The following is a 47632-nucleotide window of genomic DNA, read 5'->3' on the forward strand; positions in this document are numbered from 1 at the left end:
TAGGTCGAAAATTAGTTGTATTTTCTGCCAAGCCTAACGTAGTTAACAATTAACATCAGTCTTCAAATATTCATTTGACGTACTTTTGAGTCATAGGCAGCTTGCCTAATTGGCGACGGCTTGGGGTCCCATAGTTGATGCGCACTCATATAGCCATAATTCATCATCTGAAGGATGAACCTTTTTGAATTGATCAATGCTGCTCCCGTAGGTAAATCCAGCGTCATTGGCATTTTCTTGATGGTTATCTTCTTATACTCTTTCGGTGTTGTATTTAATTGATTATTAACAATCCATTCGTTCACTTTTGCTATCATTTTAAGCTCGTGTTCGACGAGAGAATTTTGCCAAAGTTCGTCCTTTCTGTCCGCTCGTTCCTCGGAAGTTGAGGGTATTTTCTCTCGCAGTTTGGGAAATACCTCTACTAGCCAAAGCTCGTCTATGCCTTTTTCTATCATGACGTTGAGAGGAGGGTTGGTTCCCCATGCTCCGTCACAATAGGTCCCCGCGTTATCGCCAGAGGTGATGGTTGTGAGACCATTGATATCATCTAACGATCCAGACGCTAATATGGCGTCTAACGAAAAGTCGTGTTCGGTAAATACTTTTATATCTCCCCGTAGAATATCCGCAGCTCCTAACGCTAAACCTGGAACGTTCGTAGCTTGGTCGCGCTTTAATTTCCAATCATCAAAAGGAATGTAGGTTTTGACCCACTCCTTGAAGAGGTATCGTATTATTGGGGTTTTAACATGATCTGATGTAAGACGATAAACGGGATTGTACAATGCGAGTGAGTTAGCAAGTTTTGATAGTTGAGCAATCGTAGCGTTGGGTATTGTTCCCCAAGCGTTGTGTAACCACTGCTTTTCGAGAATAGCAGGCGCATCCTGCATTTTATCGGTAAGTGTTAATCCCCAACATACGGAAGCGACCAGCGCTCCGGCAGATGTGCCTGAAAAGGCGACAAAATCATTTTTTTTAAAGGCGTCATTTTCGACTAGATATTTAACAACACCGGTGCCAATTGCACCTGCCGGAAATCCACCGCCTTGGAATGCCAACCCGACTTTTTTGGGGTGATGACTCATCGTCAGAGTCCTGTATAGTGGTAAGTAATAGTTATATTGTCTTGCTAAGATTAATTATCTTTATTAGCGAATGCTTCCCCCAAATGGGGTAATTTGACGAATAAATGCTTTCTTGATTAATAGATCATTTACTTCAAGATTATTGAATATTAAAAAGGCTGACTTAGGGCATGGGCCGCGTATTCATAATACATGCCTTTTCTAGAGACCTACTTCATTTGGGGGGGTATAAGCAGTCGGGAGCCGGGCGCGATAAATCTCTTCATGCATTGGAAAAATATACCGAGCTGAAAACCACTTGGATTCAGTTAAGGGGATTAACCTGTAACGGGTTAACGGCTGGAGTGAGCTAAACCCGTACCAGAACTAATAAACAGTGTGCCGCCAATGCGGTTGAGATAGCGTCCCCGTTGGTCTGATGTAAACCAGTATCGGGCACTCTTGGCAATCCAGGCATAACCAAAATGAATGGTAATGACCAAGACGCTATAGGTGGTGATCAACAACAGAAATTGCGCCGTGGCGTTCACGCTGTGATGAACAAACTGAGGCAGTACCGAGATAAAGAAAAACACTGCCTTTGGATTGGTGAGCTGTAGAAAAAATCCTTCTAAAAATCTCGTACGAAGTGATTTATTTTCAACGCGCTTTTGGTCAAGTCTTAAACTGGGAGAGCGCCAGAGTTTGATGCCTAGAAAGATCAGATAGGCAGCACCAACAAATTTTATAACAGTAAAAGCAACACTAGACGTTGCCAATAACACTGCCAATCCTGTTGCTGTCATTCCCGCCAAGATAAACGTCGAAAGGGCGATGCCGAAAATTCCAGGGAGCGCGCCTTTAACACCAAAGCGCAACGCGTTAGTGATGGTCAGGACAACACCCGGGCCTGGGCTCAGAACGGTTATAAAAGCAATCAAGCAAAAAAGTAGATATCCATTCATCGATAATGATTGTCCTATAAAACGTTGATACGTATTTTTGAATAGGCTATAGAGATGTAAACGTATCGCGGTATTTGCTGCAAAACCATTGGTATCATAACGGATTTTCAATTTGCTATTTACATGCTATTGAAATCCTGCCTGGGCTTGTAAAAACATTATTTCTTAACTAAGGCATCTCTCGATGCGCTGAGAGTTTTCTGCAAGTAGCCGCAACGGGTTTGCTATCGATAGAAAATAACGTTTTGCTGCGTGAATTATATTTCACTAGGCGAAAAGTATAATCAAAAGCATCGAAAAGCCAGAAGTACACTCTTGAGTTTAGCGAGTCAGCAGAGACAAGAACCCGGCAGTATTGCCGTCAAAAAAGGCTAGGCAAGACAGACGACGGTGAGATACAATTTTTAACGTATAAGACTATAAAAAACATATGCTTTCGTTGTTACTCAGATGCTTAGCCTTACCCGTGACTTTGATCATGGATAGTGATGGTCGATCTTGCTAGCCAAACTGTTTCGTAGGGTTTGTGGTTTTTTGGCCACTGAAAAATCGGCAAAGATTGCAGGTCTGCGTAGGAAGCGAACAGGAGGTAGCCGCTATGGCCCCACTGATTACACCACGCGAACTGCCCACTTGGGTGCCAGGAAAAATATTATCAAACAGCGACGGTCAAGGCTGGAAAGATGTTGCTCATCGCGCTTACCTTTACACCGGTCTTGATGTGCCAATCCCTGCCATGGACTGTTTTATGATTGTCCGTTACCGTGGCGGCAATACGCCAATGGATCGCTGTGTTGAGGATCGCTGGACCCGTAAAACCTGTGAACCTGGAGATTTTTCACTGCTGACTCGATCAGCCTATTCTCATTGGCACTGGACCCAGTGCATCGATGTCGCCCATACCTATCTTTCTGAATCCCTTATGTCTCGGGTCGCCACTGACATTGTCGAGCGTGATGTTGCGGAAGTGCGATTACATGACGTTCTTCAGGCTCAGGACCCGATCGTCACGCAGATAACAGATTCAATTACGGCCGAAGCTCAGCAACAGGGCGTGGGTGGGGCGCTTTACGCTGAAGCTCTGTCAATTCAGTTGGCGGTTCATCTCATTCGGCAGTATGCTGAGGTTAGCTTTCGGGGAGAAGTTGCGTCGGGAACCTTATCGCCAATGCTGATTCGCCGTCTTGACGAATTTATCGATACCCATCTACACGAAGGTGTGACCATTGAGCGTATGGCTGCAATCGCAGGATTGGGGGTGTGGACCTTTACCAAGCATTTTCGTGAGAGTACGGGCATCTCTCCCTATGAATATGTCATTCGTCATCGTGTTGAACGGGCTGTTAGATTACTGACGTCAAGTCGAAGAGCCATTAAAGAAATAGCGGCCGATTGTGGATTTTCTGATCAAGCCCACTTGACCCGCGCCTTACGCGCCCGTCAGGGGATGACTCCGGCCCAACTGCGGCGAACCAGGAGCCAGTAAAAAAGCGTGGTAAAAGTAAGGCTAATCGCGAAAGTAATAGCGTTAAGGCACTTGGTCTAATTGTGAATATACGCTGGTGATTCTTGGTGTAAAAATCACCAGCGTGTCATTAACGTTCAGGTCGTGACAATAGGTTTAACAGGTTACGATCCAATTCTGCAATCATATTGTCATCGGTTCCAAATAAGGCGAGATGGCCGTCTATGCTGCTCAAAGGATGAAATTCACTACCGGCGATCAGTTGCTGTTCCGCGAGGCAGTCATTGGGTGGGAAAAACATATCGTGACTGATTGGCATCACGAAAGTTTCAGCGGTGATACGGCTCAGGGCTTCAGTAAGACTGCCACCTGTATGCAGACTGACATCGCCTCTTTGCCATTTCCACGCCATGCAGAGTAGATTGTTTGGGTCCATGGGGCCGAAATATCCGCTCATAAATTCGTCGACAAAGGCGTGCATGTTGGCAAATCCCATGACTCGATGACGTCCGACGCGAAAGAACTCGGTACTCCAGCCCATCACAGCCCAGAGCTTGGCGTGACGTCTTAAACCCTCTGCGGCGTCGGTTGAGGAGTGATAATGGCCATTGCTAAATCTCGGATCTGTGGTGATCGCTTCAATGAGCGTCTCCGCATAGAGAAAATCGTGTTCGGTATTCTTTGCCGTACCAGCAATAGGTGCTGCTCTCAGGACCATGTTTGGATAGCTCACCGCCCATTCATAGGTTTGTTGTGCTCCCATAGAGCCGCCAACTACCAGTTGTAATTTTTCAATACCAAAATGCTCAGTAAGCAAACGATGCTGAGCTCGAACATCATCGGCGATGCGTACCTTTGGAAAATCCGGACCGGAGATAGGCGCTGGGGCATTGCTGGGAGAAGTGGATAATCCATTACCAATTTGATTGACCACGATAATACAGTAACGGGAGGGGTCCAGCGCGTGACCTTCCCCAATGTAGACATCGCCCATGATTTTGCTGGTGCCGGAGTACCAGGTGGGAATCAAAATGGCATTATCTCGAGCCTCGTTGAGCCTGCCATGTATGGCGACAGCAAGCTGACAGTTGTCGATAGCACCGCCTTCTTCCAGCTCGAGTCGCCCAATATTGATTAACTCAAAGGGTCCGTGGTTATCCTGCGTATAATAATTATTCACTGCAAGGTCTCCTAGTTGAAATATACCGGCCGTAGCCGGGAAAATGGTCTGGTTAGCGGGCGGTATAGCCTCCGTCGATCACCAGTTCTGAGCCAGTGACCCAGCGGGCCTCGTCGGAAGCCAGATAGACCGCTCCCCAGGCAATATCGTCGGGATCACCTGTACCATGCAGGGGATGCAGCGCATCCAAGGAGGCTTTGGCTTTATCCAGGTCCATCCCGGCGTTAATGGCATAACGTTTAACCAGAGAAGTGAATACGAAGCCGGGATGTATGGAATTGAAGCGAATCTTATCTTCAGCATAGATAAGTGCATCGTTCTTAGTCATCAGCCGAACCGCACCTTTGGCGGCGTGGTAAGGTGGAATATCTCCTCCACCCACCAGACCATAGATCGATGAAATATTAACGACGGAGCCGCCAACAGCGCGACGCATGGCTGGTATAACGTGCTTGGTGCAAAGGAATACGGCAGTGGCGTCAATATTCATGACGCGGTTCCACTCTTCCAGACTAAGCTGGTCAGTGGGAATGTTATCGCCTTCGATACCGGCATTGTTCACCAGGATATCAAGCTGGCCAAACTGCCATTCAACCGTATTCATCGCTTCCTGAACTTCATTTTCGTCAGTGACATCGACGCGAACGTATAATGCTTTACCGCCATTGGCTTCAATTCGGTGGGCTAGTTCGGCGCCTTTGGTATCCATATCCAGAATACCAATGGCGGCGCCATTTTCTGCCATACGCAGGCAGGTGGCCTCGCCGAAGCCATTGCTGCCGCCGGTAACCACAGCTACTTTGTTTGCGAGTCTACTCATGTTGTATGCCTCTCGAGACTGGGATCAATGCATCTGAAAACCGGGATAGCCATCGCGGGCCAATTGATCGCAGCGTTTGTGGTAATCGCCTACGCCACCGATATAAGACAGCAGGCGTCTGGGCTTGCCTTCCACGTTGGATCCCATGTACCAGGAGTCAGTTTTCACCACGAGAGTTTTAGCGGCGGTGGCGTCGTGATGGCGCACCCATTCGTCCTCAAATTCCGCGCTGGCCTCAACCACTTGATTACCGTTTTGTAATGCGAAATCGATACACTCGGTGATCCAATCCACTTGTTGTTGCAAGCATGTTGTCATGTTGCAAAGCGCTGCGGAGGGAGCCAGTGGTGCTCCTGTGGTAAACAGGTTAGGGTAGCCATGTACCTGAAGACCCATGGATGTGCGGATTTCCTGTTGCCACTGAGATTTGAGCGAGCGGCCTTCGCGTCCACGGATATCAATGCGCGACAGTGCGCCTGAACCCGCGTCGAAGCCGACCGCCATGATGATCACGTCTACCTCGTGGATCTTACCGTCAGCGGTTTCGATGCCATTAGCGACGATGCGGGTGATGGGAGATTGTTTGCAATCTACCGTCTCGACGTTATCTTGTAGGTAGACTTCAAGATATTTATTTTCCAGAGGTACGCGGTGAGTTCCGAAGCCATAGTCTGTAGGGATCAACAACTCGCAAAGTTTTGGATCGTTGCCGAGACGCTCGCGCATTTTTTCCCGGACAAATTCTGAAACTTCTTCACCGATGTTTTCATCAAAGAACATTTCAGGAAACGAAGCCAGCCATAGCGATAGAGAACCATCCTCCCAAAGATTTTCCAGTACTTCTATGCGTTCTGCGGGCGTCTTTTCTTCCCAGGGACCTGCGTCAAAGTCGTAGTCAAAACCGGCGAAGGTTTCTTTGACTCTTTTTTTAAGCTCATGGAAGCGTGAACCCCATTGATCCCAATCGGCTTTCGTGTACTTGGGGTTGCGCATGGGAATGACATATTGTGGTGTACGTACAAAGATTTTTATGGAGCCCACCTCCGGCGCAATGGTCTGGATCACCTGAATGCCGGTAGCTCCAGTACCAATAACAGCGACTTGCTTGCCTTTGAGATCCACCGCTTGTTTGGGCCAGAGAGCCGTGTGATAAATCTCACCTTTAAAATTGGCTTGTCCCTCGAAACGATCGGATAGCGGCGCTGACAGCATGCCGCAGCAGGCGATAAGAAATTGGGTAACGAGCTTTTCGCCGTCGGTGGTTTCGATTCGCCAAACTTCGTCAGACTCATCAAAGTGGGCCGCTGCGATGCGACAATTGAACTGAATATCCTTTTTAAGATCGAGCTTGTCAGCGACGTAATTCAGCCAGCGTTCGGTCTCTGGTTGGGCGGGAAAGCGTTCTGACGGTTGCCAGGATTTATAGAGTTCTTCGGAAAACCAGTATTGATAAATCTCAGCCTGGGAGTCAAAGCGGGCACCGGGATATCGATTCCAATACCAGGTACCGCCAACACCGCTGCCGGCCTCAAAGGCACGAACTGACATACCCATCTCCCGCAGCCGGTGCAGTTGATATAAACCGGCGACGCCGGCCCCGATGACGATGGCATCCAGATAGGTTCCGCCCTGTAGATCGACGTCTGTACTACCTTTGACTAAGGGGTGTTGCCTACTCATTGTTAGCTTCCTTATTTAGTTGAGTGTCTGGAACACAGAGTGGGTGACTGAGTGTCCGCGGCCGTCGTGTGATATACCTCGACTAGAAACTCAATATAGGGATGAGGGCCAGCGGCATCTTGTCGATTTATGGGGAAATTTTGAAAGATCCTGTGTGTAGTATGAGGTTTTCTGTAGAGAGGTCGGCGATTCACTATTAAGAAAATTGCCGACGTTCGGAGGCGTAACAAAAATGCTTAAAAGAGCTTGAGAATTCTTAAATTGAGACGATTGTCCTCGCGGAAACCGTTCTCCACATCGATATCTCTTCCATAGTTAACAATCAGTTGCGCTGTCGAGGTCAAAAACCACGCCGCGCCGATGTTCGCTTTGGTGGTTCTTAAGCGATCGTCCTGATCGATGTTATTGATTTCGGTTTCGCCGCCGAAGGCGTAGGAAAGGCCTGCTCTGAGGTCCAACTGATCGTTGACGTGGTAGCGTAGAAAAGATTGGAACTGGTACAGGGGTTTTTGTGCCAAGGTCACATCGGCAAGGCCAAAGTCCTCATTGTCACCAAAGAGCGTGGCGTCGGCTACCAGGTCCAAGGTGAGGGAATCGGTAACCGGGGTGATATAACCCGCTTGCAGAACAAATTTCCAGCGATTTTCACCTAGATTCAACGCATCATCGCTATCGTAATTTCCGGTGGGTAAAAACAGGTAGGGGGTTATTGCAAAATATTGTCCGGTCGTTGGTGAATTCTGCAGCCAGACCGAGCTGGCTAAAATTAAGTCTCCAAATCCATTTGCAGTACCCATGTCACGAATATCTTCTTTTGCTTCAAGCCTCCCAAAAGGCAATAAAAATTGGAAATTAACTCGATGGTTAGCGATATCTGTGTAGTGTACTGCTCTGACGATACTGACACTGGAATCGAGTCCGGCCTCCAGTGGTGCAGGAGTGCCACCACTGTATATGGCATCTCTCTGGGCGTGTTGAAAGTATACCAGTGCTAAGTTTGTGCCCTTGGGTAATGCTCCATAGTCTCCAGCATCGACGTCTAGAGATCGTGCAGGGCCGGCAGTAATGATAAGAATAAGACCAAGAACTCTGCAGATCAGGCTAAGCCTCTTGGGATTGGCGGATCCATTGGGTGAGCGAGAGGGGGGGTAATTCATGTTCGTTGACAGTCGATATCTGAGCGACCAACGCCTTGGATTTACGGTATTAGCCTGACTTGTTTGGTACATGGGTTGATCTCCTTTTCTTATTGAATTATGCGCCCGCGGCTTATCCTTTTCGTTGAAGACAGACAGTATTAAATACAGTGGCTAAGCCGGCGTGAGGGCGTGTTTAAATCTAGAAAAGTCGTCTGACTCGTATCTTGTTAATACTTGGAAAAACTTTGAATAAATCGGTGAAAAACCGAGGTGCTGGTTGGAAGTTGAAAACGTATATCAAACAAAATTTATTAAAAGGTCAGTATTCGTTACTTTTGGAATTTACGGTCGTCTTTTAGGTAAGGATAAACGACGGCGTTTTGTGTGAAAGTCCGAGGCTGAGTTAAAGCATAATATTGATTCGTTCGATAGCTTTCTTGGTTAGCCGTTGGCTCTTTCTATCGCCGCTGCAATCGCCGCCTTTGCCTGAGGACTGTTTTTCCAACAAGTTGTTTTTAATTGGGCGGCGACCATCCCGGTAATATCGGTAACCGTATATCGGCGAAGTTCAGCAAAGGAATTAATACCGATTTCTTCCAGGCGACGAATGAAGGTCGGGCCGACCCCTCGTAACGATAGTAGAGCTCGTCTATTTGCTTCTGAGAATCCCATTCGCGAATTACCCTAAATTTCGAGCAATTGTTGGACGCTAACTATGGCTATAGGGCAAGTTTCTTTGAGGGTTATTTTAGCCAGCTAATAACATTTCTAAAAAATGATTAATGTGCCAGAAAGGCCTTTGGTCATAAATCGTACGCATCCCGCTTAGATCATCCTGCCCTGTACTAAATTACTCCAGTCCTAGAATTTGTGTTTCTGTTATGGTATCCAAACAGTTGATGTTTTAAGCGGCATCACCGGTGCGGGATATTTATAGCGTGGCCGCAGCATCAATAATTTCGATGACTGTAAAAATGATGATGGTTTGGGTTCCCTGTAGTTTAGGGAACCCCTGATTAATGTTGGCGAGGTAGCCAGGGCAAGGCAAAAATGACCGAAAAGCAATGGGACCGATTTTTCGGGTTTACATATCATCAACAAGCATTTTGAGATCATTTTTAACGCAGCAACGGCTACGCAGGTAATTAATCATAGGTTTCTAAGGAATAATAGGTAATAGTTATGGATAATGGACAGGATTACGACAAGAGTCGGCCGCTTCGAGTTTGGCAGGAGCAGCGCAGTAGAGACACTCGCAAAGCCATCATGGAAGCCGCAACCCTTTGTCTTGTCGAACATGGTTACACGAAAACATCCGTCCCACTGATCGCGGAACTGGCTGGGATGTCTCGTGGTGCTATCCTGCATCATTTTCCTACGCGACTCGACGTGATTTCAGCTCTGATTGAACATCTCCATCGTGTGCGTCAAAGTGAGTGTGTGCGAGTCTTTGAAGCTTTGCGAACTCCTCACTCTCGCGTGGTGTCAGAAGCTGAACATCGCCATCGAGTTGAGGCCGCGTGGGCTCACGTTAACATGCCATGGTTTCTCGCTCATCAGGAGTTGTTAGCCGCCGCTCGCACGGATAGTGAGCTGTGGGGGATGATTGGGCCAATAGAGTCGAAGTTTGGTCGTGAATTCAGCGAGCTCTTGAAAGAGTTGTTTCCCGATTGGAAAAATGATGACGATTTTCGTTTGGCGATGGATTTGGGAATGCTTGTCTTGCATGGTATGAAAGCCTCTCCCATCGACGAGTTTGTTGAAGATCGCCAGCAGAAGGTAATCAGTAAATTAACCGAAGTGATTCATGAGATGTATATCTCTCACCGATAAATGTGCCGCTTTCAACATTTAAAAAGCTAACAGGACACTGGCTAACACCTCTGTTTGAGTTGTCAGGTTGGGTCTGTTGCCATTCAATAAGCAAGGAGCGATGATTGCAAGGTTTTCACATCCCCGAACTCACGGGTAAGCATGTGCGATTGCGCGGTCATGTTGCCGCCGATTTTGAGCCCTCAGTTGACATGTGGGAATCTCCCTCGGTCTACAAATATATCGGTGGTAAGCCGTTGTCTGCGCACGAAACCTGGTTGAAGATGTTGCGATTTCCTGGGCTTTGGGCGCTCTGCGGATATGGGTACTGGGCGATCGAAGAGCTGCAAACTGGGCGCTCCATCCAGATTTCTTCGGTCGTGGATACGCCACAGAAGCGATGGCACTGGCGTGTGATTGGCTGGATAACACTGCGGGATTGACACAGAGTTTTTGTGTCATCGAGGCAGACAATAGAGCCTCGATTCGACTTGCGGAAAAGCTGGGCTATGGCGACATTCGTCCTCAGCGTATCGATGGTGAAGCCGCCGTGGCACTGTTCCGTTCGGTTTAACGGTGACGGGATCAAGGCGGTGCCCACTCAGCCGTCTTGCCAGAACCTCAATATTGCTTTTATTGAGCTGCCCGATATTGCGACGGTATTTTTTAACCACTGGGTAACATCGGGCGATCGCTCGATTATTGGGTTGATCTCTCTCCGGCAGTGTTGCTTTGCGATGATCGCGTTGCGGGTGTCAAGGCGCCTGCAAATAGGGTCATGATCAAGGCAACACCTGCAACCAATAAAAAGGCGGCCGCTAAAGACGTCTCGTGGGCGATGAAGCCGATTGCCGGTGGACCAAGCAGAATTGCACCGTATCCCAAGGTGGCGATAGAGGCGATAGCTTGTCCTGGAGGGACATTGGGATCATTGGCGGCGCGGGTAACCGCCATTGGAAAAATGGCAGCGTAACCCATTCCGATAAATACAAAGCCAACCAATGCTAAATAAAAGGATGAGGTGGTGGCATAAAGACTGTAGCCGCCTGCGGCGAGTAAGCCGCTGAGTCGTGCGATAGGGGTAGGGCCAAAGCGGGTGATGGCGCGGTCGATCGTCAAACGCATGGCCACCATTGTTAATGAGAAGGCGGCGTAACCCAGAGTTGCCTTGGCTTCACTTGTCATCAGCACTTCTTTTAGATAAACGGCGCTCCAGTCGACTGCGGCGCCTTCGCCAATACCCGCTGCCAATGCGATAAATCCTACCAAAATAAGAGGGCCGCGAGGCACCGCAAACAGGGGTTGAGCATCGCTAGTGTCACTGACATCTGACGTCCACGAACCCATCAAAAAGGGCCCGAAGAGGGCGGCGACGATACAGGCTGCGAGAAAGAAGTGAAGTGCGGTCGAGATTCCGGCCGCAGAGGCGAAGTAGCCGCCTGCGGCAGCGAGTCCGGCACCAAAGCTCCACATCGCGTGGACCGAAGACATGACGGAGCGTCCCATAAACCTTTCGACTTCGCTTGCCCAGCTGTTCATCGCAACGTCCATTCCTCCGTGGCAAAACCCAAAAAGGAAAAGGGTAACGATCAAAAACATCATTGAATTGGCTAAGCCCAACAGTACGACAGCAACCAAGTAGATGACGGCTATCCAGCGGGTGACCCGCACGGCACCCCAGCGGTCCGAAAGACGGCCAGCCAGGGGAAAGGAGACCAGGGCACCAACGCCCAATGCGAGCAGCAGAAAGCCAAGGGTCTGTTCATTCAGATCTAAGCGATCGACAAATGCGGGAATTCGTGACGCCCAGCAGCCCAGCAGTGCACCACTGAATGCGAAAGCCGCGGCGACACTGCGCCAGGGCGTGATAAGGTTTAGCATCTTTTGTCCAAAAAAGGTTGTGGGGCCGCTAATAGCAGGCCTGAGTGATGACCGGGAGATGTTTCTAAGTCGGTAGATGCGGAAGACTCATCCACCCCAGCTCGTAAGCGGCGTGGGGATTGGGGAGTTATATGACCGGTGACAGACAATAAAAAGGCGCCATTGTCGGTAATCTTAGCGGCTGACGCAAGAGCTCGATTGGAAGCGTGATTGAAATAAAGAGAGGCTCAAGCCCGAGAGCAGGTTGCCCGATGAGGATTGATTGGTGTCAGCGGGCGGACTCTGCTGACAGGGTCGCAGAGTCCGTGTTTCGCCGGGATGATTAGACGATGCCCGATCCTGAATGACCGCTACTTGGCCGAGTTTCAGCCACCTGAGCGCGGTAACCGCTATCTCGGTAGCAGGCGATGGGATCGATCGCGCCGCCACTGCGTTGGCGAGCCATGGCCAGGATCGGCGACACGTCGAGATTAAACGCTTTCTTGAGGGTATTGCTGGCCATTAGAGCGTCATTTTGATCCTGGTATCCATATAACGCTTCGCGATCTACTATCACCGCTTTCACAAACGATCGCTGAACTTCGGCGGCGGAGTTGATTAAGCTTTCAATCGGGTCTGTGACGTTGTGGGATTGATCCAGCATGTAAGCAGGGTCGAATCCTTCTTGCTGGCGATAGCTCGCATCAACCAATTCGTTAAAAATCAGGAACTGCTGATAGGGGTGCAAAGAGCCACTGTCGAGATCGTCATCGCCATATTTGCTGTCATTAAAGTGAAAGCCCGCTAACTTCTTAAATTGAATCAGGCGCGAAACGATCATTTCAATATTGACATTGGGTGCGTGGTGACCAAGATCGACCAGCGATTTCGCCTTGGGTCCTAATTCCATTGCGCAAAGTACGCTGGTGCCCCAATCTTGAATGACCGTGGAATAGAAGGCGGGTTCGAACATCTTGTGTTCCAGAAACAGCGACCAGTCGTTTGGTACAGCGTCATAGATGGTTCGAGTGCTCTCAAGATAGCGCTCTAATTGCCGCTGAAAATGGGACTGGCCGGCGAAGTTCGAGCCATCGCCGATCCAGACCGTCAGGCTATTGGAGCCGAGCGCTTTGCCCCATTCAATACACTCCAGATTGTGTGCTACGGCCTGTTCGCGTACGGCGGGATCGGTGTGGGTTAGGCTGCCAAACTTATAGGAGAGTGCTTGGCCGGGTTGATCCTGAAAGGTGTTGGAATTGATGGAATCAAACGTGAGACCCAGGCTGTCAGCATGCTGTCTAAGTTCGGAAAAGTCGTTGACTTTATCCCACGGGAAATGCGGTGACACTTTCGATGTACAGCGAACCATTTGCTGAATGACGGCGCAGTCTTCCAGTTTCTCAAAAATATTTCGCGGCTCGCCTTCACCCGGAAAGCGGGCAAAGCGAGTACCACCCGTGCCGGTTCCCCAGGAGGGTACAGCGACGATAAAGGCGGCTGCCTGCTCGGTAATGGCATCGATATCGATACCATCCCGTTGTAGTTTTTCTGCCAAGGCACCGTAGTCTTTCTCAAGATCGGCTGACAGTGGTTGATTGTGTTCGGCGACAAAGTTGGTATCGATAAGAGTTTTCATTGTTATATATCCTGTCGTTATGCGCCTTAGCGCAGGAAGGCTTCGTGCAGACCGCCATCGACGCTGATGATCTGTCCCGTCGTTTTACTGAGTTGTCCGGAAATCAACAAATACGCCACTTCCGCTTGATCCTCTGGCGTAATGGGTTTTTTGGTCAGCGTACGCTGAGCGTAAAAGTTCGCCAATTTTTCGCGAAGTGTGTCGTCGGAGTCTTCCTCAGTAAACGCGACTGAGTATTTGCTTAGAGATGCGATGACCCGATCCCGTGGAAACATGGTACTGCCTTTGACGACTGTTGCTGGAGCAAGGCCGTTTACATTTATCAGTGGCGACAGCTCAATCGCAAGTTCGCGGATAAGGTGGTTGGCTGCCGCTTTACTGGTATCGTACGCCAGCGATCCTTTTTTAGCGACGGCGCCATTGACGCTGGTGGTTAGCACCAAGGCTCCGTCCATATTTTGAGATCGCCAAACTGTGTCGGCTTCGGTTGCCACAATGTATCCACCTTTGACATTTACCGCGTAGCTCACATCAAACATGGCATCGTTGCTCATACCATTTTGTCCTGGAGCAAGGAAAACACCGGCGGTCACGATAATTTTATCGACGCCCCCATAGGCCAGGGTAACCTGCTGTAGCATCGCCTGCACACTGGCCCTGTCTGTGATATCTACGGCCAGCGCGATCGCTGGGCCACAGCTTGAAATACCGGTTCCGGCAACGCCAATTCCCACTCCGTAGGTTTCCGTCAATTCTGCTGCGGTCGTTTCTGCCGCTTCTTGGCGAAGGTCTGCGCAAACGACATGGGCGCCTTCTTTCGCGACACGGTGTGCGGTAGCTTTACCGATGCCGTCACCGGCCCCAATAACGACCACAACGTCGCGAGCCAATGGTGCCTCTTTCGGCATGCGCTTGAGTTTGGCTTCTTCTAACAGCCAATACTCAATATTAAATGCCTCTTGCTGTGGCAGTGCAGCATATTTATCAATGGCTTCCGCTCCACGCATGACTTCAAGTGCACAATTGTAAAATTCTGCGGTGACACGGGACTCACTTTTGTTTTTGCCCCAGGCAATCATGCCGACACCTGGAATCAAACAGATAGACGGGTTGGAAGGGCGAATGGCGGGAGAGCTGTCATGCTTACAGGTTTCGTAGTAAGCCATGTAGTCTTCTTTATAGCGGGCAATGCCTTCTTTTAGAAGCTCTTTAAGCGTTGCGATACTGTCGGATGCCGGATCCCATGCAACGTACAGTGGCTTGATTTTGGTGCGAAGGAAGTGATCTGGGCAGGAGGTGCCAAGATCGGCCAGACGCGGAGCATCGTTGGAATTGACAAAGCGCAGGATGCTGTCGTCTGCTTGTACGGTGCCAATCATTTTAGCTTCGGTAGACACAAGGCCGCGCAGAAAAGGCAGAATTTCAGACAGCAGGCTGTCACGCTCAGTTGCAGGCAGGCTGGTATATTTCGCTCCACCGAAGGTTTGCTCGCCTCTGTCCCTATCATCGATATAACGTGCAGCACGTTCGATAATTGATAAGGTCAGATCGTAGCAGGCCTTGTTGTCATTAGACCAGTTGATGACTCCATGACCTGCCAATAGGACCCCTTTGGCATCGGGATTTTCCTGGCAGATACGCTGTAGCTGCAGACCAAGATCAAAGCCAGGTCGCTGCCACTCACTCCATACCAGATCGCCGCCCCAGATTTCTTCGGTGAGCGCTTTTGAATTTTTACTGGCAGCCACTGCGATCACGGCATTCGGGTGCATATGGTCAACATGTTTAAACGGTATAAACGAATGCAAAGGTGTATCGATCGACGGTGCCCGAGGGTTTAGATTAAATGTGGTGTGATTAAACATACCCACCATGTGATCTTCTATCGGTGTTTTCGCGCCGTAGTTTTCCTCTTTGTAGTAGATATCCTGCAGGGCAAGCAGCTTGTCCTGATAGAGAGAGGAGAAATTCACTTTTTTAGACGTTCGTAAATCCCCCCCAGATCCTTTTACCCACAGCACTTCTACCTGTTCGCCCGTTAGTGGATCGGTTTCCATGAGTTTGGCGGAGGTATTGCCACCGCCTGTGTTGGTGATGCGCTGATCATTACCGAGAATGTTGGAGCGATAGACCAGTTTTTCGACGGGATCGAGTGTCTCTGCGATCGAGTCATCCCATGCGTAATTGACGTGCTGAAAAGGTGGGGTGTGATCTGACATTAGGCAATCCTGAGAGGTTTGGTTGATTTATTTTGTAAAACTATAAAACATCAAGATGATCAAATACAATCATAATATTGCACTAATGATCATTAAGGCGTTATCCTAATTTCATGTCGGGATGATTTGTCGAATCTGTCGGCATATACAGCATCAATAATCAAAATAGATAAAAAGAGATAATAAATGAGCAGTCAAGAGTTTGAGCGACAGCCGGTGGTGCCCGAGCGCCTGGAACCGGCGCGGCACTTTGCCGCCAGCTACGCCGGTGAGCATGTGGCTGGTACTGAATTTGTCATCGGCGCAATGTTCGTTGCTTGGGGTGTGGGCACCGCAGACATTTTGTTGGGTCTGTTATTGGGGAATCTGCTGGCCGTTTTAACCTGGGCATTGGTGTGCGCTCCTATCGCCGTGGACACGCGGCTGACCCTCTACGCCTATCTGGAGAAAATTGCCGGTGCTGGCACCGTAAAGTTGTATTCCCTCGTGAACGGTGTGTTGTTTTGCATTCTCGCCGGCGCCATGATCACGGTTTCAGCCTCTGCGGTGCGTATTCTTTTTGATCTACCCGCTCAGGTGCATTGGTACCCGACCAGTGCGGGATTTGTCGCAGTTGCCCTGGCTGTCGGTGCCGTCGTCGTCGCGATTGCAATTAAGGGCTTTCGCCAAGTGGCCCAGTTTGCCGAAGTGTGCGCGCCCTGGATGATTCTGATGTTTTTTGCCGGTGCGCTGGTCTTGCTGCCGTCACTCGTTGCTGCGACACCTGGTGTCGACTCTCTGTCGAGTTTTTCCGATTTCAAAACGGTGGCCGATACCTATATATGGATCGCGTCGGACAGCGAATTGGGCCTTTGGCATGTCGCCGCGTTTGCCTGGATCTGTAACTTGGCAATGCATGGCGGCCTCTCTGATATGACGATTCTACGCTTCGCCCGTCGTTACGAATACGGGTATTTTTCTGCGTTGGGAATGTTTATCGGGCATTTTCTGGCCTGGATCTGTGCTGGCATTATGGGGGCGGGCGCTGCATTGCTGTTAAAAACAACGGTGACGCAGCTGGATGCGGGTGCGGTGGCGTTTGAAGCTCTCGGTGCTGCAGGAATTATTGCTGTCATTATCGCTGGCTGGACGACGTCCAATCCCACCATTTACCGGGCAGGATTGGCATTCCAGTCCATTAATCCGCGCTGGCACCGCGTGGCGGTTACGGCGTTGGCGGGAACCGTCACGACAATTATCGCCTGCTTTCCGTTTGTCTTCAGCGGTTTGATGGACTTTGTCGGGTTGATGGGGCTGATATTGTCACCGGTGGGCGCCATCATCGTTGCGGAACACTGGTTGTTTCCGCGTATCGGTCTAACCCGTTACTGGGCTCATTATCAAGGCGTATCCACCAACAAAGCGGCGGTGATTGCCTGGGTGGCGAGTTTGATTGCGGCGCTGATTTTGCACCGGATTGGCGTGCATTTGTACTTCCTTCTGGTGCCGACCTGGCTGTTGGCCACGGCGTTTTACGTGGCGCTGGCAATCGCCATGGGCGCACGTGACACGTTTGAGGCGCAGGCGAGTGTTGATTTTGCCCAGGAGTTGGCAAGGCAGAAATTGGAGCGGGAATACCTCGGTCGAGCAACACAAGAATCTGCCTCGGCTGACCTGAACCCTAAAGTTCGCCTCTGGCGAGCGGCGGCTATCGTCAGTCTGGGGTTCTGTTTGCTGCTGTCAGTTGCTGTGTTTATAGGGATGATGTCGTTTGACGCCTTCAAATCCCTGCTGATTTGGCCGACGATTGTTTACTTTGTCAGTGCTATTGGTTGGGTAAGGTCGCGGGAGCGATCTGAAGTCATCACGGAAGTTTCCACTCATGCAGGATGAGGCAGGGATGTATACCTTTATTTTTGATATCGGTAAAACCAACGTCAAAGGTCATGTTCTAGATGCTGACGGTCGCCCAGTTTGGAGCCGTTCGACACCCAATCAACCACTGTCTGGCAAAGAGTATGTCTATTTTGATGTTGATGGCATTTGGGATTGGTTGCAATCAACCCTGAGAGAAGCCGCTCAGGAATTTTCTTTGGGTTGCATTAATGTCAGTACCCACGGTGCCTGTGCAGTTTTATTGGATCGCCTGGGTGAGGTGGTACTGCCCGTTCTTGATTACGAATTTGATGAGCTTGATGTCGCCAACGGAAATTACGATGAATTGAGGCCTGACTTTGCAAAGACTTTTTCCCCCCAGCTGGGGGCAGGGCTGAATCTTGGTCGTCAGCTTTGGTATTTAAAATCCCGTTTCCCTGACGCCTTTTGCAAGGTCGACGCAGTTTTAATGTACCCCCAGTATTGGGTGTATAAGCTCAGTGGCGTGCAAGTTTCTGAAGTCACTTCACTGGGGTGTCATACGGACTTGTGGGACACGTCAGCAGGCTGTTATTCGTCGCTGGTAGATGTCTTGGATATCAGGCACTGCCTACCGCCGTTATGTTCAGCGACCACCAGTGTTGGAGCGATTTTGCCATCACTGGCTGTGTCCTTGGGATTGCCAGAGTCCTGTCAGGTATACGTGGGTGTTCACGATTCCAATGCCGGATTCGCCCGATATCTGGCAGCAGACATTCCGAGGGACTTTACCGTCATGTCCACAGGGACTTGGGTCGTGGCTATGACAAACAACGGCCAGACGGACCAGCTGGTGGAAACTGAGGATATGCTCGCCAACGTCAATGTCATGGGTGAGCCTATTGCCTGTGCCAGATTCATGGGGGGGCGGGAATTTGAAGAGCTGTGTCGACTCGGCGGAGCGACACCTGAAACGCCGTTTTCTGCGCTCGATTTGCAGCAGGTGATTGACACAAACGTCTTCGCTCTGCCTCCGGTCATTACCGGAAGTGGGCCCTTGTGCGGCGTTGCTGAGCCAGGTGGCATTATCGGCACGGCTCAGTCTGGCAGCGCACTGGCGACCTTATACCTGGCGCTGATGATGGATTATCAATTGGATGCTTTGCGGTCTAGCGGTGCGATATTATTCGGCAGTGCAGCGCTGAAAAATCCGTTGTTGTGTCGGATGTTGGCGCAACTGCGTCCTCACCAGGTCGTGATGATGGCGAAAGATTCTGCGAGTACTTTGCGAGGCGCCTGGTGTTTAACACGATGGGGGGTGGAATTACCGGATGATTTCGCTCGCTTTGATCGGGCGCCTTCGCTGGAATTAAGTAATGTGACGCACCATCGAGATCAATGGCGGCTTCGTTCCGGTTTGAAAGCGTGGTCGTCGAGTTCGATAAACTGACTCCAGTCGTCAGTTTATCGCTCGCGCTCGGCAGCGGCGGCCTTTCAGTGACCCTTTTTCCAGACACTGGAGGGCCTGTTTCCAGACCGATCGTTTCACCGCGACATAGGCGCAGAACAGCTGTACGCTGATTTTACCAACGTCCTGTCCCGCGACACGATCGTTGTTGGTTAAGGCGCCGAGCAAATCTCCCGGCCGAATCTTTTGTTTTTTACCGGCGTCCACCTGTAGGGTCACCATCGGCGGCTGTCTTGGCGTGGCGGAAAGCAACGGCTGTGGCGCGCTCTGTTCACAGTCACTGAGCTCTCTCTCACCCAACGCCTTTAGCATGCGCGTTGTTTCCCGCTCACTAAACAGGGTACATGCCACGCCCTGGTGTTTGCCTCGGCCCGTGCGACCGATACGGTGGGTGTGTACCTCGGGATCCCTGGCCAACTGAAAGTTGATAACCAGGTCCAGTTCATCGATGTCGAGGCCTCGGGCGGCGACATCGGTCGCAATCAAAACGCCCAAACTTCGATTGGCAAAGCGGACCAGAATTTCGGTGCGCTCGCGCTGATCCATATCCCCTTGCAAGCAGGCGGCGCTGAAATCATGTTGCCTAAGGGCGTGAGCGAGATCTTCACAATCGGATTTTGTATTGCAAAATACCAGAGCGGATTCGGGCTGCTGTTCCAGCAACAGGTCGCGCACGACGTCGATTCTGTGTGATGAGTCAGTGACGCGATAACACCGCTGTTCAATTGCTGCCTGATCATCGGAGGTTGAAACCTCGACTACTACCGGATCGTTAAGACGGCTCTGGGCTAAATCCCGGATATCGTCGGCAAAGGTTGCGCTGAATAACAGAGTTTGCCGGTTGGCTGGCACCGCAGACAGAATATTGTCGATACTGTCTGCAAAGCCCATATCCAGCATGCGGTCAGCTTCGTCGAGCACCAGTGTGTCCACATGATCGAGATTGAGGCGACCTTTGCGCAGGTGGTCTTCAAGTCGGCCGGGCGTTCCGACGACGATATGAGCGCCGTGCTCCAGCGAGCCAATTTGTGGTCCGATCGGTACGCCACCGCAAAGGACCAATATTTTGATGTTGTGGATTCGACGCCCCAGACGGCGCAATTCTGCTGCAACCTGCTCCGCGAGTTCACGAGTGGGACAGAGCACTAGCTGCTGAATGCGAAAGCGTTTCACATCTAATTTGTGCAGCATCCCCAGGCCAAACGCAGCTGTCTTACCGGATCCTGTGCGGCTCTGAGCGAGGATGTCTCGTCCGTTTAAAATGGCTGGCAGGCTCTCTGCCTGTACCTGGGTCATTTGTTGAAATCCCAGGGACTGTAAATTGTCGAGCAGGGGAGCCTTCAACGGTAGGCGGTCGAAAGAGTCGGTTGTCATGGTGCAAGATCAGGAGAGGAGGGGGAGGAGCGCGATTGGGCTACGTTGACTGCGACAGCATCGCTCGATGCTGTCGCAAGCCGATTTTTGAAAGTGGCTGCGGGCTTAGTGTTCGTGGCCGCCGGGACCGTGAACATGGCCGTGGGCAAGCTCTTCTTCGCTGGCGTCGCGGATGCTGGCGACTTTAACGTCGAAGGTGAGGTCTTTGCCAGCCAGAGGGTGATTGCCGTCGACCGTGGCAAATTCATCATTTACGGCGGTGATTACGACGGAGACAGGCCCAGATTGGGTCTGTGCTTGAAAACGCATGCCTTCTTTGACATCGACGCCTTCGCCGAAAGTGGTCAAAGGAACGTTTTCGACCAGTTCGTCGCGGTGTTCGCCATAGGCTTCTTCAGCAGGAACGGTGACCTTGAAGCTGTCATCGACCACACGACCTTCCATGGCTTTTTCCAAGCCAGGAATGATGTTGTGGGCGCCGTGCAGATAGGTCAGAGGCTCCCGACCTTCGGAGGAGTCCAGGGTGACGCCGTCTTCATCGCTGACGGTGTAGTGGAATTCAACAACGGAATTCGCAGATATACTCATGGTTGTGACCTCGGGCGGGAAAAGGGGCCCATGATGTCAAAATCGTACTCCGATAGCAAAATTTGAGGGGAATTTAGAGAAAATAGACGTTTAATACATTCGCCAAAGTGCGTGTTGAGTCACGGTAGCGATGAGGCTAACGCCATAGTCTGAGCAGATCAATCTATGACGGCCGAGGATACAGCGTGACTACAGATGAAGAACTGATCGCCTATTTGTGCGAATCCTTTCGAAACACGCCCTGGCGAGAGCGTGCTATTTCTCTTGGTTTTCCAGAGCCCAAATGCCTGTCATTGGCGGAGTTTGAAGTCGCCATAAGTACAAGTACACCGCCAACAATGCCAGACGATATCGCTTCCGCGTTATCCGGTCTGGGCATCGAATGATCCTCGAGCGTCTTGGTCTCAGCGAATTTGGCGCTTGAGACGGTATCTTTGCTGCACCAGGTCATACCACTTGGCACTGTAATAGCAAAGGGATCCAAGACCGCCGGCCATGGCGAGGAAGAAGAGTTCTGCGATGATGGGCGAGGACTCTTTAAAGTGCAGCAAGCAGATTAGCAGTCCAAACACAATAACGACAAGCGCAGAGGTGGTCGATCTGGCATCTCCCAGCTGTTCTTTATGAGATGTTTGAGTCAGTGTAATTTCAAAATCCTTCAATTCCTGGATCTCGCTACTGAGCGCGTCCAGTTTCTTTAACTGATCGGCGATGCCTGTCAGTTGAGCGTCCAAATCTTTTTCGGTTGCGGTCGACATGTGTTTCCTCTCGGTAGTACTGTCATTCAGCGAAAGGGGAAAGGTTTGATCCATTAAAGATGGCTCAAAACGCCGATACGTCAAGGAATTGACCGAGGGGCTGTCGAGACTCTTTTCTGATTGAACAGAGGTTATCCATACGTGTTTACCGTTCCCTGGTGACCTACAACGGAATGGTGTTACAAACATGTCCTATATAAGCTGTCCTCCAAGCTCGAGGCTAATTGTTGAGCATGCAGCGGTACCGTTGAGTGCAGAATGAGGCAAAGAGATATTATGTGCCATTGTTACCGAGCAGTTGTCGCATTCGGGTAATAAAGTATCTTTATTCCATTCATGGAATGTTTCCGTGTCACTTTTATACCGGTCCATTTTTTTAATTATCGGTTTTTGTTACCTAACGAAATAAAATAATGAGAATTAAGATTAAAGCGTAAAGAGGAGTGGAATTTTTTTTTTAGAGCTTGTATCTTCTGAAAGCGTACACAGGTGAAGTCTAGTTGCACTATTCAAATAAATATAAAGTGGTGTCTATGAAACGCGCAGTACCACAGGCAGTACATGCTAAAACGATAAAAACCAATCCTAAAAGACCATGCCTTGAGCTAATGGCGGGGATGCGTTTGACTCCATTTGTGCCATACCATAATCGTTCATACCAAACTATTCTCAATGTCTTTTCCCGGACGTGTCAGTCCTTTTTCTCCTCGACCCAATTACGTTTTTTATCAAGGGCATGCGCTACCAAATACCCATGCTTTCGCGGCAGGAATGTTTTTTCCTGATTGTTATAAATGATTGAATCCATTTTGTACTGTAAGGAGGTGTCATAAAAAGCAACATAACCAACATCTGAATCCGACATCGAAAATCCCTCCGGGGTTTTTGACAGGTCATTGCTCTGGCAATGACGAGTTTCTTCTTTCCTGTTACGGAGAGAGGGCGCTTGCACGAGGTGTTCGTGTGGATATTGATGTACTGATCTGTAGGTGGAGTTGAGTGAAGAGCAGTGGATGATTGATTTATTTGTTTTATTCATGGAGCAAATCGTTGTTGATGTGCAACAGTGATTTGGTTTTAAAAGAGCAGTTTTTAAGACAACTAGATCTATCGTTCTCCTCAAACCACTCCAAAATAAAAATAAGTCGCCTCGACGCATTCAAATAAAAAAATCCGTGCGTCGACGTCAGTAAAAATTTGGGAGATGTGGCAATGGGAAAAAATTACCGCACAGTTGTTGCGGCAGCCAGTGTTGTGCTTGCCGGGTGGATGACCACGGCATCAGCAAATCCTGAGCTGCAAAAGATGCAGGAAGATCCTAAGCAGTGGATCATGTGGGGAGGAAACTACGCAGGAACTCGCTATAGCGAACTGAATGAAATTAACAAGAAAAACGTCAAGAATTTACAGGTTGCTTGGAGTTTTTCTACTGGGGTGTTGCGGGGACATGAAGGTGGACCTCTTATCCTGGGCGATACAATGTATGTCCATACACCTTTCCCGAATAAGGTGTTTGCGATCGATCTCAAAGACCAGTCACTCAAATGGTCTTATGAACCCAACCAATCCAGCTCAGTAATTCCGGTGATGTGTTGCGATACCGTCAACCGTGGTCTGGCTTATGGTGACGGAAAAATATTCTTGCAGCAGGCGGATACCACTCTGGTTGCTCTCGACAAAGAATCCGGCCAAGTTGTCTGGTCAATCAAAAATGGAGATCCCAAGAAGGGTGAGACCAACACCAATGCGCCATTGGTTGTAAAAGACAAAGTCATTACCGGTATCAGCGGCGGTGAGTACGGCGTGCGTGGCTATGTAACGGCTTATGACATCAAAACCGGCAAACAGGTCTGGCGTGGTTACAGCACCGGTCCCGATGATGAAATGTTGGTCGATCCGCAAAAAACCACTCACATGTTAAAGCCGGTTGGCAAGAATTCCAGCCTCGACACCTGGGAAGGCGATCAATGGAAAATTGGGGGTGGGACTACCTGGGGTTGGTTTTCTTACGATCCCGAATTGAACCTCATCTATTACGGATCCGGTAATCCCGGAACCTGGAACCCTAGCCAGCGTCCTGGCGATAATCGATGGTCACTGGCGATTTGGGCTCGTGACGCTGATACCGGCATGACCAAATGGGTCTATCAGATGACGCCCCACGATGAGTGGGATTACGACGGTGTCAACGAGATGATCCTGGTAGATACCAAAATCAACGGCAAGATGCGGAAAGCGCTGGTTCATTTTGATCGCAACGGCTTCACCTACGTCATGGACAGAGTCACTGGTGAATTGCTCAGCGCAGAGAAGTTTGATCCTGCAGTTAACTGGGCAACCCATGTTGACATGAAAACCGGTCGACCAGCGGTGGTTGAAAAGTACAGCACACACGCCAACGGTGAAGATGAAAATACGGAAGGCGTTTGTCCTGCCGCTCTGGGAAGCAAAGACCAACAGCCGGCAACTTACTCACCAAAGACCGGGCTCTTCTACGTGCCAACGAACCATGTCTGTATGGATTACGAGCCGTTTGAAGTTTCCTATGTGGCCGGTCAGCCCTATGTCGGTGCGACGTTGAGCATGTTCCCGGCGCCTGACAGTCATGGTGGTTTGGGTAACTTTATCGCGTGGGATGCCGACAAGGCAGAAATTGTCTGGTCGATACCCGAGCCGTTCTCCGTTTGGAGTGGTGCGCTGGCGACAGCTGGAGATGTCGTTTTTTACGGAACCTTGGAGGGCTACTTAAAAGCCGTCGATGCCAAATCCGGTAAAGAACTTTATCGCTTTAAAACACCGTCCGGAATTATCGGCAATGTTAATACTTACGAGTACGACGGCAAGCAGTACGTAGCGGTGCTCTCTGGTATTGGTGGTTGGGCTGGTATCGGTATGGCCGCAGGCCTTCAAGGCGATACGGAAGGTCTCGGTGCTGTCGGTGCTTACAAGAGTTTGAGCTCCTACACCCAGCTGGGTGGAACGCTCACGGTATTTGCCTTACCCGACTGATAAAGGGATACGCCGCGTTTTTCCGCGGCGTATCGTTTTCGTTTTACAGGTGCAGTATGAAACGTAATACAACGATAAAAATAGTACTGGCGGGATGTGTTATCGGTGGCGGTGTGTCCTTTGGCGCACTGGCCAATGATTTTCCGACTGTCGCAAGGGCTCAATTTGTACAGGAGTGCATGCTTCTTAAAGGGGGAGAAAATTACACGAACCTCTATGGGTGTTCATGTACGTTGGACAAGATTGCGGAAAAGATGTCCTACGATGAATTCGTTAGGGCAGACAGCTATGCGCGGTTAGAAAATATGCGTGGAGAGCGAGGCGGAATGTTCAGAAATTCCTCTGACCAGGCTCGCAATGTTCGAAGTGCATTTCGAGAAGTCAGGGAAGAGGCGGAACGTTCCTGTTTCGTTCGTCAGGTGCATGCGAAATCTTCGTAGGACGCACTTATTCACGTTCTAACAATAAGTAGGTGGTAAGTTGTCATGAAAAAGACATTGAAATTTTTGGGGCTTGAACATAAAACCAACACAGCTGAAATGTCGCAAAGCAGCCGCTTGATCGGTATTCGACAGTTAGCTGCTATTGGCTTGATGGTCTGTGCTGGACCACTGTTTGCGCAAGAAGGCGATGCCCCTTATACCGTTGATTGTGATACAGGAACCTGTCTCGTCGATAAAGGCACCTATACCGGATGGCGTCAATATCACGCGTCTTGTACCCAGTGTCATGCACAAGATGCTGTTGGCAGCACCTTTGCGCCATCGTTGGTGAATAAATTGAAAGGTATGGAGAAAGATCATTTTGTTGAGGTGGTTACCAATGGATTCGCCGGCCAAATTGGTCAAATGCCTTCCTGGAAGGACAATCCAAATGTGATGCCCTATCTGGATGATCTTTGGAGTTATCTCCGAGCCAGGTCTGATGGCGCTCTCGATCCTGGTCGTCCGAAGAAAATGAAAAAAGGTCAGGCAGAGCAGGTCTCACAAGTAACAAAATAAGCGTCTTCTTGATTTGATTGAGCAACGCAGGAAAATAATAAGATGAACATCAAGTCACGGTTGCGAGCCGTACTTCTGGCCTCTTCAGTAGCGGCCGGAAGTTGTGTGGCCGAAGAAATAACCACAAAAGACAAGCTGCGCGTCTGCGCAGATCCCAATAATTTGCCATTCTCTCACCGAGAGGGCACAGGGTTTGAGAACAAAATTGCTGAGGTTCTTGCCGAAGACATGGGACTCGAATTGGAGTACACATGGCATCCTCAGCGCATGGGTTTTATCCGCAATACCCTGAATTCTTGGTCGGAAGAAGACGGGCGTTATCTGTGTGATCTCGTGATGGGGGTGCCAGCCGAGTTCGACATGTCTGATACGACAGATCCTTATTACCAATCGAGCTATGTGCTAGTGTATAAAAAAGGCAGCAAACTTGCCGAGCTGGATACGAGCGCAGATATCGATGCCGTACCGCTTGAGAAAAAGCGCGAGATTACCTTGGGAGCGTTTGCGCCGTCGCCAGCGGTGACGTGGCTTCAGCATCACAACCTGTTTGATCACGCGAAGATCCACAGTGCATTGAGTGGTGATCCTGATTACTACCCAGGATTGATGATCAAAGATGACCTCGCCAAAGGACAGCTTGATGGTGCCGTCATCTGGGGCCCAATCGGTGGCTATTTTGCACAGCAAGTCAATCAGGCTGACAGTAACCAGCCGTTGGGGGTGTTGCCACTGCACAGTGAAGACAGTGTCCGATTCAACTATGCCATCGCTATGGGAGTCAGGCGTGGTGAGCAGCCCTGGAAAGCTCAGGTCCAGAATGCTATTCGTGATAATCAGTCGGCCATCATGGCGATTCTCGAAGAATATCAAGTCCCTGTTGTTCCCATGACAAAGCTCGCCAAGAGCCATTAGGCTCAGCCAACTCATCTCCAAGGCGGCTTAAGGCCGCCTTTTTTATGCTCCCTTCACGTGTCTGGTGGATAAGCCTCATACCCTAGACAAACTTCTGGCGTCAAAAGACAAAGTAAACCCCCTTAAAGTTTGTATTATCTTCGCTAAATGTTAATCGTCAGGTTGATGGTTACAAATGGTTTAGCACGGATTGGCGGGGGTAACAGCAAGTGGCGAGTGAGAGATATACGGCAGGTGTCGTGTTGCGGGAAGAGTTTTCGATGACTCGTATGCTTCTTTTGCATAGAACCGACGGTGATTATTGGTGTCACGTCGCGGGCAAACGTGAAGGGAACGAAACCGCTTTGCAGGGGTTTGTAAGAGAGCTGCACGAAGAAACAGGTCTCAGTCCTGAAACCTGTTATAACACTCATTATATTGACCGATTCTACCAGGCCATCGACGATGAAATTGTCATGGTCCCAGTATTTATCGCTGTCGTCGCGCCCGGTAGTCAGGTGATTTTAAACGGAGAGCACTCTGACTATCGATGGTGTGATCTCAGCGCAGCAAGCCGGATGGTTGTTCATCCCAATATGCTGGAACTTTACCGCCACGTTTGGCGCTACTTTGTTGATCAGACTCCCGATGAACGTTTGACCCTCGCTCTGGAAGAGGCGGGATCCACGTGACTGACGCGGTAGATAACATTCATGTAAGGCCCGCCGAAGACAGAGATATTCTGGATCTGACCGCCATCTATAACCATTATATTGACCATTCGGTTGCCACCTTCGAAGAAACACCAATTACCGAAGAGGCGATGGCGCAGCGAGTGCTGAAGGTGACGCAACTCGGGCTTCCTTATCTCGTTGCTGAATCTGCGAATGGTGTTGAAGGTTTTGCCTACGCTGGAACCTGGAAGGAGCGTGTCGCCTATCGGCACACTGTCGAAGTGACCGTTTATCTGCACCCTCGAGGCTGTGGTCGTGGGGTTGGCAGTCAACTCTATGAGGCGCTATTTGCAGCCTTGGCAACTCTGCCCATTCATGTGGCCGTCAGTTGTATTACTCTGCCAAATCCCGCCAGTGCGGCACTGCATGAAAAGTTTGGCATGCGGCAGGTTGGCACTTTTCCCGCGGTCGGTTACAAGCATGGGCGCTGGCTGGATGTGGGCTACTGGCATCGGGAATTGGAATCCTCTACCGAATCTACGGTCTAGATATCTCTGTATCTACAGCCAGGAGTCGCTTGCGAATGCGACCGGTGAGCTGCTAAGTTGCGTCCCCCCCTAGGATGTTCTTTTACCACCGTGGCCCCGTCGACAACGAATATTTTGAGACTCAGTATGCGTATTATGATTTATCGTCTGTTTAGTTTTCTTGCTATTAGTAGCTCGCTGTTGATGTTTGAGAGTGTGCTGGCGGAGCCCGTTGAGGGCAGGGATCGGGTATTTTTAGACGTCGACAAAGTTTTGCGACAAGCCAATGAACTGAACGCGAATACGATGGCTCCCAGAGCGTATAACACGGCTATTAAAGCCTATCGTTCAAATGAAACCCAGTTTGAACGTAAGGGTGATAGCCCTCAATTACAGACTGCTCTTCAAGAAACACAACAGCTGCTCCAGGCTGCTGTTGTTGCCGCAAATCGCACTCTGGCGGAACTGGAACCCGCGATTAAGGCTCAGGGATTGGCGCAAGAAGCCAATGCAGAAACGCTGACGCCCAAGCTCTGGAAAGAAGCTTCGAACTCTTTAGAAAATGCAATAGCGGCATTAGAACGCAATCGGACAGCAAAAGCCGAAGACGCAGCAGCGGATGCAGCAAAGGTGTTCGATCAAGCGGAACTGGATGCGATAAAAGAACAGGTTTTGGCCGACGCTCGGCGCCAGGTGACTGAGGCGGAAAATGAGAAAGTGGGAAAATTTGCCCCTTTAACGTTGGAGCAGGCTAAGGGGCTGTTAGAGCAAGCAGAAGCGGCCCTCAATGAGAATCGGTATGATCGTGAGCGAGCTGTAACTTTGGCGGATCGTGCGACCTACAACGTGCAGAGGGCGTTTAACCTCAATCGTGCTTTGAAAGAAGTTGATGATGGTGACATGACCTTGGAAGAATATGCGCTCAAATTAGAAAAACCGTTGGAGCAAGCTGCGCAGTTAATGGATGGCGCCGGAGCTGCGCCTCGTCGCTTGGATCAGGCCGGGGATGCAATTGCGGAATACGTCATGCAGTTACATCAGGATTCCCTCGGTTTGAGTGAAGCCAACTATGAATTACTGGCGCTGCAAAATGAATTGGAAAAGCTGCGCAAGTTGCAGGGAATTCAGGAGGACCAGGCGCGCCGGCAGGCGGAGGCTCGTGAACGTATCAATAGCATTGGTAAGATGTTTACGCCAAGCGAGGCGGAGGTTTTCCGCCAGGGGGATACGGTGTTGATACGTCTGGTCGGTCTTAACTTTGAGTCGGGTAAGTCTCTGTTGCAGCCGAGCTATTTTCCTTTGTTGAAAAAGGTGGTCGCGGCAGCGCGTCGGTTCGATGATGCTCTGGTAACGGTGGAAGGCCATACCGATTCATTTGGCAGTGATGCCAGCAATATGGCTCTTTCCCAGGGCCGTGCCAATTCCGTACTGGCATTTCTGCGTTCCAGTATGACCGATCGGCCTGCTGATCGCCTGCGTGCGATTGGATTCGGTGAAACCCGTCCGGTGGCGAACAACGAGACGGAAGACGGACGCGAAAAAAATCGTCGTATCGATTTGATTATTAAGCCGCTGAATTAAGCGACTACTGCAACATTATGGCGAGTATAAGACGACGACCTCCTGCGTCTGGTATTCGTACTGCGACGCGCTTGGTCGGCGTTGCCAGGGTGCTGATATTTTTGTTGGCGATAAGCGCAAGCGCTGCTGTTAGGAGCGAGTGCGTTATTTTGCTGCACGGATTGTTGCGCACCAGTAGCTCAATGGACGTTATGGCTCAGCGGCTGGAGGAGCAGGGGTATCAGGTGGTCAATCTGGGTTATCCATCCCGTGATTACGCCATCGCGGAATTGGTCGAAAAAGCCATCCCTCCGGCGTTGGCTGCCTGTTCCAGTGACGGGGCCGTACATTTCGTCACGCACTCATTGGGCGGCATTTTGGTCCGCTATTACTTAAGCGAACATTCTCTGTCACGGATGGGACGAGTCGTTATGCTCGGACCGCCGAATCAGGGCAGTGAGGTCGTCGATAAACTGGGAAATATGCCGGGTTTTTTCTGGATGAACGGGCCAGCAGGAATGGAGCTAAGTACCGCACAAGACTCTGTACCGAATCAGTTGGGGCCGGTAAATTTTGAGTTGGGGGTGATCGCCGGTCGACGATCTATAAATTGGATACTGTCGATGTTTATTCCCGAAGCTGATGACGGCAAGGTTGCCGTTTCCCGTACCCGCATTGCCGGTATGCGTGACTGGCTGGTTTTGCCTGTCACGCATCCATTTATGATGAAGAACGACACTGTCATCGCAGAAACCTTACAGTTTCTGCGAGAGGGACACTTCAATCATACGGAAGACAACTGACTAACCGCTATTCATTGGGCTTCCGCGTGAACAGCAGTCCCATGGAATCACGCAGGACGATCGGGCCGCCTAAGTAATCACTTCCTATGCCCGGTGTGCGTGCCACCAAATACCAGCCATCACCTTCTAGCCCTGGAATGTCCAGTTTTAACGGGTCGAAATCCGGGGTTTCTCCGCCTTCCATGTGAGAGATGGAGTAGACTTGGGTGCCGTCGGGGCCATAGCGTAACGACGTGAACACCACTCGCCCATCCGTGGGACGCATATAGTCGAAATAATCCCGTTCGGAATAGTTGTCACGTAGCCATGGGTGTTGGCGCCGGAAGTTGCGCACATCCAGCATAAACTGGGTTTGCATAGGGTCCAGAGCCGACAGAGAATTAGCGACATTGCAGTATTCGTGCATGTCGTCCATCCAGGCACGGGCGATTTCTTTCAGATTGGCAACCGTGAAGATATCCGGTCCTGCCAATTTGGGCTCTGCTTGGGTCAAGAGCCGCGCAATTTCCTTGAGATCGTACTCTGTCACCTCAACCAGCGCCGGCAGAAATTCGAAAAAGCGCCGCAGATCGACGCGGGTTTCGAATCCCAGTTCCTTCAGCCGTCGAAAATTCACCGGCATGGAGTAGCTGTAATCGTCCACCTGCCACTTCAGGCTGATCGCCTCTTCGGAGACCACTTTTACCCCGTAACGATCGTCCTGGTTGCGGATAAAACCCCACGACGCGCGCGCCCGGGCATTGAGGAAGTCCATGGGAACACCGGGCATGGCAGCATAGGTCAAAATGGCCACCGCCGGGTTATCGTAGGCTTTATCAAGAATATCCATGCGGGTATCACCGAGACGGGTATTGATGTTGAGTCTCGGATTGACCTGGGTCCCACGGCGCAGGGTGTCGTGGTTGGCGGTACCAGAAATCCAGTTGGAACCGTGCTCGAGAATATCTCGAATACGCCAGTACTTGGAGAGCCAAAAGGTGTAGATAAAAGGCGTGTTGTGAGCGAAAGTAAGTGGTCCCCATTGAAAGACATCGTCGTCGCGCTGGGATTCAATCACCGCCCGGTAAGAGGACGAGAGTTCCCAGTCCTCTTCCGGCCAGGGACGGCCATCCTCAAAGATAAACCAGGGACGGTATTCCACACCGGCGACTTTCTGCACAATATCTGCCATGGATTGCAGATAGTCATCGTCGTGCTTCATCTGCTGGTCCTGAGCATCCCAGAATTTGAAGTCCTGGGCACCATCAACGCGCACGCCGTCAGCGCCAAAATTCACTTTACGGCGTTGCATTTCCAGCAAAATCGCGCGCACGGTCGGATTGCGATAATCCATATTCTGGCCGTACATATTCGGTCCGGCGAAGTAGTGAGCGTTGAGTGCCTTTAGGCCTTGGTTATCCGAGTGGCCGAAAACCACGTCCAGGATCAGCATCTTCGGTTTGCCCGGGAAGTTGTGCAGTACGGCGGCGAGGTCTACCAGCTCGTCCGGTCGACCCGACTCTAGCAGAACCGGGTTGACGGTCGCCATACCGCTGATAACAATGTCATACCCCCAGTTAGTGGTGTCCGGTCTGGTCAGTTGAACACTGATGTTGTCGTCCTCGACCTCGCCATCCACCCAGAATTCCGGTCCAGTTTCATAGACAGTGGTCGGCTCGACTGGCAGTAGTTGCACGGCGTCGTACCCCAGAAAGAGTTGATCCGACGTCTCCCACGGCAGGTTATTTTCATAGCGTTCAGCCAGCCGTTCAAATTGTCGGGTGAGGCTGGCGAGCGTGCCACCGGCGGTGGCGGTCGGAACATGAATTTGCAGGATATTGGTTGGCGGGCCGAATTTGTGAGGTTTATCTCCGGTCAGACAGTGAAAGAATGACGCATCGCCCCGGTCTTTTTGCATACTGGCAACGTCGTAGAGCTCCGCCGGCGCGAAGGCTCCGAAAGGCAGGGACATTGCCAGCGGATCGAGAATACGTTGCCAGACGCCTTCGGCATCGCGCCACACCAGCGCGTAAAAATCACCGATCTGCTCCCGGGTGCCGGCGATCAGGCCGCTGGCAGCGGCAAACGTATAGGCGTCGTAGCGCACGGTTGGCAGGTAGTAGCGCTCAAAAACCACATCCTGCTGAGCCCGGGTCAGATCCAGAGGACCCACCGGTGCCAAAATTTCCAGGAAAACGTCGCCCTCGGGTACCCGCTGATCCAGCAGCTCCGGTGTCCAAAAACCGAAGGTCACCAGGTCGTCAATGATGTCAGACCCGAGACTGCGTGCAATCTGCATGGCGCCATCCAGCGCCGAATGTGCCGCATTAAGTTCGTGATGACAGCGATCCGCCAGGGCTCTGGCTGAATCCATCTGCGGTTGCACGCGTTCTTTTAAAGTCATGAACTCTCCTTTAATTGTTGGGTGTTGGGTCAATCTTACTCGATTCTGTGGTTGAGCCGAGCGCGATAAATACAAAAAGGCTCTGTCTCTGTGCCGCTATTTGGGGTCGGCGCCGTTTGCGCGAGGCGTAAAACAACGGACAGCTAGATTAGAAAACAATTTTTGGTGCCAACCTTGGCTATACTGACAAGAGTGACTTTTCTGACAGCAATGTCAATTTCGGTAGGGAAACTCCGTATATCATGAATTCTTTGTTTTCTCGCACCTCATTGGTGCAGCAAATGTCGTTGGCTGTTTTACTGGTGTCGGCGCTCGTCCTGGCTGGTTTGACGTTTATTGGATCGACCTTCAGTGCCAAATCTCTGATTACTCAGGAAGAGAAGGTACTGCAGCAGGATGTCCGCTTGATGGCGGACCAGCTGTCGTTTCTATATACCATCAGCAGTCGCCAGGCAGATCAACTGGGGGACATTTTTTTCAACCTCTTCCCCGGTGGTTTGCAGTTGGATGAGAGCCAGACTCGTCGTGTCGGGGCTTATGAAGCGCCGGTTTTGGTGAATGAAGGCAAGGTGATCAACACTGATTTTGCCAAACCCGATGAATTCACTGCCATGACCGGTGGAACCGCAACCGTCTTCATGCGTTACGGTGAGGATTTTTTACGGGTGAGCACGTCACTGCGTAAGAGCGATGGCACTCGTGCATTTGGGACGCTTTTGGGCCAGGGACACCCAGGCTACAAGACGCTGATGGCGGGTAATACTTACGCGGGGCCGGCCCATCTGTTTGGGCGTGACTATATGACCAAGTACATCCCGGTGGTGCGCAGTGGTCGAACTATCGCCATTCTCTATGTCGGGTTTGACGTTACCGATCAGCTCAGCTTATTGAAAGAGCGACTCGGCAATATGACCATTGGTAAAACTGGGCAGGTGATGCTGTTTAATGCCAATGAGGCCAAGCGGGGTGATCTAATCCTGCACCGTACCCACTCTGGTGAAAACCTGATGAAAGTCGGTGGTCAGAGTGCGGAGACGGTCTACGGCAATATGCTCTCCGAGAATAAGGGGCTACATCACTACTCGATTGAACCCGGTGGCGAGAGTTTGTTGGCCGGCTTCCAGAAAGTGGACGGCTGGAACTGGATGTTGGTCGCAGAAGCTCCTGTTGCTGAATTTACCGGCGCTGCGCGTGCGCTGCAGTGGCGTCTGTTGGGGTTCTCGGTTGCTTCATTGGCGGTTATCGGTGTTCTGGTATACCTGATTTTGCGCATACAGCTCAAGCCACTGGCGGTATTGCGCCGTGCCATGCAGTCTTTGGGCGAAGGTGATCTGAAAGCCAAGCCGGAGTTGGCCGCCTTGGCTCAAGCGGATTCTCCCAATGAAATTTTGCAACTGGCGGCGGTAGTCAACAGTACGACTCAGGATTTGGGCGATCTGATTGCTCAGGTGACCTCAACAGTGAGTACGTTGAATGACACCACGTCAACTCTGAGTCGCATCTCGCGGGATGCGGGTGAAGTGGCGACGTCACAGAAAGAGGCGACAGAATTTACGGCGACTGCCATCCGCGAGATGACCTCAGCGACAGAAGAGGTCGCTCGCAGTATTTCGAAGACCGCGGAGCACACCGATTCAGCGGAGGAGCGTGCGAAAGAGGGGTCTAACATTGTCGGCCAGGTAACGGATTCGATCCAACAGTTGGTTGATGAAGTCAAAGAATCTGCCCGGACAGTTGCCCAAGTTAGTCAAGAGAGTGACTCGATTACCTCGGTGCTGGAAGTCATTACCAGTATTGCCGAGCAGACCAATCTGCTGGCCTTGAACGCAGCCATTGAAGCGGCAAGGGCGGGTGAACAAGGGCGAGGCTTTGCGGTTGTGGCTGATGAAGTTAGAACCTTGGCTCAGCGCACACGTCAATCGACCACGGAAATTAATACCATGATTGACCGCCTGCAGAGCAGTATTCAATCTGCGGTGAAGATGATGCAATCCAGTGAGTCTCAAACCGAAGCGACAGTTTCCTATGCGGTAAAAGCCGGAGATTCACTGCGGGATATCTCTGATTCTGTTTCCGAAATTAACAAAATGACCACCCAAATTGCCGCAGCGGCAGAAGAGCAGACGGCTGTATCGTCACAAATTGACGAGCGGGTGACCAGTATTTCTGACAGCGCTGGTGCGAACGCAGCGACCATGCAGCAGATTATTGATGCCCTGCAAACCTTGGGCGAAGTTGATCAACGACTTTGCCAGTCAGTATCTCGGTTTCAGGTTTAGAGAGTTGTTGATGGTCCATCTGCGTGGACACGTTGGTGTACTAAATAGGTTCGTTGCGGTCGTTTACCAAACATAAACGCCCTCAGTGAGCCTGGCAGAACTTACCTCGACAACGAATATCAACATTCGGCAAGTAAACGATTTACCCAATTAGCAAAACAAAAAAGGGCGTCGGAGTTTTAAACACCGGCGCCCTTTTTTGTGATGCAGGCAATTTGCCAGCAAGCAGTGCTTAAAGTTGCGCCAGGCGCTCGCGCTGCTCGCGTAATTGACCAATGGTTTCAGAATAGCCGGTGAGTTTCTCCCGCTCTTTTTCCACCACGGCAGCGGGTGCATTATCGACAAACTTGCTGTTCGCCAATTTGCCTTCCACTTTGCCAATCTCTTTTTGCAGCTTGTCGATCTCTTTGTCGAGACGGGCGGTTTCCGCGGTGACATCGATCAGCCCGGCCATCGGCACCAGAATTTTCATCTTGCCGACCAAGGCCGTCGCTGCCAGCGGCGCGTCCTTTTCATCGTCCAACCAGGTAATGGTTTCCAGGTTGGCAAGGCGCAGCAAATATTGCTGATTGCTCTGCAAACGCTCGTTATCCGTGGCATCACCATTGGCAAAAAATACCGGTATTTTCTTACCGGGGGAGATATTCATCTCGCCGCGAATATTGCGCACGCCTTCGACAACGCCCTGTAACCAGTGCACGTCGGCAACCGCCGTTTCATCAATCTTGTCGGTATCGCAGATTGGCATAGCGGCCATCATGATGGTTTCACCGGTGGCGCCAGCCAAATCGCGAACCCGCTGCCAGATTTCTTCGGTAATAAACGGCATCAGAGGGTGGGCTAAGCGCAAAGTGGCTTCCAGCACACGAATCAGCGTGCGACGAGTGCCTTTCTGCAGTGCGGCGGACGTCTCTGGATCGGTAAGAATCGGTTTTGATAATTCCAAATACCAGGCGCAGTACTCATTCCAGATAAAGTCGTAAAGCGCTTGTGACGCTAGGTCGAAACGATAGCTTTCAATGCCCTCGGCAACGGCCTTTTCTGTGACTTGCAAACGGGAAATGATCCAGCGATCGACGACCGACAGCTCATAGTCGGTGGAGCCATCCTGACCACAGTCCAAAGCGCGAATGGTGTTGCCTTCCGCATCCTGTTCTTCGCAGTTCATCAATACATAACGGGAGGCGTTCCAGATTTTGTTGCAGAAATTGCGGAAGCCCTCGATACGCCCCACATCAAACTTGATGTCGCGACCGGTGGAGGCCAACGAATAGTAGGTGTAGCGCAAGGCGTCGGTACCATAGGCGGCAATTCCATCCGGGAATTCCTTGCGGGTCTGCTTCTCGATTTTCTCTTTTAGACGCGGCACCATCATGCCCGCGGTACGCTTGGTGACCAGGGATTCCAGATCAATACCGTCGATCAAATCGATAGGATCGAGCACATTTCCCTTGGACTTGGACATCTTCTCGCCGTGGCTGTCCCGCACCAGACCGTGCACATACACCGTATGGAAGGGGACTTCCTTGCGAAAATGCAGGGTCAGCATGATCATACGAGCGACCCAGAAAAAGATGATGTCGAAACCGGTTACCAGCACATCGGTGCTATGGAAGGTCTTCAGAAAGTCGGTTTCTTCCGGCCAGCCGAGGGTACCGAAGGTCCAGAGCCCGGAGGAAAACCAAGTATCGAGAACGTCATCATCCTGGCGTAACGTCAGATCGTCAGCCAGCTGGTGTTTGGCGCGCACATCGGCTTCGCTGCGGCCAACATAGCAATTGCCCTGTTCGTCGTACCAGGCGGGAATACGGTGACCCCACCAGAGTTGACGGGAAATACACCAATCCTGAATATCCCGCATCCAGGAAAAGTACATGTTTTCGTACTGGCGGGGGACAAACTGGATATCGCCACCTTCAACCGCCTTGATGGCTTCTTCCGCTAATGGCGCGGTTTTTACGTACCACTGATCGGTAAGATAAGGCTCGATAACGACGCCGGTACGATCGCCGCGTGGCACCTTCAATTTGTGATCGTCGATTTTCTCGAGCAGACCCAAGGCGTCGAGATCGGCAACGACTTGCTTGCGGGCTTCAAAACGATCCAGGCCCTGATATTTCTCTGGGGAGTTGGTGTTGATCTCGGCATCGTCGTTGAAGATGTTGATCATCTCCAAACTGTGGCGCTGACCCATTTCATAGTCGTTAAAATCGTGGGCGGGGGTAATCTTGACACAGCCGGTACCGAATTCACGGTCTACATAGTCGTCGGCAATGATGGGGATTTCACGATCGGTCAGCGGCAGCTTGATGGTTTTGCCGATCATCCCCTGATAGCGTTCGTCTTCCGGGTGGACGGCGACGGCTGTGTCGCCGAGCATAGTTTCCGGACGGGTGGTAGCGACGACCAGATGACCGCTGCCGTCTGATAGCGGGTAGCGGAAGTGCCACAGATGGCCGTTTTCTTCTTCCTGCACCACTTCCAGATCAGAAACTGCGGTGTGGAGTTTGGGGTCCCAATTGACCAGGCGTTTACCACGATAGATCAGATCGTCTTCATACAGCTGGATAAAGACTTCTTGCACGGCCTTGTAGAAGCCTTCGTCCATGGTGAAGCGCTCGCGGCTCCAGTCGGGACTGGCCCCTAGACGGCGCAACTGGCGGGTAATGGTACCGCCGGATTCTTCCTTCCACTCCCAGATCTTCTCAATGAATTTCTCGCGCCCCAGTTCGTGGCGGGATTGACCTGCCGCGTCCAATTGTCGTTCAACCACCATTTGCGTGGCAATGCCGGCGTGGTCGGTGCCCACTTGCCAGAGGGTGTTGCGGCCGCGCATACGCTGGTAGCGGATGAGGGCATCCATGATGGATTCCTGAAAACCGTGGCCCATGTGCAGGCTGCCGGTCACATTTGGCGGCGGAATCATGATGCAATAGGGCTCACCTTCGCCGGAAGGTTTGAAATACCCGTTGTTCTCCCAGGTTTCGTACCACTGTTGTTCGATGGCGTTGGGCTGGTAGGTTTTATCCATAGCGCGTCTTTGCTTGTTTCCGAGTCTGCGGGAAAAGGCGTGAAGTATACATGTCGGGAGGGGTTTCTGGGAGGGTAAGAAGGGGGTTGGGTGACTGCAGGTCGGCGATTCTAAGCGAATATTTTCTATTTTTAGTTATGCCCTCTATCGCCGGGCGGGCGAGTTCCTTTTCTTTACGCCAAGAAAAGGAACCAAAAGAGGCGCCCTCAAAGCCTGCGGCTTTGGAAGGGGGATTTGGGGCGTGCCAGTGTTTAGCAGGGGGCTGCTGCGGTTAGGCTTGGGGTAATGTTGTTAGGATGGATGTGCCCTCAGGTCGACATCGTTTGAAACAGATAGATTGCTTTTTGAACGATTGCCCTCTATCGTCGGGCAGGCGAGTTCCTTTTCTTTGCGCCAAGAAAAGGAACCAAAAGAGGCGCCCTCAAAGCCTGCGGCTTTGGAAGGGGGATTTGGGGCGTGCCAGTGTTTAGCAGGGTTCTGCTGCGATCAGTCTTGGTGTTGTAGTCAGTCTGGATGGATCAGTTGGCAAATCGATCGTCAAAACTGGCAGATTGTTGTTCTTGAACGATTGCCCTTTATCGCCGGGCAGGCGAGTTCCTTTTCTTTACGCCAAGAAAAGGAACCAAAAGAGGCGCCCTCAAAGCCTGCGGCTTTGGAAGGGGAATGTGGGCGAGCCAATTTTTGGCTGGGTGGTGCTGCGGTTAGGCATTGTGGTCAATGTGGATGGATCAGTTGGCTGATCGTTCAACATAACTGGCAGATTAATTTTCTTGAGTGATTGCCCTCTATCGCCGGGCAGGCGAGTTCCTTTTCTTTGCGCCAAGAAAAGGAACCAAAAGAGGCGCCCTCAAAGCCTGGGGCTTTGGAAGGGGGATTTGTGCGTGCCAATTTTTGGCTGGGTGGTGCTGCGGTTAGGCTTGGTGGGCATTGTGGTCAATATGAATGTTTCTATTTGGCTGGTTGTTATCTCTGTATTTCTGACCGCTGCCGGTATCTGCTAGACTCGCGGTTTTTCTTCTGCCTGGAAGCTGTCCATGACTCTTGCCCGCTCTGTTCTTGCTATCAATGACGATTTTCCGATCCGCACTGGCGCTCCGGTGCACAGTGGTAAGGTGCGTTCGGTTTATTGGTTGACGGAAGCAGACAGTCGTCGGCTCATCGCGGAAAAAGGTTATGCCATTCCCGAAGATGCGCCTTTGGCGTTGATGGTGATTAGCGATCGAATGTCGGCGTTTGATTGCATCTGGACCGGTGAAGGTGGTGTCGGTGGCGTTCCCGGCAAAGGTGCGGCTCTTAATGCGATTTCCAATCACTGGTTCGGTTGTTTTCGGGATGCGGGCTTGGCCGACAGTCATATCGTCGATATTCCCCATCCATTGGTGTGGCTGGTACGCAAGGCGCGCCCAGTCAAGGTGGAGGCTATTTGCCGCAATTATATTACTGGCAGTATGTGGCGGGCCTACGGCAAGGGTGAGCGTGATTTCTGTGGGATTCAATTACCCGAAGGCTTGCAGAAAGATCAAAAATTGCCCGAACTGTTAATTACGCCATCGACCAAGGGAATCTTGAAAGGCATTCCCGGGGTGCCAGAAGCGGATGATGTGAACATCACCCGCCAAAATCTGCTGGATAATACGGCTGCGTTTGGTTTTAGTTCCGTGGCTGATGTCGATCACTATGAGACGCTGTTGAAGGACGGTTTTCGGGTGATTGAAAAAGAGTTGGCCGCCATTGATCAGATCTTCGTTGATACCAAGTTTGAGTTTGGTTATGTGACCAACCCGGATGGCTCGGAGAAAATGATTTATATGGACGAAGTCGGCACGCCGGATTCGTCTCGGATCTGGGATGGCGAGGCGTATCGCCAGGGCGAAGTGCGGGAAAATTCCAAGGAAGAGTTCCGCCAGTTTTTACTCAATCACTTCCCCGATCCGGATATTTTGCTCAATAAAAACCGTATGCCGGAGCGGGTTGCCTTGGCAAAGGATAATGAGTTGCCGATGGAGGCTCTGCTAAAAGTCTCTTCGGTCTATACCGGCATTGCCGAGAAGGTCATTGGTGCGCCGCTCACGCTGAGTGACGATCCCCGCGGAGAGATCGTCGATGTGCTGAACGAGCAGTATGGGTTGATTGATTAGATCCACCGTTCGGCGGTTAATGAATTTTCGATTTAATGGTTTAATCAGCGTCTGAGTAACCGCCTAATGTGCCACACTGTGTACATTTGAACACGTACGCAGTTGGCGAGTCTTCTTTTGATAGTGCACTGAAATAGCTTTCCCATTGCTGGTCATCATAGCCAGCTTCCTGCTGAAGCTCCTTTGCCAGATCGCTGCCATAGTCTTCAATTTCTCTTTTGCCAGCCAGGCCTAAAAATATTGCTCCATCACCGCAGTGAGTCCACCAGCGTTCTTGCTGCCAACCGCTGAAGCCTGGCGTTCTAAAGGCAATTTCTTCTTTAGCGTCGTCAGAAGCCTCGTCCCAAGAGCCATAGTCACCGATACCTTCGTAATCGGTAAATTCAGCATCAAATTTTTCATGTGCCTGTCCATTTGCGATACACCAGGGGCAGATGCAATCAATGAGTTCTTCTTCAGCATACACCGGCCCCGTGTAGATATAGCCAGTTTGTGTCCCACAGCATTTGCATTCTGTATCAGATTTCTCAACGAACGCGGTCTTCAACGGGTTCTGATGATATTTGAATACTGGTAAATCCATGTTTCTTTCTCTAAGCGTTCGCTTTGTTACTGTTGAACAGGTGCTCATGAATGCACTGTGTATCAAGTATGCTGTTAATACATCTGTGTGGGCCCAATGACGCATACGGTTAGTGACACAGAACATCCATTTATTTTCAGTGCTCGTCAGTTGTTTAATTCACCCGCTGCTTTAACAGCGCCTGTAGCGGATGTGCCACTTTCTCGTTGGAAAAGCGCTTGATCTGACTTCGGCAGGAATAGCCGGTGGCAACGGGCGTTGGCAGGTTGCCATGTTCTACCAGCGGCTGCCAGGACATCTCGTAGAGCGCTTTGGAGTTTTCCAGGTTCACGCTCTCGTGGCCGTAAGTTCCCGCCATGCCACAGCAGCCCACCTTCGCCACGGATAAGTTTTGCCCAAGCGCCTCAAACAATGATTGCCACTGCTTGATAGACGCGGCCGCATTAGTACTTTCAGTGCAGTGTGGCATCAGAGTAAAGCTGCCTGGCGTAAATTTTTCTGCTTGTTGGCGAATTTTTTCATCGGATTCCGCCAGCCATTCCTGCAATAGCAAAACTCGCGGGGCCTGGTCTCCCAGCAGTTTTTGATACTCGCTACGATAGGTGAGGGTCATGGAAGGATCCACTCCAACCAAAGGAATACCGCTGTTGCTCAAGGATCTTAGATAGCTCGCGTTGCGTTTGGCTGTACGCTCGAAGGCTTTCAGAAATCCGTGCACGTGCAAGGGCTTACCGTTGGCTTTGTAAGGCGCAAGCATCGGAAAGAAATCCAGTTCTAACAGCAGCCTGACCAGATCCAGAATCAATGGCGTTTCAAAGAAGCTGGTAAAGGCGTCCTGCACTAAAATAACAGCTCTCTGCCGATGTTGCGGCGACAGGGACGCAAGGGTTTTCTCAGTCGCCAGAGGGACTCCCATGCGAAAGAGCTCATTTTGCAAATTGATGGTCGATAGTGCCGGGCTATCCTCCATACCAATAGCGCGACGAGTCAGGTTGCGCATGACCTGAGGAACCACCATCGCATTGTAGAGCCGTGGGATCTTGGTAATTACCGGAATCAAACTTTCCAAGCCACCAATGACATAGTGCTTTAACGGGCGCAGATAACGGCCGTAGTAGAGTTCCATAAAGCTGCTGCGGAAGGTGGGTACATCCACTTTGATCGGGCACTGGCCCGCGCAGGATTTACAGGCGAGACAGCCAGCCATGGATTCCATGACTTCATGAGAAAAATCATATTCCCCACGATACATCCCGCGGGTGTTACTGATTTTTTGGCTAAGATCGGTCAGAAAGGACTTGCGTTTGAGCTGGCTGCTTTCCGCCACCGGATCAAAATTGCGCTGACTGAGTTGCGTCAGCCATTCTTTAACCAGGGAGGCGCGCCCCTTGGGTGAGTGGATCCGCTGGCGGGTGGCTTTCCACGACGGGCACATGGCGTCGTTGGGGTTCCAGTTATAGCAGGCGCCATTGCCATTACAGTACATGCCGTCTTTAAAGGCATCCCAACTGGTGGTGGGAATCAGCTTGTCCCTGTCTCCGCGGGTGGGCACTTCATCAATCTTATAGAGCTGGACTGAATCATCAGGCGTGGCAATTTTGCCTGGGTTGAGCTGGTTATGGGGGTCGCAACTGGCTTTGACTTTTTGTAGCAACGGGTAGAGGTCGCCAAAAAACTCTGGCGCGTATTCCGAGCGCACACCTTTGCCATGTTCACCCCACAACAGACCTTTGTATTTTTTCGTCAGTGCCGCCACGCCATCGGAAATGGGGCGCACCAATGCGGCTTGTTGAGGGTCTTTCATATCGATTGCGGGACGCACGTGAAGGACGCCGGCATCGACGTGGCCAAACATTCCGTATTGCAGATTGTGGCTATCCAGTAGCGCCCGGAATTCAAGAATATAGTCCGCCAGGTTTTGCGGGGGAACGGCTGTATCTTCCACAAAGGGAATAGGACGGGCTTCGCCCTTGGCATTGCCGAGCAGCCCGACAGCCCGCTTGCGCATTCCCCAGACTTTGTTAACGGCATCTGTGCCCATGGCGACACTGTAGCCTAGGCGTGGCGCCGAGACATCGCCGCCAGCGGTTTTCGCTTGACGATCCAGCTCGCCGGTGAGTCGCTCAACCAGCTGTTGCAGTTCGTCGGTGGAATCGGCGGTAAATTCCACCAGATTGATACCTTGAACCTGCTGGGAGGCGTCGCTGGGAAAGTACTCTGCAACGGAGTTCCAGACGATATCGTTCATGGCCAGATTCAGCACTTTGCTGTCGACCGTCTCGATGGATGTCGGGCCGGAGTTCATCAGCTGCTGGGCGTCCCGCAGGGCAGCGTTGAAGTCGGCGTATTTCACGTTTACCAATGCCGAACAGGTGGGGATGGGCAGCAGGTTGAGTTTTGCCTCGCAGATAAAGCCCAGCGTGCCCTCGCTGCCACAGAGAATACTGTTGAGGTCGAAAAGGCCGTCATCAGTACGAATATGGGCCAGATCGTAGCCGGTTAGGCATCGATTGAGTTCGGGGAAGCCTTCGGCGATTTCGTCTTTGTGTTGGCTATGGATGGTATCCAGCACCCGATGCAGCTCGCCAACCCGGTCCTGCCGCTGGGTGACTTGTGCCAAGGCGTCATCCTCAATAGGAGAGGAGGTAAACAGAGTGCCATCAAGAAAGACGGTGGACAATTCCAGTACGTGATCTCGAGTTTTGCCATACGCACACGACCCTTGGCCCGATGCGTCGGTATTGATCATGCCCCCCAAGGTGGCACGGTTACTGGTCGAGAGTTCCGGAGCAAAGAAGAGCCCATAGGGTGCAATAGCTTCGTTCAGCTGGTCCTTGACCACCCCTGCCTGCACCCGCACCCAACGCTCTTCGGCGTTGATCTCCAGAATCTGATTCATATGGCGGGAGATATCCACCATCAAACCTTCGGTCAAAGACTGACCATTGGTACCTGTGCCACCACCGCGGGGGGCCAGGGTGACCGACGTAAAGCGGGGGGCGTTGCTAAGGCGGGCAATACGCTGCAGGTCCGCCGTCGAACGTGGAAATAACACGCCCTGGGGCAGCATCTGGTAGATGGAGTTGTCCGTGGAAAGTACCGTCCGGGTGGCAAAATCCGCCTGAATATCGCCTTCAAAGCCGCTGTAGCACAGCTTTTCGATAAACGCCTGATAGTCGGAGAGGAGCGGTGAGGGGGTGTCAATCGCTGGAATCATGGTCGGGCAACAAAACTGAAAACGCGGTATTTTACAGTATAAGAGCCCCAAGGCGCGCGGTTTGCCGTAAACTTTCCGTCTAAGGCGTAGTGAATCACTTTTGGAGGATAAACAGTGGCATTTGCGGGACTTCTAACGTTGGTCGACGATATCGCGACTATTTTGGATGATGTAGCGGTATTGTCGAAGGTCGCGGCAAAGAAAACCGCCGGGGTGCTCGGCGATGATCTGGCGCTGAATGCTGAGCAGGTATCGGGGGTGCGGGCCGAGCGGGAGATTCCCGTGGTTTGGGCAGTGGCCAAGGGCTCTGCCAAGAACAAGTTGATTATTGTGCCAGTGGCACTGCTGCTCAGTGCTTTCCTACCGATGCTGATTACGCCACTGCTGATCGTTGGCGGTTCTTTCCTGTGCTTTGAAGGAACCGAAAAGGTCTTGCACAAGTTTTTCCATAAAAAAGAAGCCTCCCACGAAAAGGAAGAGGTTCAGCGCACGTTTGAAAACCAGGAAGTCGATCTGGTCGCACTCGAGCAGAAGAAGATCAAAGGTGCGATTCGCACCGACTTTATTCTCTCTGCAGAGATCGTGGTAATCGCTCTCGGCGCTGTACAGGGGAAGGACTTCTTAACCCAGGCAATTGTTGTGGCACTGATTGCCTTTGGCATTACCGTGGCAGTTTATGGACTGGTAGCCATTATCGTTAAATTGGATGACTTTGGGCTTTATTTACAGCGCACGGGTGAAGGTCTGAAAGCCTCGATCGGTCGAGGCATTTTGCAACTGTGCCCCTGGCTGATGAAATCCTTGGCCATACTGGGCACCATCGCCATGTTTTTGGTGGGTGGCGGTATTCTGGTACATGGCTTTCCCTTTCTGCACCACGGCCTCGAAGCGGTACACGGTATGCTGCACAGTTTGCCGGCGATGGTTACCGACCTGCTGTTTAATCTCGTTATTGGTTTTCTCGCAGGATTGATTCTGGTTGTTATCGTTGAAATGGGCAGTAAGCTGTGGGGTAAAAAAGACGAGGCAAAAGAGGGGGCAGAACACTGATGGTCGATACCAGGCGGGCTAGGGCGGATTACCAAACCGTTCTCGACTTTTGGTTTGAAGAACTGACCCCGAAGCAACATTTCCAAAAATCGGATGAGCTTGATCAGACCATAAACGAGCGGTTCGGCAAAGTGCTGCAACAGGCTGCCGCCGGGGAATGTTATTCCTGGCGCCAGAGCCCGGAGGGTCGCCTGGCCGAAATTATCGTCCTTGATCAATTTTCCAGAAATATCTATCGCGGTACGCCTGAAGCTTTCAGCCAGGATCCGATGGCTTTGGCGCTCGCCCAAACTATGGTGCAGCTTGGCCTGGACAGCATGCGCCCTCTCAATCAAAGAGCCTTTGTGTATATGCCGTATATGCACAGTGAATCTCTGATGGTTCAAAACGAATGCGTTGAGCTCTTTGCGATACCTGGTCTGGAATCCAATCATCGGTTTGCCATACGTCACCGAGATATCGTTGAGCGGTTTGCTCGTTTTCCCCATCGCAATGAGATTTTGGCAAGAGAGTCTACAGAGGAAGAGGTGGCGTTTTTAAAAACGCCGGGATCGGGGTTTTGATTTAACTGTCTGATAGCTTTAATTTTCTGCGGGAGTTATCGGGTAGATACCTCTGGCGACATTCTAATATATTTATTGATCGTTACGGATCTATCGAAATATGAACATTCGAGCTAAAGGATAAAAGCGGAGTTATCTCTCTATGGAAGGAATGTGGGCTGGTTGTACCTCAGAACGATCCAGAAAAGGATATAGATAGAAAGCTCCTCGTGGGGCCGGGTTTGTTTTTGGTTGGGGAAATGGAAAATACTCTCGTTGCATCTGTCATGGGTGGCTACGAAGGGCATAGAGGTTGGATAAATTACTTGGCGGTTAAGCCCAGTTTTCAACGGCAAGGATTGGGTCAAGCAATTATGCGAGCTGTCGAAGAGCGTATTCAAGCAAAGGGGTGTCCGAAAATCAATTTGCAAGTCCGTTCCAGCAATGCATCTGTGTTGGCATTTTACGCTGCGATTGGCTATGGCGATGACTCTGTCGTTGGTTTACGAAAACGTTTGGAGAATGACGCTGAATAAGTCCCTTGTTCGGCTGATAGCTTAATTGCTTTTAGGCGATCAAAAGCATCATTTAAATGTTCGTAGGACAAAACAAAAGATGAGTGGTAAAGGAAAACTGTTTTTTTTGTGTGGAAAAATGGGCGCGGGAAAATCAACGCTCGCTGAGAAGGTCGTGTTTGATAGCCGCGCTCTTTTGATCTCGGAAGATGAATGGCTAGCTGCTCACTTCCCGAGTCAAATCCAATCCTTCGACGATTATATTCGTCTCTCGAATCGGATTAAGCCATTCATTAAAAGCCATGTACAACGGTTAGTTGAGGTGGGTACGACGACCGTTATGGATTTTCCTGCCAATACGATCAAACAACGCCAGTGGTTTCTCGAACTTTGCTCAGAAGTGGGATGTGACCATGAACTTCTGTATCTCGATGTCAGTGATAAACAGTGTCTGTGTCAATTGGAAAAGCGCCGCTTACAACAGCCCGAGCGCGCGCATTTTGATACGCCGGCCATGTTTCACCAGGTTACCCAGTATTTTGAACCGCCAAGTTGTAGCGAAGGACTGAATATTGTCGTCATACAGTGATTTCTCACTTACTTTGGTAATCTACAATCCCTTAGCAGAGCCACCAACTTGGCTCCGGAAATAATGCGTACCTGATCAGTTAATACCGCCTCGCTACTTTTACTCGCACGCCCGGTGTGGATAAAAAACCCCCGGCAGCGGGATCGATCAACCAGTCGACAAAACGCTTTAACATGGTCGGTGGCAATATGCCTGGAATAGCGCTTGGTCTGAATAAGGTGGCGTTTTCCATTCAGCCATATTTGACCATCCTGACCGCCGTCCCCACTGTAGGACAGGTTGCGGCGTATTCGACAGCCAGCTTGTTGAAAGCCGGTCAAGACGACCTCTTCAAACACATAGGGATCAATTCGTCGCAGGTATTTCAAAATCTCCGCAGAAGAGTGAAATGATCGTATTCGCTTAAGCACTCGGTGAGACTTGCTGATATTGCGTTGGTGTTTGCTGACAAAGAGTCCGCGTGGGCGGATTGCCCACAGAGCCAAAACCACGACCAACGCGACGACCAAAGCGCGAGGGAGGGGAGCGAGAAGTTCCCAATTGATGACAAGATCTGTCCACCAGTCGGACAGGCGGCCATAGATAATATCGAGCCAGGTCGTCATTATAAGACCCCTTTAAAAACATCATAACCAGGATCAACGTTCATTCCTGGTAAATACACTGTGACACTTAGAATAATTGTTTTGGATCAAGCTAAAGTCTGACAGTATGGTGGCTTGTCCAAAGATAAGATAGTAACACGTTAGGCAGTGGTTGCCTCAGCGTAAACGGAAATTTACCGAGGAGGATTTCAAATGTGCATTTTGTGAATATTCACATTTCAATCCTTTGTGTTTGAAACTTCCTTTATAAACCATGCATAAAATGAAATTGTTAACGTGCCGATTTAACGATGTTTTCTGCTCGAGGGTATTATGTAGCCCAACATTCTTAGGGCGAGAGTTTAAGATTTTATGACCTATGATCAGTT

The 47632-nt window shown here is 50.8% G+C and carries 39 protein-coding genes and 2 pseudogenes; 22 read left to right on the forward strand and 19 right to left on the reverse strand.

The features are described 5' to 3' along the window. Positions 1–62: 62 nt before the first annotated feature. Entirely contained in the window at positions 63–1091 is a 1029-nt protein-coding gene (locus tag ACXAFR_RS25415) for a patatin-like phospholipase family protein (protein ID WP_475182496.1), read from the reverse strand. A gap of 170 nt (positions 1092–1261) precedes the next feature. Between ACXAFR_RS25415 and ACXAFR_RS25420 the strand changes: the two genes are divergently transcribed. Then, positions 1262–1444 carry an aldehyde dehydrogenase family protein gene (locus tag ACXAFR_RS25420; RefSeq protein ID WP_475182499.1) on the forward strand — a complete coding sequence of 61 codons (183 nt, stop codon included), beginning with the start codon at positions 1262–1264 and terminating at the stop codon, positions 1442–1444. Here the strand turns inward: ACXAFR_RS25420 and ACXAFR_RS25425 are convergent. After that, positions 1424–2146 carry a LysE family translocator gene (locus ACXAFR_RS25425; protein ID WP_475182500.1) on the reverse strand — a complete coding sequence of 241 codons (723 nt, stop codon included), beginning with the start codon at positions 2144–2146 and terminating at the stop codon, positions 1424–1426. The genes ACXAFR_RS25420 and ACXAFR_RS25425 overlap by 21 nt on opposite strands. A gap of 487 nt (positions 2147–2633) precedes the next feature. Between ACXAFR_RS25425 and ACXAFR_RS25430 the strand changes: the two genes are divergently transcribed. Beyond that, complete coding sequence (locus tag ACXAFR_RS25430) at positions 2634–3521, forward strand: helix-turn-helix domain-containing protein (protein ID WP_475182503.1); 888 nt, start codon at positions 2634–2636, stop codon at positions 3519–3521. A 109-nt stretch (positions 3522–3630) separates the two neighbouring features. Here the strand turns inward: ACXAFR_RS25430 and ACXAFR_RS25435 are convergent, their stop codons facing one another. From ACXAFR_RS25435 to ACXAFR_RS25455, 5 genes are all read right to left on the reverse strand, one after another. Further along, positions 3631–4680, reverse strand: a complete 1050-nt coding sequence (locus tag ACXAFR_RS25435; RefSeq protein ID WP_475182504.1) for an alpha/beta fold hydrolase — start codon at positions 4678–4680, stop codon at positions 3631–3633. A 52-nt stretch (positions 4681–4732) separates the two neighbouring features. Next, the gene (locus ACXAFR_RS25440; RefSeq protein ID WP_475182507.1) at positions 4733–5500 is read right to left on the reverse strand and encodes an SDR family NAD(P)-dependent oxidoreductase; all 768 of its coding nucleotides are present in this window, start codon (positions 5498–5500) and stop codon (positions 4733–4735) included. A gap of 24 nt (positions 5501–5524) precedes the next feature. After that, on the reverse strand, positions 5525–7180 hold the full coding sequence (locus ACXAFR_RS25445) for a flavin-containing monooxygenase (protein WP_475182508.1): 1656 nt from the start codon (positions 7178–7180) through the stop codon (positions 5525–5527). Between the two features lie 236 nt (positions 7181–7416). Then, positions 7417–8409 carry a transporter gene (locus tag ACXAFR_RS25450; protein WP_475182510.1) on the reverse strand — a complete coding sequence of 331 codons (993 nt, stop codon included), beginning with the start codon at positions 8407–8409 and terminating at the stop codon, positions 7417–7419. 351 nt (positions 8410–8760) lie between these two features. Beyond that, on the reverse strand, positions 8761–8991 hold the full coding sequence (locus tag ACXAFR_RS25455) for a helix-hairpin-helix domain-containing protein (protein WP_475182512.1): 231 nt from the start codon (positions 8989–8991) through the stop codon (positions 8761–8763). A gap of 510 nt (positions 8992–9501) precedes the next feature. On the opposite strand from ACXAFR_RS25455, the gene ACXAFR_RS25460 reads away from it, so the two are divergent. Next, positions 9502–10152: a TetR/AcrR family transcriptional regulator gene (locus tag ACXAFR_RS25460; protein ID WP_475182515.1), complete on the forward strand. Its 651-nt coding sequence runs from the start codon at positions 9502–9504 to the stop codon at positions 10150–10152. A 191-nt stretch (positions 10153–10343) separates the two neighbouring features. Next, positions 10344–10705: pseudogene (locus ACXAFR_RS25465) on the forward strand (GNAT family N-acetyltransferase). A gap of 125 nt (positions 10706–10830) precedes the next feature. Here ACXAFR_RS25465 and ACXAFR_RS25470 read toward each other — a convergent pair. The 3 genes from ACXAFR_RS25470 to ACXAFR_RS25480 all read right to left on the reverse strand — a co-directional run bounded on the left by ACXAFR_RS25470 (position 10831) and on the right by ACXAFR_RS25480 (position 15846). After that, a complete protein-coding gene (locus ACXAFR_RS25470) occupies positions 10831–12090 on the reverse strand; it encodes an MFS transporter (protein ID WP_475182585.1) in 1260 nt (419 codons plus the stop codon). A 244-nt stretch (positions 12091–12334) separates the two neighbouring features. After that, the gene (gene rhaI / locus ACXAFR_RS25475; protein WP_475182518.1) at positions 12335–13627 is read right to left on the reverse strand and encodes an L-rhamnose catabolism isomerase; all 1293 of its coding nucleotides are present in this window, start codon (positions 13625–13627) and stop codon (positions 12335–12337) included. Positions 13628–13653: 26 nt separating this feature from the next. After that, positions 13654–15846 carry a bifunctional rhamnulose-1-phosphate aldolase/short-chain dehydrogenase gene (locus tag ACXAFR_RS25480; protein WP_475182519.1) on the reverse strand — a complete coding sequence of 731 codons (2193 nt, stop codon included), beginning with the start codon at positions 15844–15846 and terminating at the stop codon, positions 13654–13656. 186 nt (positions 15847–16032) lie between these two features. On the opposite strand from ACXAFR_RS25480, the gene ACXAFR_RS25485 reads away from it, so the two are divergent. After that, on the forward strand, positions 16033–17718 hold the full coding sequence (locus ACXAFR_RS25485) for a purine-cytosine permease family protein (protein WP_475182522.1): 1686 nt from the start codon (positions 16033–16035) through the stop codon (positions 17716–17718). Continuing rightward, positions 17708–19129, forward strand: a complete 1422-nt coding sequence (locus tag ACXAFR_RS25490; RefSeq protein WP_475182524.1) for an FGGY-family carbohydrate kinase — start codon at positions 17708–17710, stop codon at positions 19127–19129. Before ACXAFR_RS25485 ends, ACXAFR_RS25490 begins: the two co-directional genes overlap by 11 nt. A 9-nt stretch (positions 19130–19138) precedes the next feature. Here the strand turns inward: ACXAFR_RS25490 and dbpA are convergent, their stop codons facing one another. Beyond that, on the reverse strand, positions 19139–20521 hold the full coding sequence (gene dbpA / locus ACXAFR_RS25495; RefSeq protein WP_475182526.1) for an ATP-dependent RNA helicase DbpA: 1383 nt from the start codon (positions 20519–20521) through the stop codon (positions 19139–19141). A gap of 105 nt (positions 20522–20626) precedes the next feature. Then, complete coding sequence (locus ACXAFR_RS25500; protein ID WP_475182528.1) at positions 20627–21109, reverse strand: FKBP-type peptidyl-prolyl cis-trans isomerase; 483 nt, start codon at positions 21107–21109, stop codon at positions 20627–20629. A gap of 185 nt (positions 21110–21294) precedes the next feature. Here ACXAFR_RS25500 and ACXAFR_RS25505 point away from each other — a divergent pair, with 185 nt between their 5' ends. Next, complete coding sequence (locus ACXAFR_RS25505) at positions 21295–21495, forward strand: hypothetical protein (protein ID WP_475182530.1); 201 nt, start codon at positions 21295–21297, stop codon at positions 21493–21495. 18 nt (positions 21496–21513) lie between these two features. Here the strand turns inward: ACXAFR_RS25505 and ACXAFR_RS25510 are convergent, their stop codons facing one another. Then, entirely contained in the window at positions 21514–21867 is a 354-nt protein-coding gene (locus ACXAFR_RS25510) for a hypothetical protein (protein ID WP_475182532.1), read from the reverse strand. 691 nt (positions 21868–22558) lie between these two features. Then, positions 22559–22906: a hypothetical protein gene (locus ACXAFR_RS25515; protein ID WP_475182534.1), complete on the reverse strand. Its 348-nt coding sequence runs from the start codon at positions 22904–22906 to the stop codon at positions 22559–22561. A gap of 230 nt (positions 22907–23136) precedes the next feature. Here ACXAFR_RS25515 and ACXAFR_RS25520 point away from each other — a divergent pair, with 230 nt between their 5' ends. The 8 genes from ACXAFR_RS25520 to ACXAFR_RS25555 all read left to right on the forward strand — a co-directional run bounded on the left by ACXAFR_RS25520 (position 23137) and on the right by ACXAFR_RS25555 (position 30332). Continuing rightward, complete coding sequence (locus ACXAFR_RS25520) at positions 23137–24876, forward strand: methanol/ethanol family PQQ-dependent dehydrogenase (RefSeq protein WP_475182587.1); 1740 nt, start codon at positions 23137–23139, stop codon at positions 24874–24876. 56 nt (positions 24877–24932) lie between these two features. Further along, positions 24933–25316: a hypothetical protein gene (locus tag ACXAFR_RS25525; RefSeq protein WP_475182537.1), complete on the forward strand. Its 384-nt coding sequence runs from the start codon at positions 24933–24935 to the stop codon at positions 25314–25316. A 45-nt stretch (positions 25317–25361) separates the two neighbouring features. Continuing rightward, the gene (locus ACXAFR_RS25530; protein ID WP_475182540.1) at positions 25362–25877 is read left to right on the forward strand and encodes a c-type cytochrome; all 516 of its coding nucleotides are present in this window, start codon (positions 25362–25364) and stop codon (positions 25875–25877) included. A 42-nt stretch (positions 25878–25919) separates the two neighbouring features. Beyond that, on the forward strand, positions 25920–26789 hold the full coding sequence (locus tag ACXAFR_RS25535; RefSeq protein WP_475182542.1) for a quinoprotein dehydrogenase-associated putative ABC transporter substrate-binding protein: 870 nt from the start codon (positions 25920–25922) through the stop codon (positions 26787–26789). Positions 26790–26998: 209 nt separating this feature from the next. Beyond that, positions 26999–27460 carry an NUDIX domain-containing protein gene (locus tag ACXAFR_RS25540; protein ID WP_475182545.1) on the forward strand — a complete coding sequence of 154 codons (462 nt, stop codon included), beginning with the start codon at positions 26999–27001 and terminating at the stop codon, positions 27458–27460. Next, entirely contained in the window at positions 27457–27990 is a 534-nt protein-coding gene (locus ACXAFR_RS25545) for an N-acetyltransferase family protein (protein WP_475182548.1), read from the forward strand. The genes ACXAFR_RS25540 and ACXAFR_RS25545 overlap by 4 nt, the downstream gene beginning before the upstream one ends. A gap of 126 nt (positions 27991–28116) precedes the next feature. After that, complete coding sequence (locus ACXAFR_RS25550) at positions 28117–29550, forward strand: OmpA family protein (protein ID WP_475182549.1); 1434 nt, start codon at positions 28117–28119, stop codon at positions 29548–29550. Between the two features lie 17 nt (positions 29551–29567). Continuing rightward, positions 29568–30332: an alpha/beta hydrolase gene (locus tag ACXAFR_RS25555; RefSeq protein ID WP_475182552.1), complete on the forward strand. Its 765-nt coding sequence runs from the start codon at positions 29568–29570 to the stop codon at positions 30330–30332. A 7-nt stretch (positions 30333–30339) separates the two neighbouring features. On the opposite strand, the gene gghA is transcribed toward ACXAFR_RS25555, so the two are convergent. Then, positions 30340–32715, reverse strand: a complete 2376-nt coding sequence (gene gghA, locus ACXAFR_RS25560; RefSeq protein ID WP_475182554.1) for a glucosylglycerol hydrolase — start codon at positions 32713–32715, stop codon at positions 30340–30342. 242 nt (positions 32716–32957) lie between these two features. Between gghA and ACXAFR_RS25565 the strand changes: the two genes are divergently transcribed. Continuing rightward, entirely contained in the window at positions 32958–34994 is a 2037-nt protein-coding gene (locus ACXAFR_RS25565; protein WP_475182557.1) for a methyl-accepting chemotaxis protein, read from the forward strand. 232 nt (positions 34995–35226) lie between these two features. Here ACXAFR_RS25565 and ACXAFR_RS25570 read toward each other — a convergent pair whose 3' ends face one another. Next, a complete protein-coding gene (locus ACXAFR_RS25570) occupies positions 35227–38025 on the reverse strand; it encodes a valine--tRNA ligase (RefSeq protein WP_475182561.1) in 2799 nt (932 codons plus the stop codon). Positions 38026–38413: 388 nt separating this feature from the next. Between ACXAFR_RS25570 and ACXAFR_RS25575 the strand changes: the two genes are divergently transcribed. Then, positions 38414–38803 carry a hypothetical protein gene (locus ACXAFR_RS25575; RefSeq protein ID WP_475182563.1) on the forward strand — a complete coding sequence of 130 codons (390 nt, stop codon included), beginning with the start codon at positions 38414–38416 and terminating at the stop codon, positions 38801–38803. Positions 38804–39059: 256 nt separating this feature from the next. Then, positions 39060–40163, forward strand: a complete 1104-nt coding sequence (locus tag ACXAFR_RS25580) for a phosphoribosylaminoimidazolesuccinocarboxamide synthase (RefSeq protein WP_475182565.1) — start codon at positions 39060–39062, stop codon at positions 40161–40163. A 40-nt stretch (positions 40164–40203) separates the two neighbouring features. Here the strand turns inward: ACXAFR_RS25580 and ACXAFR_RS25585 are convergent, their stop codons facing one another. Next, positions 40204–40746 (reverse strand): CbrC family protein, encoded by a 543-nt coding sequence (locus tag ACXAFR_RS25585; protein WP_475182568.1) that lies wholly within the window; start codon positions 40744–40746, stop codon positions 40204–40206. 154 nt (positions 40747–40900) lie between these two features. Then, complete coding sequence (gene ydiJ, locus ACXAFR_RS25590; protein ID WP_475182570.1) at positions 40901–43963, reverse strand: D-2-hydroxyglutarate dehydrogenase YdiJ; 3063 nt, start codon at positions 43961–43963, stop codon at positions 40901–40903. Between the two features lie 114 nt (positions 43964–44077). Between ydiJ and ACXAFR_RS25595 the strand changes: the two genes are divergently transcribed. The 4 genes and pseudogenes from ACXAFR_RS25595 to ACXAFR_RS25610 all read left to right on the forward strand — a co-directional run bounded on the left by ACXAFR_RS25595 (position 44078) and on the right by ACXAFR_RS25610 (position 46659). Continuing rightward, positions 44078–45013, forward strand: coding sequence for a DUF808 domain-containing protein (locus ACXAFR_RS25595; RefSeq protein ID WP_475182573.1), 936 nt, complete (start codon positions 44078–44080; stop codon positions 45011–45013). Next, entirely contained in the window at positions 45013–45576 is a 564-nt protein-coding gene (locus tag ACXAFR_RS25600) for a DUF924 family protein (RefSeq protein ID WP_475182576.1), read from the forward strand. The genes ACXAFR_RS25595 and ACXAFR_RS25600 overlap by 1 nt, the downstream gene beginning before the upstream one ends. 119 nt (positions 45577–45695) lie before the next feature. Further along, positions 45696–46091: pseudogene (locus ACXAFR_RS25605) on the forward strand (GNAT family acetyltransferase); the annotation flags it as partial. A gap of 79 nt (positions 46092–46170) precedes the next feature. Then, positions 46171–46659, forward strand: a complete 489-nt coding sequence (locus tag ACXAFR_RS25610; protein WP_475182579.1) for a P-loop nucleotide/nucleoside kinase family protein — start codon at positions 46171–46173, stop codon at positions 46657–46659. 8 nt (positions 46660–46667) lie between these two features. Here the strand turns inward: ACXAFR_RS25610 and ACXAFR_RS25615 are convergent, their stop codons facing one another. Further along, positions 46668–47264: a restriction endonuclease gene (locus ACXAFR_RS25615; protein WP_475182581.1), complete on the reverse strand. Its 597-nt coding sequence runs from the start codon at positions 47262–47264 to the stop codon at positions 46668–46670. Between the last annotated feature and the right edge of the window lie 368 nt (positions 47265–47632).

Source organism: Pseudomaricurvus sp. ABR4_320 (assembly GCF_056159445.1).

Coding starts and splice junctions, on each gene's coding strand:
- ACXAFR_RS25430 (WP_475182503.1), top strand. CDS start 2,634: ATGGCCCCACTGATTACACCACGCGAACTGCCCACTTGGGTGCCAGGA.
- dbpA (WP_475182526.1), bottom strand. CDS start 20,521: ATGACAACCGACTCTTTCGACCGCCTACCGTTGAAGGCTCCCCTGCTC.
- ACXAFR_RS25485 (WP_475182522.1), top strand. CDS start 16,033: ATGAGCAGTCAAGAGTTTGAGCGACAGCCGGTGGTGCCCGAGCGCCTG.
- ACXAFR_RS25510 (WP_475182532.1), bottom strand. CDS start 21,867: ATGTCGACCGCAACCGAAAAAGATTTGGACGCTCAACTGACAGGCATC.
- ACXAFR_RS25490 (WP_475182524.1), top strand. CDS start 17,708: ATGCAGGATGAGGCAGGGATGTATACCTTTATTTTTGATATCGGTAAA.
- ACXAFR_RS25460 (WP_475182515.1), top strand. CDS start 9,502: ATGGATAATGGACAGGATTACGACAAGAGTCGGCCGCTTCGAGTTTGG.
- ACXAFR_RS25415 (WP_475182496.1), bottom strand. CDS start 1,091: ATGAGTCATCACCCCAAAAAAGTCGGGTTGGCATTCCAAGGCGGTGGA.
- ACXAFR_RS25420 (WP_475182499.1), top strand. CDS start 1,262: ATGGGCCGCGTATTCATAATACATGCCTTTTCTAGAGACCTACTTCAT.
- ACXAFR_RS25600 (WP_475182576.1), top strand. CDS start 45,013: ATGGTCGATACCAGGCGGGCTAGGGCGGATTACCAAACCGTTCTCGAC.
- ACXAFR_RS25570 (WP_475182561.1), bottom strand. CDS start 38,025: ATGGATAAAACCTACCAGCCCAACGCCATCGAACAACAGTGGTACGAA.
- ACXAFR_RS25555 (WP_475182552.1), top strand. CDS start 29,568: ATGGCGAGTATAAGACGACGACCTCCTGCGTCTGGTATTCGTACTGCG.
- ACXAFR_RS25550 (WP_475182549.1), top strand. CDS start 28,117: ATGCGTATTATGATTTATCGTCTGTTTAGTTTTCTTGCTATTAGTAGC.
- ACXAFR_RS25580 (WP_475182565.1), top strand. CDS start 39,060: ATGACTCTTGCCCGCTCTGTTCTTGCTATCAATGACGATTTTCCGATC.
- ACXAFR_RS25525 (WP_475182537.1), top strand. CDS start 24,933: ATGAAACGTAATACAACGATAAAAATAGTACTGGCGGGATGTGTTATC.
- ACXAFR_RS25500 (WP_475182528.1), bottom strand. CDS start 21,109: ATGAGTATATCTGCGAATTCCGTTGTTGAATTCCACTACACCGTCAGC.
- ACXAFR_RS25450 (WP_475182510.1), bottom strand. CDS start 8,409: ATGTACCAAACAAGTCAGGCTAATACCGTAAATCCAAGGCGTTGGTCG.
- ydiJ (WP_475182570.1), bottom strand. CDS start 43,963: ATGATTCCAGCGATTGACACCCCCTCACCGCTCCTCTCCGACTATCAG.
- ACXAFR_RS25585 (WP_475182568.1), bottom strand. CDS start 40,746: ATGGATTTACCAGTATTCAAATATCATCAGAACCCGTTGAAGACCGCG.
- ACXAFR_RS25615 (WP_475182581.1), bottom strand. CDS start 47,264: ATGACGACCTGGCTCGATATTATCTATGGCCGCCTGTCCGACTGGTGG.
- ACXAFR_RS25515 (WP_475182534.1), bottom strand. CDS start 22,906: ATGAATAAAACAAATAAATCAATCATCCACTGCTCTTCACTCAACTCC.
- ACXAFR_RS25520 (WP_475182587.1), top strand. CDS start 23,137: ATGACCACGGCATCAGCAAATCCTGAGCTGCAAAAGATGCAGGAAGAT.
- ACXAFR_RS25565 (WP_475182557.1), top strand. CDS start 32,958: ATGAATTCTTTGTTTTCTCGCACCTCATTGGTGCAGCAAATGTCGTTG.
- ACXAFR_RS25610 (WP_475182579.1), top strand. CDS start 46,171: ATGAGTGGTAAAGGAAAACTGTTTTTTTTGTGTGGAAAAATGGGCGCG.
- ACXAFR_RS25480 (WP_475182519.1), bottom strand. CDS start 15,846: ATGTCAGATCACACCCCACCTTTTCAGCACGTCAATTACGCATGGGAT.
- gghA (WP_475182554.1), bottom strand. CDS start 32,715: ATGACTTTAAAAGAACGCGTGCAACCGCAGATGGATTCAGCCAGAGCC.
- ACXAFR_RS25440 (WP_475182507.1), bottom strand. CDS start 5,500: ATGAGTAGACTCGCAAACAAAGTAGCTGTGGTTACCGGCGGCAGCAAT.
- ACXAFR_RS25455 (WP_475182512.1), bottom strand. CDS start 8,991: ATGGGATTCTCAGAAGCAAATAGACGAGCTCTACTATCGTTACGAGGG.
- ACXAFR_RS25535 (WP_475182542.1), top strand. CDS start 25,920: ATGAACATCAAGTCACGGTTGCGAGCCGTACTTCTGGCCTCTTCAGTA.
- ACXAFR_RS25530 (WP_475182540.1), top strand. CDS start 25,362: ATGAAAAAGACATTGAAATTTTTGGGGCTTGAACATAAAACCAACACA.
- rhaI (WP_475182518.1), bottom strand. CDS start 13,627: ATGAAAACTCTTATCGATACCAACTTTGTCGCCGAACACAATCAACCA.
- ACXAFR_RS25445 (WP_475182508.1), bottom strand. CDS start 7,180: ATGAGTAGGCAACACCCCTTAGTCAAAGGTAGTACAGACGTCGATCTA.